53 protein-coding genes, 4 tRNA genes and 1 rRNA gene (1 of these 58 cut by a window edge) are annotated in these 57,100 nt (G+C 50.9%); 35 read left to right on the top strand and 23 right to left on the bottom strand.

Going from position 1 to position 57,100, the window contains the following annotated elements; genetic code table 11:
* From rrf to BZG84_RS10585, 3 genes are all read left to right on the top strand, one after another.
* A 5S ribosomal RNA gene (gene rrf, locus BZG84_RS10595) occupies positions 1–14 on the top strand (it extends 102 nt beyond the left edge of the window).
* Positions 15–423: 409 nt separating this feature from the next.
* A complete protein-coding gene (locus BZG84_RS10590; protein WP_077458298.1) occupies positions 424–804 on the top strand; it encodes a thiol-disulfide oxidoreductase DCC family protein in 381 nt (126 codons plus the stop codon).
* Between the two features lie 8 nt (positions 805–812).
* Positions 813–1,454: a flavin reductase family protein gene (locus BZG84_RS10585; RefSeq protein ID WP_077480419.1), complete on the top strand. Its 642-nt coding sequence runs from the start codon at positions 813–815 to the stop codon at positions 1,452–1,454.
* Here the strand turns inward: BZG84_RS10585 and BZG84_RS10580 are convergent.
* Both BZG84_RS10580 and epmB read right to left on the bottom strand, forming a co-directional pair.
* Positions 1,451–1,939, bottom strand: coding sequence for a GNAT family N-acetyltransferase (locus BZG84_RS10580; RefSeq protein ID WP_077458296.1), 489 nt, complete (start codon positions 1,937–1,939; stop codon positions 1,451–1,453). The genes BZG84_RS10585 and BZG84_RS10580 overlap by 4 nt on opposite strands.
* A gap of 87 nt (positions 1,940–2,026) precedes the next feature.
* Positions 2,027–3,049, bottom strand: a complete 1,023-nt coding sequence (epmB, locus tag BZG84_RS10575; RefSeq protein ID WP_077480418.1) for an EF-P beta-lysylation protein EpmB — start codon at positions 3,047–3,049, stop codon at positions 2,027–2,029.
* Between the two features lie 33 nt (positions 3,050–3,082).
* Between epmB and efp the strand changes: the two genes are divergently transcribed.
* The gene (gene efp / locus BZG84_RS10570; protein ID WP_069586864.1) at positions 3,083–3,649 is read left to right on the top strand and encodes an elongation factor P; all 567 of its coding nucleotides are present in this window, start codon (positions 3,083–3,085) and stop codon (positions 3,647–3,649) included.
* 70 nt (positions 3,650–3,719) lie between these two features.
* Here efp and frdD read toward each other — a convergent pair whose 3' ends face one another.
* From frdD to frdA, 4 genes are read right to left on the bottom strand one after another with little or no spacing between them, the layout of a single operon-like run.
* The gene (gene frdD / locus BZG84_RS10565; protein WP_077480417.1) at positions 3,720–4,082 is read right to left on the bottom strand and encodes a fumarate reductase subunit FrdD; all 363 of its coding nucleotides are present in this window, start codon (positions 4,080–4,082) and stop codon (positions 3,720–3,722) included.
* Positions 4,083–4,090: 8 nt separating this feature from the next.
* The gene (gene frdC, locus BZG84_RS10560) at positions 4,091–4,474 is read right to left on the bottom strand and encodes a fumarate reductase subunit FrdC (RefSeq protein WP_077480416.1); all 384 of its coding nucleotides are present in this window, start codon (positions 4,472–4,474) and stop codon (positions 4,091–4,093) included.
* Positions 4,471–5,226 (bottom strand): succinate dehydrogenase/fumarate reductase iron-sulfur subunit, encoded by a 756-nt coding sequence (locus BZG84_RS10555; RefSeq protein ID WP_069589731.1) that lies wholly within the window; start codon positions 5,224–5,226, stop codon positions 4,471–4,473. Before BZG84_RS10555 ends, frdC begins: the two co-directional genes overlap by 4 nt.
* Positions 5,223–7,028 carry a fumarate reductase (quinol) flavoprotein subunit gene (gene frdA / locus BZG84_RS10550; RefSeq protein ID WP_069589745.1) on the bottom strand — a complete coding sequence of 602 codons (1,806 nt, stop codon included), beginning with the start codon at positions 7,026–7,028 and terminating at the stop codon, positions 5,223–5,225. The genes BZG84_RS10555 and frdA overlap by 4 nt, the downstream gene beginning before the upstream one ends.
* Before the next feature lie 310 nt (positions 7,029–7,338).
* On the opposite strand from frdA, the gene epmA reads away from it, so the two are divergent.
* Positions 7,339–8,316, top strand: coding sequence for an elongation factor P--(R)-beta-lysine ligase (gene epmA / locus BZG84_RS10545; RefSeq protein WP_077480415.1), 978 nt, complete (start codon positions 7,339–7,341; stop codon positions 8,314–8,316).
* 54 nt (positions 8,317–8,370) lie between these two features.
* Here epmA and BZG84_RS10540 read toward each other — a convergent pair whose 3' ends face one another.
* From BZG84_RS10540 to rsgA, 5 genes are all read right to left on the bottom strand, one after another.
* Positions 8,371–10,248: a methyl-accepting chemotaxis protein gene (locus BZG84_RS10540; RefSeq protein WP_069589729.1), complete on the bottom strand. Its 1,878-nt coding sequence runs from the start codon at positions 10,246–10,248 to the stop codon at positions 8,371–8,373.
* Positions 10,249–10,427: 179 nt separating this feature from the next.
* On the bottom strand, positions 10,428–12,314 hold the full coding sequence (locus BZG84_RS10535) for a methyl-accepting chemotaxis protein (protein ID WP_077480414.1): 1,887 nt from the start codon (positions 12,312–12,314) through the stop codon (positions 10,428–10,430).
* A 236-nt stretch (positions 12,315–12,550) separates the two neighbouring features.
* Positions 12,551–13,957, bottom strand: a complete 1,407-nt coding sequence (locus BZG84_RS10530) for an SLC13 family permease (protein ID WP_077480413.1) — start codon at positions 13,955–13,957, stop codon at positions 12,551–12,553.
* A 182-nt stretch (positions 13,958–14,139) separates the two neighbouring features.
* Positions 14,140–15,003, bottom strand: coding sequence for an archaetidylserine decarboxylase (gene asd, locus BZG84_RS10525; protein ID WP_077480412.1), 864 nt, complete (start codon positions 15,001–15,003; stop codon positions 14,140–14,142).
* A 101-nt stretch (positions 15,004–15,104) separates the two neighbouring features.
* The gene (gene rsgA / locus BZG84_RS10520) at positions 15,105–16,157 is read right to left on the bottom strand and encodes a small ribosomal subunit biogenesis GTPase RsgA (protein ID WP_077480411.1); all 1,053 of its coding nucleotides are present in this window, start codon (positions 16,155–16,157) and stop codon (positions 15,105–15,107) included.
* Between the two features lie 79 nt (positions 16,158–16,236).
* On the opposite strand from rsgA, the gene orn reads away from it, so the two are divergent.
* The 5 genes from orn to BZG84_RS10495 all read left to right on the top strand — a co-directional run bounded on the left by orn (position 16,237) and on the right by BZG84_RS10495 (position 17,304).
* Positions 16,237–16,782, top strand: a complete 546-nt coding sequence (orn, locus tag BZG84_RS10515; protein ID WP_069589722.1) for an oligoribonuclease — start codon at positions 16,237–16,239, stop codon at positions 16,780–16,782.
* A gap of 132 nt (positions 16,783–16,914) precedes the next feature.
* A tRNA-Gly gene (locus BZG84_RS10510) sits at positions 16,915–16,990 on the top strand.
* Positions 16,991–17,028: 38 nt separating this feature from the next.
* A tRNA-Gly gene (locus BZG84_RS10505) sits at positions 17,029–17,104 on the top strand.
* A 30-nt stretch (positions 17,105–17,134) separates the two neighbouring features.
* Positions 17,135–17,210: transfer RNA gene (locus tag BZG84_RS10500), tRNA-Gly, on the top strand.
* Positions 17,211–17,228: 18 nt separating this feature from the next.
* Positions 17,229–17,304, top strand: a tRNA-Gly gene (locus BZG84_RS10495).
* Between the two features lie 472 nt (positions 17,305–17,776).
* Here BZG84_RS10495 and queG read toward each other — a convergent pair.
* Positions 17,777–18,904: a tRNA epoxyqueuosine(34) reductase QueG gene (queG, locus tag BZG84_RS10490; RefSeq protein ID WP_158011485.1), complete on the bottom strand. Its 1,128-nt coding sequence runs from the start codon at positions 18,902–18,904 to the stop codon at positions 17,777–17,779.
* 81 nt (positions 18,905–18,985) lie between these two features.
* Between queG and BZG84_RS10485 the strand changes: the two genes are divergently transcribed.
* The 14 genes from BZG84_RS10485 to rlmB all read left to right on the top strand — a co-directional run bounded on the left by BZG84_RS10485 (position 18,986) and on the right by rlmB (position 35,303).
* On the top strand, positions 18,986–20,458 hold the full coding sequence (locus BZG84_RS10485) for a bifunctional ADP-dependent NAD(P)H-hydrate dehydratase/NAD(P)H-hydrate epimerase (protein WP_077480409.1): 1,473 nt from the start codon (positions 18,986–18,988) through the stop codon (positions 20,456–20,458).
* 30 nt (positions 20,459–20,488) lie between these two features.
* A complete protein-coding gene (gene tsaE, locus BZG84_RS10480; protein WP_077480408.1) occupies positions 20,489–20,959 on the top strand; it encodes a tRNA (adenosine(37)-N6)-threonylcarbamoyltransferase complex ATPase subunit type 1 TsaE in 471 nt (156 codons plus the stop codon).
* A gap of 1 nt (position 20,960) precedes the next feature.
* A complete protein-coding gene (locus BZG84_RS10475; RefSeq protein ID WP_077678179.1) occupies positions 20,961–22,652 on the top strand; it encodes a LysM peptidoglycan-binding domain-containing protein in 1,692 nt (563 codons plus the stop codon).
* A 1-nt stretch (position 22,653) separates the two neighbouring features.
* On the top strand, positions 22,654–24,609 hold the full coding sequence (gene mutL / locus BZG84_RS10470; RefSeq protein ID WP_077480406.1) for a DNA mismatch repair endonuclease MutL: 1,956 nt from the start codon (positions 22,654–22,656) through the stop codon (positions 24,607–24,609).
* Positions 24,602–25,543, top strand: a complete 942-nt coding sequence (miaA, locus tag BZG84_RS10465; protein ID WP_077457587.1) for a tRNA (adenosine(37)-N6)-dimethylallyltransferase MiaA — start codon at positions 24,602–24,604, stop codon at positions 25,541–25,543. The genes mutL and miaA overlap by 8 nt, the downstream gene beginning before the upstream one ends.
* 77 nt (positions 25,544–25,620) lie before the next feature.
* Complete coding sequence (hfq, locus tag BZG84_RS10460; protein ID WP_069589712.1) at positions 25,621–25,899, top strand: RNA chaperone Hfq; 279 nt, start codon at positions 25,621–25,623, stop codon at positions 25,897–25,899.
* 27 nt (positions 25,900–25,926) lie between these two features.
* Complete coding sequence (gene hflX / locus BZG84_RS10455) at positions 25,927–27,219, top strand: ribosome rescue GTPase HflX (RefSeq protein ID WP_069589711.1); 1,293 nt, start codon at positions 25,927–25,929, stop codon at positions 27,217–27,219.
* A 49-nt stretch (positions 27,220–27,268) separates the two neighbouring features.
* The gene (gene hflK / locus BZG84_RS10450) at positions 27,269–28,435 is read left to right on the top strand and encodes an FtsH protease activity modulator HflK (protein ID WP_069589710.1); all 1,167 of its coding nucleotides are present in this window, start codon (positions 27,269–27,271) and stop codon (positions 28,433–28,435) included.
* A gap of 2 nt (positions 28,436–28,437) precedes the next feature.
* Positions 28,438–29,328, top strand: coding sequence for a protease modulator HflC (gene hflC / locus BZG84_RS10445; RefSeq protein ID WP_077457591.1), 891 nt, complete (start codon positions 28,438–28,440; stop codon positions 29,326–29,328).
* Positions 29,329–29,429: 101 nt separating this feature from the next.
* Complete coding sequence (locus BZG84_RS10440; protein WP_069589707.1) at positions 29,430–29,615, top strand: DUF2065 domain-containing protein; 186 nt, start codon at positions 29,430–29,432, stop codon at positions 29,613–29,615.
* Positions 29,616–29,740: 125 nt separating this feature from the next.
* Positions 29,741–31,039 carry an adenylosuccinate synthase gene (locus tag BZG84_RS10435; RefSeq protein WP_077480288.1) on the top strand — a complete coding sequence of 433 codons (1,299 nt, stop codon included), beginning with the start codon at positions 29,741–29,743 and terminating at the stop codon, positions 31,037–31,039.
* Positions 31,040–31,240: 201 nt separating this feature from the next.
* Positions 31,241–31,861 (top strand): flagellar protein MotX, encoded by a 621-nt coding sequence (gene motX / locus BZG84_RS10430; RefSeq protein ID WP_077480287.1) that lies wholly within the window; start codon positions 31,241–31,243, stop codon positions 31,859–31,861.
* Between the two features lie 208 nt (positions 31,862–32,069).
* Positions 32,070–34,565, top strand: a complete 2,496-nt coding sequence (gene rnr / locus BZG84_RS10425) for a ribonuclease R (RefSeq protein WP_077480286.1) — start codon at positions 32,070–32,072, stop codon at positions 34,563–34,565.
* A gap of 3 nt (positions 34,566–34,568) precedes the next feature.
* Positions 34,569–35,303 carry a 23S rRNA (guanosine(2251)-2'-O)-methyltransferase RlmB gene (gene rlmB, locus BZG84_RS10420; protein WP_077480285.1) on the top strand — a complete coding sequence of 245 codons (735 nt, stop codon included), beginning with the start codon at positions 34,569–34,571 and terminating at the stop codon, positions 35,301–35,303.
* Positions 35,304–35,381: 78 nt separating this feature from the next.
* Here the strand turns inward: rlmB and BZG84_RS10415 are convergent, their stop codons facing one another.
* The 3 genes from BZG84_RS10415 to BZG84_RS10405 are packed head-to-tail and all read right to left on the bottom strand — an operon-like array spanning position 35,382 to position 42,072.
* Positions 35,382–38,012 (bottom strand): glycosyl hydrolase family 18 protein, encoded by a 2,631-nt coding sequence (locus BZG84_RS10415; RefSeq protein WP_077480284.1) that lies wholly within the window; start codon positions 38,010–38,012, stop codon positions 35,382–35,384.
* A gap of 9 nt (positions 38,013–38,021) precedes the next feature.
* A complete protein-coding gene (locus tag BZG84_RS10410) occupies positions 38,022–39,194 on the bottom strand; it encodes a lytic polysaccharide monooxygenase (protein ID WP_077480283.1) in 1,173 nt (390 codons plus the stop codon).
* A gap of 52 nt (positions 39,195–39,246) precedes the next feature.
* The gene (locus BZG84_RS10405) at positions 39,247–42,072 is read right to left on the bottom strand and encodes a glycosyl hydrolase family 18 protein (RefSeq protein ID WP_077480282.1); all 2,826 of its coding nucleotides are present in this window, start codon (positions 42,070–42,072) and stop codon (positions 39,247–39,249) included.
* A gap of 623 nt (positions 42,073–42,695) precedes the next feature.
* On the opposite strand from BZG84_RS10405, the gene rpsF reads away from it, so the two are divergent.
* From rpsF to rplI, 4 genes are read left to right on the top strand one after another with little or no spacing between them, the layout of a single operon-like run.
* A complete protein-coding gene (rpsF, locus tag BZG84_RS10400; protein ID WP_077480281.1) occupies positions 42,696–43,100 on the top strand; it encodes a 30S ribosomal protein S6 in 405 nt (134 codons plus the stop codon).
* An 8-nt stretch (positions 43,101–43,108) separates the two neighbouring features.
* Positions 43,109–43,411, top strand: a complete 303-nt coding sequence (gene priB / locus BZG84_RS10395) for a primosomal replication protein N (protein WP_077480280.1) — start codon at positions 43,109–43,111, stop codon at positions 43,409–43,411.
* A 16-nt stretch (positions 43,412–43,427) separates the two neighbouring features.
* Positions 43,428–43,655, top strand: a complete 228-nt coding sequence (rpsR, locus tag BZG84_RS10390; RefSeq protein WP_069589695.1) for a 30S ribosomal protein S18 — start codon at positions 43,428–43,430, stop codon at positions 43,653–43,655.
* Between the two features lie 32 nt (positions 43,656–43,687).
* The gene (gene rplI, locus BZG84_RS10385) at positions 43,688–44,137 is read left to right on the top strand and encodes a 50S ribosomal protein L9 (RefSeq protein ID WP_077480279.1); all 450 of its coding nucleotides are present in this window, start codon (positions 43,688–43,690) and stop codon (positions 44,135–44,137) included.
* A 72-nt stretch (positions 44,138–44,209) separates the two neighbouring features.
* Here rplI and BZG84_RS10380 read toward each other — a convergent pair whose 3' ends face one another.
* Positions 44,210–44,971 (bottom strand): DUF481 domain-containing protein, encoded by a 762-nt coding sequence (locus tag BZG84_RS10380; RefSeq protein WP_158011484.1) that lies wholly within the window; start codon positions 44,969–44,971, stop codon positions 44,210–44,212.
* A gap of 178 nt (positions 44,972–45,149) precedes the next feature.
* On the opposite strand from BZG84_RS10380, the gene BZG84_RS10375 reads away from it, so the two are divergent.
* Both BZG84_RS10375 and alr read left to right on the top strand, forming a co-directional pair.
* A complete protein-coding gene (locus BZG84_RS10375; protein WP_077480277.1) occupies positions 45,150–46,541 on the top strand; it encodes a replicative DNA helicase in 1,392 nt (463 codons plus the stop codon).
* Entirely contained in the window at positions 46,531–47,661 is a 1,131-nt protein-coding gene (gene alr / locus BZG84_RS10370; RefSeq protein ID WP_077480276.1) for an alanine racemase, read from the top strand. The genes BZG84_RS10375 and alr overlap by 11 nt, the downstream gene beginning before the upstream one ends.
* A gap of 9 nt (positions 47,662–47,670) precedes the next feature.
* Here the strand turns inward: alr and BZG84_RS10365 are convergent, their stop codons facing one another.
* Positions 47,671–48,102 (bottom strand): secondary thiamine-phosphate synthase enzyme YjbQ, encoded by a 432-nt coding sequence (locus tag BZG84_RS10365; RefSeq protein WP_069589688.1) that lies wholly within the window; start codon positions 48,100–48,102, stop codon positions 47,671–47,673.
* Positions 48,103–48,332: 230 nt separating this feature from the next.
* On the opposite strand from BZG84_RS10365, the gene pgi reads away from it, so the two are divergent.
* The gene (pgi, locus tag BZG84_RS10360) at positions 48,333–49,988 is read left to right on the top strand and encodes a glucose-6-phosphate isomerase (RefSeq protein ID WP_077480292.1); all 1,656 of its coding nucleotides are present in this window, start codon (positions 48,333–48,335) and stop codon (positions 49,986–49,988) included.
* A gap of 68 nt (positions 49,989–50,056) precedes the next feature.
* Here pgi and BZG84_RS10355 read toward each other — a convergent pair whose 3' ends face one another.
* Positions 50,057–50,521 carry a chemotaxis protein CheX gene (locus tag BZG84_RS10355; RefSeq protein ID WP_069589687.1) on the bottom strand — a complete coding sequence of 155 codons (465 nt, stop codon included), beginning with the start codon at positions 50,519–50,521 and terminating at the stop codon, positions 50,057–50,059.
* Between the two features lie 29 nt (positions 50,522–50,550).
* A complete protein-coding gene (gene zur / locus BZG84_RS10350; protein ID WP_069589686.1) occupies positions 50,551–50,994 on the bottom strand; it encodes a zinc uptake transcriptional repressor Zur in 444 nt (147 codons plus the stop codon).
* 284 nt (positions 50,995–51,278) lie between these two features.
* Here zur and azu point away from each other — a divergent pair, with 284 nt between their 5' ends.
* The 3 genes from azu to BZG84_RS10335 all read left to right on the top strand — a co-directional run bounded on the left by azu (position 51,279) and on the right by BZG84_RS10335 (position 53,558).
* Entirely contained in the window at positions 51,279–51,725 is a 447-nt protein-coding gene (gene azu / locus BZG84_RS10345) for an azurin (protein ID WP_077480274.1), read from the top strand.
* A gap of 117 nt (positions 51,726–51,842) precedes the next feature.
* Positions 51,843–52,775, top strand: a complete 933-nt coding sequence (locus tag BZG84_RS10340) for a glycosyl transferase family 90 (RefSeq protein ID WP_077678177.1) — start codon at positions 51,843–51,845, stop codon at positions 52,773–52,775.
* A gap of 507 nt (positions 52,776–53,282) precedes the next feature.
* Positions 53,283–53,558, top strand: a complete 276-nt coding sequence (locus BZG84_RS10335) for a pyocin activator PrtN family protein (RefSeq protein WP_077480272.1) — start codon at positions 53,283–53,285, stop codon at positions 53,556–53,558.
* Between the two features lie 21 nt (positions 53,559–53,579).
* Here the strand turns inward: BZG84_RS10335 and BZG84_RS10330 are convergent, their stop codons facing one another.
* Positions 53,580–54,413: a hypothetical protein gene (locus tag BZG84_RS10330; RefSeq protein WP_077678176.1), complete on the bottom strand. Its 834-nt coding sequence runs from the start codon at positions 54,411–54,413 to the stop codon at positions 53,580–53,582.
* 212 nt (positions 54,414–54,625) lie between these two features.
* Between BZG84_RS10330 and BZG84_RS10325 the strand changes: the two genes are divergently transcribed.
* A complete protein-coding gene (locus BZG84_RS10325) occupies positions 54,626–54,961 on the top strand; it encodes a hypothetical protein (protein ID WP_077482109.1) in 336 nt (111 codons plus the stop codon).
* 266 nt (positions 54,962–55,227) lie between these two features.
* On the opposite strand, the gene BZG84_RS10320 is transcribed toward BZG84_RS10325, so the two are convergent.
* The 3 genes from BZG84_RS10320 to BZG84_RS10310 are packed head-to-tail and all read right to left on the bottom strand — an operon-like array spanning position 55,228 to position 57,042.
* Positions 55,228–55,791, bottom strand: coding sequence for a hypothetical protein (locus BZG84_RS10320; RefSeq protein WP_077482107.1), 564 nt, complete (start codon positions 55,789–55,791; stop codon positions 55,228–55,230).
* Positions 55,781–56,296 (bottom strand): A1S_2505 family phage non-structural protein, encoded by a 516-nt coding sequence (locus BZG84_RS10315; RefSeq protein WP_077482105.1) that lies wholly within the window; start codon positions 56,294–56,296, stop codon positions 55,781–55,783. Before BZG84_RS10315 ends, BZG84_RS10320 begins: the two co-directional genes overlap by 11 nt.
* A complete protein-coding gene (locus BZG84_RS10310; protein WP_131826265.1) occupies positions 56,293–57,042 on the bottom strand; it encodes a hypothetical protein in 750 nt (249 codons plus the stop codon). The genes BZG84_RS10315 and BZG84_RS10310 overlap by 4 nt, the downstream gene beginning before the upstream one ends.
* Positions 57,043–57,100 lie beyond the last annotated feature (58 nt).

Genomic DNA, 57,100 nt, shown 5'->3' with positions numbered 1-57,100 from the left:
GGACATCGCCAGGCTTTGATTATAAATTGTGACTGTTGCTTGCGATTTTTGATAGCTACGATGCTCATGTACTGACGTACACTGCGCGTCTCGCTTCAAAACTCCCGTCACACAGACACAATTTAATCATCAAAGCGGATATGCGTAAGACTTTGATGAGAAAACATTAAGCCCTGACCTCACGGTCGGGGCTTTTTTGTATCTTGAGGGTGTATCAGCCCTATGCGCCTCGCTGCAAAATGCTCATCACACAGACACCAACCGACACTTTTCCACATTTCTGACTACCTAATAGGTCGTATAAGGCTTGGATCGCTATGCTGAGTACTGGCTGACGTGGGTTTTATTCATGCTGGATAGGCGTAAACACCTGATCGTACCGATGTCGTTATGCGTATTAAAACGAGATTAGGAGGGACGTTTATGGTGACGCTATTTTATGACAGTTTGTGCCCGTTATGCGTCAAGGAAATGCGCAAGCTGTCACGTTGGGATAAAAACCAACAGCTCATACTGGAAGATATCCATCATCCCGATTTTGCAGCACGTTTCCCCGATGTGGATCCCAAAGCCGCTAATCGCATTTTGCACGCCAAAGATAGTCAAGGACAGATGGTGTATGGTTTAGACGCAACCTATGCTGCATGGCACGCGGTAGGCAAGGGGTATTGGGTGAGTTGGTTACGCTGGCCCGTGATCGCTTGGTTTGCGGACCAAGCTTATTTGTTTTTTGCCCGCCATCGGTATCGGATCTCTGCATTATTAACCGGGCAGGCACGTTGCCAACAGTGCCAGCTGAAATAAGGAAGGTTATGTCTTTGAGTGTGTTCGGCCATGATGACATCATGAGCATGGAAAAGCGTTATCGCGCAGCCTTTATCAATAGTTTGTCAGGCTTTAAGTCAGCAAACTTATTGGGTACCTGCGACGCTGAACGACAAACGAACTTGTGTATGGTTAGCTCTGCTTTCCACTTGGGCGCGAATCCGGCGTTAATGGGAGTGATTATCCGACCTGATACCGTGGTGCGGGACTCTCTTGAAAACATTCGTCAATTAGGTGTGTATACACTCAACCATGTGAGTGAGGCGATGCTCACTGCCGCGCATCAGACATCTGCACGCTATCCTCACGACGTCTCAGAATTTGATCAAGTGGGTCTGACGCCATTATGGCGAGAGCGCTTCAATGCCCCTTACGTGCAAGAAGCTGCGGTGCGTTTGGGGTTAGTGTTGAGAGAAGAGCATACGCTGGCAATTAATGGTACACATTTACTGATCGGAGAAATCAGCGAAGTTCATGTGCCAGAATCGTGTGTCAAAGATGATGGCTACGTAGATATTGAACAAGCAGGCAGCGTTGCGGTTAGCGGTTTAGATAGCTACCACCGTACCGCACGCATTGGTCGGCTTAGCTACGCCAAACCAGATTGTTTCCCCGAGTGGCTTGATTAGCGGGTACGCGCCATGTAGTGGGCATCCACAAACTCGCCATTGCGAAACGCAAACTGTTTGGCGGTGCCTTCAATTTCAAAGCCAAATTTTTGATAGAGGTGGATCGCAGCCGCGTTATCCGTATAAACGGTTAGCTCTATCCGTGATACGTTCAGCCAGTTTTCGGCTAAATCGATCGCTTTTTCCATGAGCGCACTGCCTATGCCGCGGCCTTGATAGGCATCATGAACGCCCATGCCAATATCTGCAACGTGGCGACGGCGAGGATTCGCGGCAATGACGAAGCCGAGATTACCGACCACTTTACCTTCCAGCTCGGCAACCAATGGGTATACGCCATCTGGCACGTTATTAAGCCGTTTTTCCCACATGGCGAGGCTTGGCATCGGCAATTGTAAGGTGCCTGCTTGCGCCTTGGGTTGCGCATAGATATCGCGTATCGCCGGAATGTCGTCGGCGTGGTATTGACGAATAATCAGAGACATAACACATCCTTGTGGTGAGCTTTCTCTCTAATAAGCCATGGAAGCAAAAATAAATCAACAGCTTATATTAATTAAGTCACTGATTATTCACTCTAAATGCAGATCAAGCGGGGTTTTACTCGCTCGCCCGCCAATCTCTCGGGTCAGTCGGGGGACCAAATAGCCGGAAAGCTGGCCGATAATGTCTTGCATTAAGGCGCGCGCTTTATCGTCTGAGACTAAAAAGTGAGCGGCGCCTTGGACTTTATCCAATACATGCAGGTAGTAAGGCAAAACGCCAGCCTCAAACAGCCGTTGGCTCAGTGCCACCAACGCATCCGCACTGTCATTCACGCCTTTGAGAAGCACGCTTTGATTAAGTAGCGTGATGCCTGCTTGTCGCAGCATGTGGAGTTTGTGGGTTAATTCTGCATTAATCTCATTGGCGTGGTTGATGTGGGTGACGAGCACCACTTGTAAACGTGAGCGTGATAAGCGCTCGGTAAACGCAGAGGTGACACGAGCGGGGATCACCACAGGTAGCCGTGAATGAATGCGTAGCCGCTTAACATGCGTTATGCCTTCTATGGCGCTGATGAGCCAATCGAGCTCCTCATCTTTGGCCATCAGCGGGTCACCACCGGATAAAATCACTTCATCAATCTCTTGATGGGCGGCGATATAGTCCAGCGCCCCTTGCCATACGCGTTTACTGCCTTTGTTGTCTTGATAAGGGAAATGGCGGCGGAAGCAATAACGGCAATTGATTGCACAGCCTCCTTTAACGATCAGTAAGACACGGTTGTGGTACTTGTGTAACAACCCAGGAATCGCATTGTCTTGCTCTTCCAGTGGGTCAGCGCTGAACCCGTCAACGTCATTAAACTCGTCGGCAATAGGGAGGACTTGCTTTAGCAGTGGATCATCAGGGTTTCCTTTTTCCATCCTAGCCACAAAACTGCGTGGCACACGCTGGGCAAAAAGGCGACGAGCACTAAATCCTGCCTCCCAGTCGGATGGTGAAATTTCAAGCAGTTGCAGCAGTTCCTTGGGATCTGTGATCCCCTCTGCGAGTTCTTTGATCCAGTTTCGCTCAACAGCAGGCTGGATTCGGGTTATGATGTGCGACATTTGTGAAAACTCGAAGATGTTAAGAGGATCAAGATGGCGTCTTTCAGCACCAATGAATTCCGCGGCGGATTGAAAATTATGCTCGATAACGAGCCGTGTGTCATTACCGAAAATGAGTTCGTGAAGCCGGGTAAAGGCCAAGCCTTCAACCGGGTTAAAATCCGTAAGCTGATTTCCGGTAAGGTTCTAGAGAAAACATTCAAATCAGGTGACAGCGTTGAAGCTGCCGATGTGATCGATGTGGAAATGGACTACCTCTACACAGATGGTGAGTTCTATCACTTCATGAACAACGAAACCTTTGAGCAAATCGCTGCCAACGAGAGTGCAGTGGGTGATAACGTCAAATGGTTAGTTGAAAACAACACCTGTACACTCACGTTGTGGAATGGTGACCCAATCGTGGTTACCCCACCTAACTTCGTCGAACTTGAAGTGACTGAAACCGATCCGGGCCTAAAAGGGGATACCCAAGGTACTGGCGGTAAACCCGCGACACTGATCACAGGGGCCGTTGTTCGTGTGCCTTTGTTTATTCAAATCGGTGAAGTCATCAAAGTGGATACGCGCTCGGGTGAGTACGTGAGCCGCGTAAAATAATTGGCATTTCGAGTGTCCGATAAAAAAGCCCTGACCGAATTGGCTCAGGGCTTTTTTGTATGCTTAGATGCTATACGACAAGGACGAGTAGCACGGCAGCGACACTGACGGCAAAGGCGATGGCATAGCAAACCACTTTCCCAGCCAGTCCCACGTGCAGCTTAAGATCATGTAAACCATGATGGATGCGATGCATGGCATGCCACATCGGTAAGGCAAGGGTCGCCAATATCAGCAACTTACCTAACCAGTGCTCTGCGAACATCATCACACGTTCGTAACTTAGGGCGGATGGGTCGATGATCCCTAGTGGGATTAAAACACCCAAAATCAAGACAGTAATTGGCGTGAACATGGCAAACCATGTACCGCCTGCACCAAACAAGCTCCACCATACCGGCTCGTCGGAGCGCTTAGGTTTTAAATCAATCATAACGCCTCCTAAATGAGCACTAAGGCCAGTAACGAAATTACTGCAACGGCTCCCCATTGCGCCCCAATCACCCACTTGCCGTCGAGCAGTTTGCCTTTAATGCGAATCGGCATGACCTGCGGCATCATGCTAAAAAATGTCGTGGCATGAAACAGGCTTGCCGCTAGAGCGACCACGTTTAATAGGATCACCACAGGGTGGGCCATATAATCCAGCCAGCTTTGCCACGCTTGAGGGCCTTGTACGAGACAAATCAAACCCGCAGTGAGGCTCAGTGTGAAAAAGACCAAAGGCAGTACCGTGGCCTCGCGCACCATATAAAAGCGATAAAACGGATGATGCAGCCACCAAGTACGAGGCATGGGCCGCATATAAGGTTTACGGTTACTCATCCTGTTATCTCCTTGCCTTCTTTATTGGGGTTAAACATGGCGATCACCATATCTTGGGTAGAGGCAACCTTGCCTTGGTTGACCGCGCCCGCCGGATCGACACCTTTCGGGCAGACTTTTGAGCAGTAGCCCACAAAGGTACATCCCCATGCCCCGTTATCGCTGTTTATCAGTGGCATACGCTCATGTTGTCCCCCATCTCGGCTATCGAGGTTATAGCGATGGGCGAGGGTTAGTGCGGCTGGGCCGAGGAAGTCTGGGTTGAGGCCAAACTGCGGGCAAGCGGCGTAACATAAACCACAGTTAATGCAGGCGGCAAATTGCTTATAGCGCGCCATCTGCTCAGGGGTTTGTGTGTTAGGACCATCTTCAGGACGACGGTCGTTGCCGAGAATATAAGGTTTGATCGCTTCCAAGCGCTCAATAAATGGCGTCATGTCGACAATCAAATCTTTTTCGATCGCAAAGTTTGCTAGCGGCTCAATCAGTACGCCGTTAGGGTAATCGCGTAAAAAAGCCTTACACGCGAGTTTAGGCACGCCATTGACCATCATGCCGCACGAGCCGCAAATGGCCATGCGACATGACCAGCGATAAGCCAATGACTTATCGAGGTTGTCTTTGATATAGCCCAGCGCATCAAGCACTGAGAAGGTATCGTCACCGGGGACGACAAACTCCTGCGCGTAAGGTGCATCATCTTTTGCAGGATCGTAGCGAAGGATAGAAACTCTATAGGTAGCTTGCGTCATTGTGCTTGCTCCTCTTGTTGTCCCTCACTGGCCGCTTGAGCCTGCTCCGCAGCATCACCATACAGGCGGTCTTTCGGTTGAGACTTGGTGATCTTCACGTCACTGTAATCAATCCGTGGGCCACCCTCGGGCTGGTAAAATGCCAAGGTGTGCTTGAGGTAGTTGTCATCATCACGGGTTGTGCAGCCATCATCAAGGCGTTGATGGGCGCCACGAGACTCGCGTCGCTGAATGGCAGAATGCGCCATGGCTTCGGCCACTTCGAGCCCGTAACCTACTTCGATGGCATACAACAAGTCGGTGTTAAACACACTGCCTTGATCTTGGATGCTGATCTGTTGATAGCGAGCTTTCAGTTCGGCGATTTTATCAATCGTGGCTTGCATCAGATCTTCGCGACGATAAATACCACAGCCGGCTTCCATGGTGTCCCCCAGCTCTTTGCGAATATCTGCCCAGTTTTCTTCGCCTTGATGGCTCAAGAGCTTATCAATGCGTGCTTTAACGTCTTGGATCTGGGCATCGATCGCCGCTTGATTCCACCCCGTAAACTCACGCGTACGTTGTGCGGCACCTTCTCCGGCGAGTCGACCAAATACGGCCAGCTCAGCCAGTGAATTCGATCCTAAGCGATTGGCTCCGTGTAGGCCGACGGAGGAGCATTCGCCCACCGCAAAGAGTCCTTTTACCCGGGTTTCGGTCTGGGCATTGGTTTCTATGCCCCCCATGGTGTAGTGGACGGTCGGACGAATTGGGATTGGCTCTTTGGCCGGATCGACGTTGACGTACGCTTTGGCTAATTCACAAATAAACGGCAACCGCTCTTGTAAGAAGTCTTCACCTAAGTGGCGCAAATCAAGGTGCACCACATCACCTAATGGATGCTTGATGGTGTTCCCTTTTTGTTGCTCGTGCCAAAAGGCTTGTGAGACTTTATCGCGCGGCCCCAACTCCATATATTTGTTTTTGGGCTCGCCCACGGGTGTCTCTGGGCCAAGGCCATAATCTTGCAAATAGCGATAACCATTTTTGTTGACAATAATCCCTCCTTCACCGCGACAGCCTTCGGTCATCAAGATGCCAGTGCCGGGCAAGCCTGTGGGGTGATACTGCACAAACTCCATATCACGTAATGGAATACCGTGGCGATAAGCCATCGCCATGCCATCACCGGTGACGATGCCACCATTGGTGTTACAGCTGTACACCCGGCCAGCACCGCCGGTGGCGAGCACCACAGATTTGGCTTTAATGCAGACCAGTTCACCTTCTGCCATATGCAGGGCAATGAGGCCTTGGATTTGGCCATCATCCACGATTAAGTCAACCACGAAGTATTCATCTAACCGCTGAATTTGTGGGTATTTAATCGAGGTTTGGAACAAGGTGTGAAGCATATGGAAGCCAGTTTTATCGGCGGCAAACCATGTACGCTCGACTTTCATGCCGCCAAAACGGCGAACATTGATGCTGCCATCGTCTTTACGGCTCCAAGGGCAACCCCATTGCTCTAATTGGATCATCTCTTCTGGGCAGTGCTTGACGAAGTAGTCCACAACGTCCTGCTCGCACAGCCAGTCACCGCCGCTAACGGTGTCATTAAAATGGTTGTCTAGGCTGTCTTCATCCTTGATGACGGCAGCCGAGCCACCCTCTGCTGCCACAGTGTGTGAGCGCATCGGGTAGACCTTGGACACCAGGGCAATATTGAGAGACGGATCCGCCTCAGCGGCCGCAATGGCGGTGCGCAGTCCAGCGCCGCCGGCGCCAATAACTGCAATATCTGTGGTGATGGTCTGCACGTTCATCCTCCAGTGTAGGGAAAGCCAGTGCTTGGCTTGTTTATTGTTCTGCCGACATGGTAGGCAATCCTCACCGAGTAAAAATTGATTCAGTTGGGGAATTGCAGCGATTTTGCGGGCATGGGAGTTAAATTGCATAAAACTGTGAGGTGGGTCGTTAAGTGTCGGCGAACCATGAAAAAACAGCGTTTGCTTACAAACAGAATGCGTACAGTGCCACGTTTATGTCGTGCTTCATCTTGGCGTGCTGGTTGTTATTCGCCAGCGTGACGCTAGACTGACGCCATTCGCGTAATGAGAGACTGATATCATGACTCAAGCCTGTTCATGGCAGCCAACGGCCTCAATAACACAGTTGAAAAAACGATCGGCCATTATTGCCCGCATTCGTCAATTTTTTGCTGAGCGTGCGGTATGGGAAGTCGATACCCCAGCGTTGAGCCAAGCGGCGGTGACGGATGTGCACCTACACAGTTTTTCCACCTCGCTGGTCGGCCCGGGCTTTGCCAAGGGGCTGCCTTTGTACTTGATGACCAGTCCAGAATTTCATATGAAACGATTACTGGCGGCGGGTAGCGGCGCCATTTATCAAATCAGTAAGGCGTTTCGTAATGAAGAGGCGGGGCGTTATCACAATCCAGAATTTACCATGCTCGAGTGGTATCGACCGGATTTTGACCATCACCAGTTGATGGATGAAATGGATGCGCTGTTGCAAGCGGTACTCAAGTGCCAAGGTGCGACGCGAATGAGCTACCAAGCAGCTTTTCAATCATGCACTGGACTTTGTCCATTACGCGCGGATATTGACCAGCTGCGAGCCCTTGCTGCTACCCAAGGGCTTGCCGATATCACTGAGGATGAAACCGACAAAGACACCTTGTTGCAACTGCTTTTCTCGGTGATGGTTGAGCCAAATATTGGTCAGCAGGCGCCGGCTTTTGTTTACGACTTTCCGGCGTCTCAAGCCGCGTTAGCCAAAATCAGTGAGGCGGATCCACGTGTTGCACACCGCTTTGAGGTGTATTTTCAAGGCATTGAACTCGCTAATGGGTTCTATGAGCTTCAAGATGCGCATGAGCAGCGCCGCCGCTTTGAGGCGGACAATGCGATGCGAGTGGCAAGAGGTTTGCGCCCACAACCTATCGATCAACACTTACTCGCCGCCTTGGAAGCGGGGCTGCCGGATTGTGCTGGGGTCGCGCTAGGGATCGATCGCCTTGTGATGCTCGCGCTCGGTTGTGATCACATTGATGCGGTGACCGCGTTTCCTGTCTCACGCGCGTAGCGCCGTAAGAAAAACGCCACCTCGCGGTGGCGTTTGAAAGGCAAGGGCACTCACCTAGACTTTAAATTTTGACAGGTCTTGGTGCATGTCACGTGCTGCTTGCGCCATGCTTTCGCCTTGGTCCCCGGTTGCACTTGCTTGTTGGTGGATCTCATAGGAGAGATCTTTCACCGCTTGGGTGTTGCGGTTGATATCGTCAGTCACCGCACGTTGCTCTTCTGCGGCGCTGGCAATTTGGATCGCCATTTCAGAAATCGTACTGATTGCTGTGGTGATCTGATTGAGTCGCTCGCTGGCCGCTTCTGCCCGCTCAACACTCGATGTCGCCATATTATTACTTTGCATCATGTCATCCACCGCACGTTGGGTGGTGTGCTGCAAGGTCTCAATCATGTTGCGAATTTCTTCGGTCGAGTCATGGGTGCGCTGGCTGAGCACTCGCACTTCATCGGCCACAACGGCAAATCCACGCCCTTGCTCACCCGCGCGTGCTGCTTCGATGGCGGCGTTCAATGCTAACAAGTTGGTCTGTTCTGCGACACCTTGAATGGTCGCAATGATTTGGTTGATGCTCTGAGCATTTTCATCCAATTCACGAATGACATTGGTGGCCCGTTCTACTTGATCGGCCAATTGGGTGATCGCATTTCGGTTATCGCTTACCACACTTAACCCTTCTTGACACGACTGTTCGGCTTGTTGGGCGGAGGTAGCGGTGTCTTCAGCGTGACTGGCCACTTCATTGGCGGTGGCGGACATCTCATGGATAGCGGTGGCAATCTGGTCAACATCATTTTGCTGCTTATCGACCAATTGGCTTGATTGCAGGGCATGCGTGCGACACTCTTCTGCGCTTTGAGACAGCGTCATGCTCTGATTGACCGCTTTACCGACCATTTGCTGAAGTTGGGCGAGAAAGGCGTTCATGTATTCGGCCAGTTCACCAATTTCGTCCTGACGGACAATATTAATGCGTTGGGTCAGATCGCCTTCACCCGCGGAAAGGGCATGGACGGCGCCGGTTAACTCGCTTAATGGCTTCAGGAGCTGTTTGATTAAGGCACCGGCAATAAACGCGATCACGATAAAGAGGATCACGGAGGCGACCACCACAAAGGTGATTTGCTCCGACACGGAGGCATAGGCGTCGCTCTTATCTTCGACAATCCCCAAGGTCCAATCGGTATTCGGCACGTCAATGGCTGCGAGTAACTTGTCTTCACCCTTTAAATCAAAGGTTACCAACTTGCCCTGACGACTGGCACTGTCTATAAACGCTGGCGTCAGTTCCGCATCGAGCTCGGTGAGAGGCTGTCGACTGAGTTCGGTATCACGGTAAGCCACAATACTGTTGCTGCCATCGACTAAAAACGCAAAGCCATTGCTGAGTTTAAGGTTTAGAACCTGATCGACAATGTCGGTGACGGTCACGTCAGCGGCAATCACCCCTTGATAGCGGCCATTAAAGGATTTCGCTAAGCTGACCACCAGACTGCCATCAAAGTCTTGATAAGGCTCGGTAATAATCAGCTCGCTGCTCTGATTGGCGTTCTTATACCAAGGGCGAGTTCGAGGGTCGTAATCTGCAGGCCAATCCTCGCTTTTGTCGCCATATGCAATACGGCCATCACTGAACCCGGCATAGACAGACAAAAAGTGCCCAGCGCGCTTGGTGACGAGCAACTCACGGTCAACATTGGGTTGATTGGCAATCAAGGATTCATTGGCCAACAACATATCCGCACGGGTACTTAGCCAGCTATCGATGAACTGTGCAGTGGCATCGCCGACGTCTTGCATCTGTTTAGTGATGCTGCTGGTGGTTTCGTTTTGTAATTGTCGGACTGAAATGGTGGCAAGAACCGCACTGACCAAGGCGACGATCAAGGCGATGGCCACAATGATTTTCAGTTTTATGGTTGGTTTGGGCATAGACACATTTCCACATCTAAGAGATTAGACTGATTGTAAACGTGTCGTTTGCAGTAAAATCCGATCAGTTATGCAATTTGTGTCAGTGCGCAGTGAAAAGAGGTAGAGAGGTGTGGGATTTGTGATCTTACTGCCAGTGGATGGAGGAGGCAGCCTACGTGGATAGGCTGCCGTTTGGACTAGACTTTGAATTTGGACAAGTCGCCATGCATTTCTTGCGCGGCGTTAGCCATATATTCTCCTTGCTCACCGGTGTCGGTCGCTTTTTGATGGATCTCCAGTGACAAATCGCGCACGGCTTGGGTATTTCGGTTGATGTCTTCGGTGACGGCCCGCTGTTCCTCTGCCGCACTGGCAATTTGTGCTGCCATTTCGGAAATGTCCCCAATCGCACGGGTGATCTCGTTCAGTTTGTCACTGGCTGACGCAGCCCGTTCGACACTGGAGGTTGCCATTTCGTTACTTTGTGTCATGCCATCTACCGCACGCTGCGTTGTACTTTGTAGCGTTTCAATCATGTTGCGGATCTCTTCGGTAGAGTCATGGGTACGCTGACTGAGCACGCGCACTTCATCGGCGACGACCGCAAAGCCACGCCCTTGTTCACCGGCACGGGCGGCCTCAATCGCGGCGTTCAAGGCCAACAAGTTGGTTTGCTCGGCGATATCTTGAATGGTGGAGATAATTTGATTGATGCTTTGTGAGTTGGTGTCTAATTCGCGAATCACGTTGGTGGCTTGATCCACGTGTTCAGCTAGCTGGGTGATCGCCTCACGGTTATCTTCCACCACGGTGAGCCCATCACGGCAGGCACTTTCTGCATCTTGCGCGGAGCGTGCCGTCAGCTCGGCATGGCTGGCGACTTCATTCGCGGTAGTGGACATTTCGTGAATGGCGGTGGCAATTTGATCCACATCGCCTTGCTGCTGACCGACTAAGCCGCTTGATTGGTGCGCCAGTTCTCGACATTGCTCAGCACGCTCTGAAAGCGCCACACTTTGCGAGACGCTACGACCAATCATGGATTGCAGTTGTTCTAGAAACGCGTTGACGTGGCCAGCCAGTTCACCAATCTCATCATGACGCACAATATCGAGGCGTTGAGTGAGGTCACCGCTCCCTTTCGATAGTGAGCTGACCGCGTGCGTCAATTGGGTTAGCGGCGCCAACATGCGATGGATAAGCGCACCGGCAACCAGGGCAATGATGACAAACAGAATCACAGACGTGATGAGGGTCGAAATAATTTGTTCAGACACGGATGCAAAGGCGAGCTCCCTGTCTTGCACCACCCCTAAGCTCCAGTTAGCTCCTTCAACATGAGTGATGGCGACCAGTTTTTTGCGACCATCGCTATCAAAAACTATACTCTGTAACGCATTGCTATTGCGCGCCTGTTGAATAAACGCAGGCGTGAGTTCATCATCAACTTGGGTGAGCGGTTTATTACTGAGCGTAGTGTCACGGTAGGCTACAACGTTATTGTTGCTGTCTACGAGAAACGCGAAACCGTTATTCGGCATTTTGACGTTGAGCACTTCTTCAACAATGGCATTGACCGATAGATCGGCCGCTATCACACCTTGGAAACGGTCGTTAAAGGCTTTGGCAAAGCTGATAACCATCCCTGCGCCATTGGCGTCAATATAGGGTGGGGTGATGATTAAGCCATCCGCTGCGCTTGCTTTCTTGTACCAAGGGCGAGTCCGAGGGTCATAGTTAGCCGGCCAGGTTTCGGTTTTATCCCCGAACGCGACGGAGCCGTCGGAAAAACCTGCGTAAACGGTCAGGAAATTACCTTGTCGTTTGGTTAAGAGCAGTTCGCGATCCACATTAGATTGACTGGCAATGAGCGGCACATTGGCCAGGAGCATTTTACTGCGAATATCTAGCCACTCATCAATAAAGTTACTGGTGGATAAGGCGGTATCGCGCATTTGAGCGGTGACATTTTGTTGTGTTTCGTCTTTCAGCTGGGTCACGGAGAACCACGCTTGAACCACGCTAACTAAGGCCACGACCAAAGCAACAGCAAGTAATATTTTGGTCTTAATGGTGAATTTCATGAAACGTCCCTCGTACTACCACGTTTACGACTCTTTTATTGAGTATTTGCTTAATTGTAGAAAGCTTGAGCCAGGGGTGATAATAAATTTATAAAAAAACTCCCTGTGCAAAGCGACGCCTAAGGCTGTTGGCATGCACATTGTTCTAGTTATCATATTTTTAACACTGACAAAACAGAGGGTTGTTTGTTTTGGAGGCAACGCAAACAACCCTTGCTGATATTGAGGTGTTACGCTTATGTTAGCGCGAGGACGGCTGCATAGACTAAGCCTAAGCCACTGATCCCAAGAATCGTACCGACTTTGACTAAATCACGGCTGTCGATGAAGCCGGTGGAATACGCCAAAGAGTTGGGCGGGGTAGAAACCGGCAGAATCATCCCTAATGAAGCGGAGAAAGCCACCACGACGAGCAATCCTTGCATGCCACCCACATTCACCAGTGATGGCATAGAGGTGGCAATGGCCGCCGCAATAGGCATCAATAAGTTAGCTGTCGCGGTATTCGACATAAAGTTTGCCATGAGCCAACAAATAATGGAAAGGGTGACCAATACTGTCATAGCCGTTAATACGCTGTAGTCCACGGCATGCGCTAATGCGGCAGCAAGGCCGGTTTCGTCTAGCGCAATACCCATTGCAATCCCGCCGGCGACGAGCCACAGGACATCCCAATTAATCAGCTTTAACTCGGCCTTGCCCATGATCCCTGTCAGGGTGAACAACGCGAGCGGGATCACCGCGACCACATAGGTATTCATGCCATGTAGGCTGGTGGTTAGCCACAGCGCAATGGTCAGCGCAAAGGTGGCATAGACGGTATACGCTTGCCAGCCCCGTAGAAATTTGCCTTCCAGTGCCAGTGTGATTTCGGTTTGTGGACTGCGGAATAAGCGCTGTAGTAACCACCATGCAAACGCCAATTGGATCACCACAAAGGGTAGGCCCATTTGCATCCACCCCAGAAATGAGATGCTGTATTCGCCGGTGAGATATTGCAGGGCAATGGCGTTGGGCGGCGTCCCGATTGGCGTTGCGATTCCACCGGTATTGGCGGCAACCGGAATACACAAAACCAAGGCTTTAATCGCAGGATCGCCTTTCGGGAGTACACTCAAAATCGGTGCCAGTAGTGCCAGCATCATCACCGTGGTGGCGGTATTGGACATGAACATTGAGAACACGGCGGTGATAAGCATCAAACCCAGCATGATAAATTTGGGGTGCTTGCCAAAGGGTTTGAGTAATACGCGGGCAAGGTTGATATCTAACTCATATTTGGAGGCAGCAATAGCCAGCGAGAAGCCCCCCATAAATAGAATAATGATGGGGGAAGAAAAGGCGCTGAGAATATCGGTATAAGGGATCAATTCGCCCCGCGGATGATGCGCCGTTTCGCCGCGAAACCAGTGTAAGCCTTTATCGGAGATCATCACCAATTGCAGGGTAATGATCAGCAAAGAGGTTGAAAATACTGGCACAGGTTCAAGAACCCACAGCAAGGCCGCCATCAGGAAGATCGCCAATAAACGGTGTTGAATCAAAGTGAGGTTGGCGATAGGTAACCAGTCGGTTGGAAGTAGGAGCAGCAACAATGGCAGCCCGAGCGAGACAAGTAACTTAGTAAAACGAGCATTGACCACAAATACGCCTCATAAGGGTTGATGTTGTGAGTGCGGGCTGACCATGCGCCAGCACGCCGATGCATCACAGGTGTATTGATGGGATCAATGATACGGATTTAAGAGGGAATTAACGGGAAAGGTCTCCGAATTTGGCGACAAAAAAGGGGCATAAATGCCCCTTATCTCACAATTTTCAGCTGTTATGCCTGACGGTGCGCGTAAGGCTGTCCCATTTGTGTTGGGGAGCCGGGAGCGACGTCATCATGAAAACGGATTGCTCCTGCTGGGAACAGGTTAATCACGGTTGAGCCGAGTTTAAATAGACCCATTTCATCACCCTGAGCAAAGCGGATAGCTTGTTCGCCTTCTGTCGGGTATTCCCAACGGCGAATGCTGCCACCGGTTGGCGGAGTGACGGTTCCTGCCCATGTAGTGGCAATACTGCCCACAATGGTAGCACCCACCAAAACTTGCACCATAGGCCCAAATTCAGTCTCAAATACGCACACTACACGCTCGTTACGGGCAAACAAGTTCGGCACGTTCTCTGCCGTCAGTGGATTGACGGAAAACAAATCGCCGGGGATGTAGACCATTTCACGCAACACGGCATCACATGGCATGTGTACACGGTGATAGTCACGCGGTGACAAGTAAAGGGTGGCAAAGTGACCCTCTTTAAACTGGTCGGCAAGGGCTTGATCGCCACCGACGAGTTCAGTCACGTCAAACGAGTGGCCCTTGGCTTGGATAATACGTCCTTGCTCAATCAATCCTGCTTGACTGACGCACGCATCGGCGGGGTAGACCAATGTCTCTGTATCGCCATCAATGGGGCGTAATGCGGGCTTGAGTTCTCGCACGAAAAAGTCGTTAAAGGTGCGGTAGTAGCCAGGGTCACTGACTTTGGCCTCACTCATATCGACCTGATATTGCTTGATAAACCATTTGATCACAGCAGTGGTCAACCATCCACCTTTGAGGCTGGCTAGTTTCCCCATCATTCGGGTAAGGGCATGTTTCGGCGCTATATATTGCAGGCCGACTTTAAGATCGTCTCGCACGGTTATGTCCTGAATGGTTAAAGAGTTATACGCGCCTTGCAGCGGCTAAGCCGCGCAGTGTAGCCAATCCGGTGACGAAGTGACAGAGGCGCGTTGTTAGATCAGTTTTGCTTGTTACGTGAAAACTGACGGTTATCTTTGGCTTCTTTCATGCTCTCGATAATGCGGTGATAGCTATCAAACCGCTCGATACTAATATGGCCATCTTCCACGGCTTGTCTCAACAAGCAACCTGGATCATCGCCGTGCTTACAATCACGGAATTTACAGCCACCCAGATAGTCGCGAAATTCGACAAAGCCTTGTGCGATTTGTTCCGGCTCTAAATGCCATAAACCAAATTCTCGCACGCCAGGGGAGTCAATAAGATCGCCCCCTTGGTCAAAATGATACAAACGCGCGGCGGTGGTGGTATGTTGGCCCAACCCTGAGTTTTCAGAGACGTCACCAATTTGCGCATCCACATCCGGCAAAAGCGTATTAACCAAGCTTGATTTTCCCACACCGGATTGGCCGACAAAGACACTCACATGTTGATCGAGATGGCGTTCTAGCGCCTCCATCCCTTCGCCTGTATCGGCGCTTACCAAGACGATGGAATAGCCAATATCGCGATAGATGTCGAGTAATTCGTCCACCATTTCACGCCCCTCGCTATCTAGCAAATCGACCTTGTTGATGACGATCAGGGGACGAACATTCAAGACTTCGCAGGCGATCAAATAACGATCAATAATGTTCAGTGATAACTCGGGCAAAATCGCGGCCACGATAATCACTTGATCGATATTGGCGGCAACGGGTTTTACGCCATCATAGTAGTCGGGACGGGTCAGGACCGATTGGCGTTCATGCACGGCCTCGACAACGCCGGCTATGCCATGCAGGATTTCTTTTCCCGGACGCCAAACCACACGGTCGCCAGTTACTAAGCTTTGCACGGTACGACGCAGATTGCAGCGATGGATGATCCCAGTTTGCGGATCCTCGATATCAGCGTGTTGGCCAAATCGCGTGATCACACGTCCCTCGCGTGCATTTTCTAGCAGCGCGTCATCCCATTGCACATCATTATCTTGCTGTTTGATCCGACGTTGTTGGTTGGATCGCACGCGCCGTAGTTGGCCTTTGGTAAGCTTTTTCTTTTTTGCCACGATGACTCTTATCGGTTAAGTTGGCTTTCATATCAAGCACAGTATGATACATGGTTTACGCATAAAAAAGGCAAGTTCAATGGCGTTCAGTGAAAACAATTTAATCTGGATTGATCTGGAAATGACTGGATTAGATCCCGACACCCATAAGATCATTGAGATCGCGACAATTGTCACCGATGCACAGCTCAATGTGTTGGCAGAAGGGCCGGTATTAGCGATTTCTCAGCCACAAAGCGAACTGGACAAAATGGATGACTGGTGTACCCGCACCCATACTCAATCGGGATTGGTGGCGCGCGTCGAGCAGAGCACCATTAGTGAGCAAGATGCCATCGATCAAACCCTCGCCTTTTTATCGCAGTGGGTACCAGAAGGCGCTTCACCGATTTGTGGTAACAGCGTGGGGCAAGATCGACGCTTTCTGTATCGTCACATGCCAGCACTAGAGCGCTATTTCCACTATCGCACCGTGGATGTCAGTACTTTGAAGGAATTAGTCCGACGCTGGAAGCCTGAGATATTGAATGACTTTTCGAAGCAGGGAACGCACTTAGCGCTTGACGATATCCGTGAATCAATTGCAGAATTGCAGTTCTATCGTGAAAGGATCCTGACGATCTGATTTTATTTTCATCGATCTGGTGTTCTTTTGAGCGATCAAAAGAAAAAACCAAAATTTTGCTCGTCAGCACTTGCAACCCGGTTTTTTCTTCGTATAATTCGCAGCCCTAACGACGTGAAACGTCTGTTGAAAGCGACATTAGCTCAGCTGGTAGAGCGCAACCTTGCCAAGGTTGAGGTCACGAGTTCGAACCTCGTATGTCGCTCCAAATTAATGTTCGATCTGGTGTGGATCAGGTCGATCTAAGCGACACTAGCTCAGCTGGTAGAGCGCAACCTTGCCAAGGTTGAGGTCACGAGTTCGAACCTCGTGTGTCGCTCCAATTTAAAATTCGATGTAACGCATCGGCAATGCGACATTAGCTCAGCTGGTAGAGCGCAACCTTGCCAAGGTTGAGGTCACGAGTTCGAACCTCGTATGTCGCTCCAAATTACAACTCGGTATAAGCGACACTAGCTCAGCTGGTAGAGCGCAACCTTGCCAAGGTTGAGGTCACGAGTTCGAACCTCGTGTGTCGCTCCAATCACTTGGTTAAACACCAGTGCAACGTTTTTTATAACGTTCTCTTTAATGCTGTGAAGCATCATTCCTGATTTTTCGCTAACTATTTCGTCAAACCTTTCCCAAGGCGGCGTGATAGCGCGGTTTCGTCAGTTATTGCACAGAGTTATCCACAGAACTATGCTTGTGGATAAACTGGTTGATGAATTCTTGCCGGCGAGAGAGGGTGGTGAGATATTGATCAAGTGCCTTGTGTTTGTAGTACGGTGCTAATCGACACATTTAAAGCGCAAAACCTTGATTTTAAGTGGTTTTTTACCTTTTTCTTCCAGTTTGCTTAACGCTTTTCCACAGTCTTATTCACTTCCGTGATCTTGCTCGCTTAATGCACCACCAATGTGTTTAACTATCAAGAAGTGCACCAAAACGGCGCTTACTTATGGACTTTTCCACATTGTGTGAATAGCGTCATCTTTCCGTGATAAGCCGCCGGTTAGGCGTCTCTAGGCAGGCCTTTTTCGATAATGCGCACTAGCCGTTTGGTGCCAGTGGGTAAAAGCTGCACATCTATTTGTAGTCGCTTTTTCTCTTGTTCGCCAAGTGCCCACTGAATATGTTCATCGACTAAGTCATCTTCACCGAGTCGTGCAGACAGGCTGTTGACGATATCTTCATCATAGGGGGCATTCCCCATCGCGATCGCGAGGTTACGCCGCCATTTACGTATGCCAATTCGTCGAATCGCTGATCCTTGGGTCAGAGATAAAAACGTGTCTTCATCCCAGTTAAAAAGGGTCGTGAGTGGCTGCTGCTCAAGGCTTGGGCGGCAATAAAAATCGGCCTCTAGGGTTAATTCTGCATCGCGGTTAAATGGACACACCAGTTGGCAGTCATCGCAGCCATAAATACGGTTACCGATGGCATGACGAAACTCGAGTGGGATCACACCATCGTACTCAATCGTGAGATAAGAGATGCAGCGACGTGCATCGACCACGCCTTCGGCGACGATCGCTTGGGTTGGGCAGCTGGTCATACAGGCTACACATTTACCGCACTGGTTTTCGACCGGAGTATCGACCGGCAAAGGAAGATCGACCAATAACTCGCCGAGAAAGAACCAAGATCCTGTCTCTTTGTTGAGGATCAGCGAGTGCTTGCCTGTCCAGCCTAGGCCGGCTTTTTCCGCGAGCGGGCGTTCTAAAACAGGGGCAGAGTCGACAAAAGGACGATATCCGTATGGGCCTACTTCAGCCTCAATCTGCTGGCCCAACTTTTTGAGGCGGTTTCGGATCAGTTTGTGATAATCCCGCCCCAACGAATAGCGACTCACATACCCTAGCGTTGGATTGGCCAATGTGGTGGCAAAGCCCGCGTTAGGCGGCAAGTAGTTCATCCTTACACTGATCACGCGTACGGTGCCGGGCACCAACTCTTGTGGACGCGCGCGCATCATGCCGTGACGCGCCATCCAATCCATCTCACCGTGATATCCCAGATCTAACCAACGCTGCAGTTGCGCTTCATGTTGCGTAAGATCAACATCCGTGATCCCCACATGCTGGAAGCCTAGCGCTTGTCCCCATTGCTTGATACGTTGGGCTAATTGGTTGAAATCAATTGAAGCATCGGGCGTGGGGTGCGACATAACGAGAAATCCTGGGCCGTGAAGTGGTGCAAGCACAATGAATGGAGGCATTCGATGGCAGCAAGTTTACCACAGAGTTTTTATCGTGCAGAGCAAGTCCGTGAAGGTGAGATTGCCGTGGCGAAGGCCCTTGAGATCCCGATGTACCAGTTAATGCTCCGCGCCGGACAAGCCGTTTTTGACACGTTAGCGCAGCGTTATCCGAATGCCGCACGGATATTGATTGTGTGTGGGGTGGGCAATAATGCGGGCGATGGTTATGTGATTGCTCGGCTGGCTAAATCGTCGGGATTGAACGTTACTGTGTGGGCGTTAGGCGATCCAGAGCGGCTGACCGGGGATGCGGCCACTGCGTTTCAGGAGTGGCGGGATTGCGGGGGCACCAATGTCTCCAGCGCACCGACCATGCAACAATTTGATGTGATTGTGGATGCGATCCTCGGCACAGGCCTCTCTCGTGCGGTGACGGGGGATTATGCCGAAGCGATCTCGCGCATCAATCAAAGCCAAGTGCCTGTGATTGCCGTCGATATTCCCTCGGGGTTGTGTGCAGACAGTGGCTGTGTCAAAGGATGTGCAATCAATGCGACCATTACGGTGACGCTGATCGCGCTCAAACAAGGGTTAGTGACCGGTAAAGCGATGTCACACCGTGGCGAGCTTGTTTTTGCTGGGTTGAATGTCGCCACTGCCTTTGGTCGCCAGACACAGGCTGCCGGCTGGCTGATGAGTGATGATCTTTGCCAACGGTATCTTCCCAAACGTGATCGCACTGCGCACAAAGGCCAGTTCGGTCGAGTGCTTTGTTTGGGCGGCGATCATGGTATGGCCGGTGCGGTGACGTTGTCAGCACAGGCGGCATTGCGGACGGGCGCGGGGTTAGTCAAAGTCGTGACCCAAGCGGATCACACTCTGATGTTGGTAACGCGTCAACCCGAATTAATGACCCTAGGTTGGGCACCTGGGCAGTCACTGAGTGAGGCACTGGAATGGGCGACAAACTTGGTGATTGGCCCGGGGCTTGGCAGCAGTGCGTGGTCTGACGCGCTGTGGAAAATCGCGGTTAGTGCGCGTGGTACTAAAGTGATTGATGCCGATGGACTCAATAAACTCGCCCGCCATCCGCAACAGCGAGACGACTGGGTATTAACCCCCCATCCGGGAGAAGCTGCGCGTTTATTGGGCTGTGAAGTGGCGGATGTGGAACTCGATCGCTTCGCCGCCGTCAAAGCTATCCAGACACGCTACGGCGGGGTAGTAGTACTTAAAGGCGCAGGCACGATCGTATATGATGGCACAGATTATGCTGTAGCCAATGTGGGGAATCCGGGCATGGCATCTGGCGGCATGGGCGATGTGTTATCTGGCGTTATTGGTAGCTTTATCGCTCAAGGCGTTGATTTATTTCATGCAGCGGCCATGGGCTGCTATCTTCATGGTAAAGCCGGTGACCAAGCGGCACTTGCCGGCGAACGTGGTTTGCTTGCCAGTGATTTATTACCCGAGTTACAGCGATTGATCGATTAATAAAGCCAACAGACGAGACGCAGTAGTAGCATGACCCAAACTTTTCATACCCAGTTGGCAGACGCCGACAGTACTGTTGCCCTTGGGGCAGCGTTGGCCCGTGCTTGTACGCAAAGCACAACCTGTTATTTACATGGCGATCTGGGCGCAGGAAAAACGACGTTTTGTCGCGGATTTGTTCAAGCAATGGGTCATACGGGTAACGTCAAAAGTCCGACGTATACCTTGGTCGAGCCTTACCAGCTCCCGCCTTGGCAGGTCTATCACTTTGACCTGTACCGCTTGGCTGACCCAGAAGAGTTGGAATTTATGGGGATTCGGGATTATTTCAATGAACAGGCACTGTGCCTGATTGAATGGCCGGAAAAAGGGAAGGGCTGGTTACCTCATGCTGATCTTGATATCACTTTGCAGTATGACGGCGAGCAACGCACGGTGGCGCTGACCGCGAACACCGAAGTCGGTGTGTCGGTTATCAATCGCTTAGAATGGGATGACTAGCATGATGTGGCAGCGGCTATGCACCTTGATGATCGCGGGTCTGTTCAGCGTAACAGGCTGGGCCAATCAGATTGAAAATATTCGCGTTTGGCCTGCGCCTAATGAAACACGGGTCGTGGTCGATTTAGCGGATACGCCAGACTTTAGTTACTTTTCACTGACTCGACCTGACCGTTTGGTCATTGATTTAAAGCAGAGCTCACTGGCGACCTCGCTCCCAAAGCCGGTCAAGGGCAGCGATATACTGACTAAAATTCGCAAAAGTAGCCCGCCTGCCAAGTCCACCTATCGATTGGTATTTGAGTTAAAAGATGCGGCCAAGCCGCACATCTTCGCTTTGGCCCCGGGTGGCGAGTATGGCCACCGCTTGGTGGTGGATTTGCCTCATCCTGATAAAGTCGATAAGAATAAACCCGACTTGAGTGCCGCGGAAAAGAAGCGTCGAGAAACGGTGGCCGCGTTGCCGTTTGGCACCGATGATATCGTCGTGGCGATCGATGCCGGTCATGGAGGCAACGACCCGGGCGCGGTTGGCCCGACACGAAAATTTGAAAAATACGTCACGCTGGCGATCGCCAAGCAAACCGCTGCCCGCATTAATGCGGTACCTGGGATGCGAGCGGTACTTACGCGCACCGGTGATTACTTTGTCGATTTGAATCGACGCTCAGAGATTGCCCGCCAGCACAAAGCCCACTTATTGGTTTCAATTCATGCCGATGGTTTCCACAAGCCTCAACCACGAGGGGCGTCGGTATGGGTGCTATCTCGTCGCCGCGCGAACAGTGAAATTGGTCGCTGGATTGAAAGGCACGAAGAGCAATCCAATCTATTGGGTGGTGGGTCCTTATTAGCGCAAAACAACGAAGATGAATACCTGAGTCGCGCGGTGCTGGATTTGCAGTTCAGCAACTCGCAAAAAGAAGGCTATAACGTGGCGACCCGGGTGCTTAAAGAATTGGGTAAAGTCACCAAGCTGCATAAATCGAGCCCTGAGCACGCCAGTTTGGCTGTCCTCAAATCGCCTGATATTCCCTCGTTGCTAATTGAAACAGGGTTTATTTCTAACCCACAAGAAGAACGGCTCCTGTTCCAACGGGATCACCAGCGCCGGCTTGCCGATGCGGTCTATCACGGGATCCGTAATTATTTTGAACATTTCCCGCCCGATGGCACCTTATTCGCTGCCCGTAAAAATGGGGTAAAACATACTGTCACGGCGGGGCAGTCGTTGTCTTTGATCGCCAATAAATACCAAAGCTCGGTCGCGGCGATTAAATCCGCCAATGGGCTAAGCTCTAACACGTTGCGGGTCGGGCAAGTGCTGTCTATCCCTAATGTCGATGTCGCTAAACTCGCCGGTAAGGCGGATAACGGTGCCTCTTCGACGCGTACGGTTACCCATACCGTGAGCCGCGGCGAGTTTCTGGGCAAGATTGCCGAGCACTATCAGGTGTCGGTCAGTACTATTCGCCGAGCCAATAGTCTGAAATCGGACACGCTTTGGGTTGGGCAAAAACTGTCGATTCCCGGCGCCACGACGCCGGATCGCAAGCACAAAGTCAAACGTGGCGAGTACTTAGGAAAAATCGCCGCGAATTATGGCGTGACCATTGAAAGCTTGCGGCAAGCCAACTCGCTGCGCTCTGACACCTTGGCGGTGGGGCAGACGTTAATCATTCCGGGAAGTTGATATGGCCATTCAGATTTTACCGGCTCGCTTGGCCAACCAAATCGCCGCGGGTGAAGTGGTCGAAAGACCAGCGTCTGTGGTCAAAGAGTTGGTCGAGAACAGTATTGATGCGGGCGCGACCCGTATCGATATCGATATTGAAAAAGGCGGCAGTAAGCTGATCCGTGTGCGTGATAACGGTAGCGGAATTAGTAAAGCAGATTTGCAGTTGGCGTTAAGCCGACATGCCACCTCAAAAATCCACACCTTGGATGATCTCGAAGCGATCATGAGTTTAGGCTTTCGCGGCGAGGCGCTGGCGAGTATCAGCTCCGTTTCTCGCCTGACCATCACCTCGCGTCCTGCTGAACAGCAAGAAGCGTGGTCAGCGTATGCGGAAGGCCGTGATATGGCCGTGAGTGTGAAGCCTGCGGCGCATCCTGTGGGGTGTACGGTGGAAGTGGTTGACTTGTTTTTCAATACACCCGCACGACGTAAGTTTCTACGTACCGAGAAAACCGAATTTGGCCATATTGATGAGCTGTTGCGCCGTATCGCACTGAGCCGTTTCGATATCACCATTAACTTGCGTCACAACGGTACGCCTGTGCGTCAGTATCGGCGTGTGCCTGAACAGGGCGATCCGGTGCGTCGTCTCAAAGCGGTATGTGGGCAAAAGTTTGTTGACCATGCATTGCGTGTGGAGCTGACCCATCATGATATGACGCTTCGGGGATGGATTTGTACGCCAGAAGGTGCGCGTCAGCAAAATGATATGCAGCACTGCTTTGTCAATCAGCGGATGATGAAAGACAAGCTGATTAACCATGCGATTCGTCAAGGCTATGAGCAAAGCCTTGCCCCTGACCAATATGCGGCGTTTGTTCTTTACATTGATGTGGATCCGCACCAAGTGGATGTGAATGTACACCCCGCGAAGCATGAAGTGCGATTCCATCAAGCCCGCTTGGTGCATGACTTTATTTTCCAAGCTATTTTTGATGCATTACAGCAGGCCAGTTCTCCCGTCTTAGAGGGGGTGGACAATGAAACCGGTGAGATCCGCGAACAGGCTAGCTATCAGACACGGCCATCTGCGGTGGCTAGTGACTACCAAACCGCGGTGAACCGTTTTCCGGATTATCCCGGCCAGCGCACGGAGCCGGTCCGCGAGGGTGGGCAATCAGGGGAATGGTCGGGGAGTCGCGCGTTTTCCTCGCAACCCGCGCCACCATCTAAAAAGGCGACACAAGCGTATCAGGCACTGATGACGCCTTACGCGTCAGAACAAAAGCCGCACACGCAGACCACACTCTCGGAAACATCAGCCCCAGCCGTGTCTGAGGCTGTGTCAACGGTGGAGGCGGCGGTCGCCGATGTCAGCGATCGACCCGCCCGTACAGAAAGTGGGTTAGGCAAAGTGCTTGCCGTGACTCACGGTCACTATGTACTGATCGCGCGCGGCGATGCATTGTGGTTGGCGGATTATCAAGCCTTGCAGACATGGCGTCAGCAGGGCGCGTTGCGACCCGCCCTTGATGAAGGGTTAGTGGCACAGCCGCTATTGATCCCGCAACGGATGTCGGCGTCGCCTCAAGAATGTGAGGCGGTTGAGCACTATCAAACCTTATTAGGGCGCTTTGGGATCCATATAAAGGTAAAAGGACAACAGTTGATGGTCATGACAGTATGTCAGCCACTGCGCCAGTCCAACCTTCAAGCTTTTATTCCTGACTTGTTGGCATTTTTATTGTCATTAACCCCAGATCAACCCCATGAAGATCACAGCTCAAGCATGTGGAGTTGGCTGGCAAAGCAGTTGACAGTAGCATCGGATCACGTCAGCCTTGCGCAAGCGGTACAGACCGTTTCGGAAATTGAACAATATTGGCAGGGCGAGGCGTTACAGCATGGCTATCAGCGCGTGTTTAAACGTCTTGACTTGACCACAGCGATAGAAGCATTAAAGCATGACTAATCCGTTGCCCAAGGCCATTTTTCTGATGGGGCCGACTGCCTCAGGAAAAACGGATCTGGCTATAGCGTTACGTAAAACATTGCCGGTGGAAATTATTAGTGTGGATTCGGCATTGATTTACCGCGGCATGGACATTGGTACTGCCAAACCAACGGCTGATGAATTGGCTCAGGCCCCGCATCGCCTAATTGATATTCGCGATCCGTCGCAAGCCTATTCGGCGGCCGACTTTCGTGACGATGCGCTCACCGCGATGGCGGAGATTGTTGCCCAAGGCAAAATCCCGCTGCTAGTGGGGGGCACAATGTTGTACTTTAAAGCGTTGCTCGAGGGGTTATCACCGCTACCCAGTGCAGATCCTGAGGTGCGCGACGCGATAGAAAAAGAGGCGCAGCAGCACGGTTGGGAGGCATTGCATCAGCAGTTATGCCATATTGATCCTGTTGCGGGCGCGCGGATCCATCCTAATGATCCGCAGCGCATCATGCGTGCGTTAGAAGTATTCCGGGTTTCCGGACACACATTAACGGCGCTAACGGAGAAAAAAGGTGATCCTTTGCCGTATCAGGTTCACCAGTTCGCAATCACTCCTCAGGATCGAGGGGAGTTGCATCGCCGCATCGAACTTCGCTTTGCCAAGATGGTCGAGGCGGGGTTTGAACAGGAGGTACGCACGCTGTATGAAAGAGGTGATCTGCATCCGGATTTACCGTCGATTCGTTGCGTGGGGTATCGCCAGATGTGGGATTATTTGGCCGGACGCTGCACCCATGAAGAAGCCGTTTATCGTGGGATTTGCGCGACGCGCCAGTTGGCCAAACGTCAGATTACTTGGCTTCGCGGCTGGGAAAATGTGACTTGGCTTGATAGTGACTCGCCGTCACTATCTTTACAAACGGTGACAAAAGCGTTGGCGGCAGAGACAGAGACTTAATGTATACTGTCCCTGACAAGGACGCTGCTTAACCGCTTAGATTGACTACAATTACAAACAAATAAGGAAAAGAAATAATGGCTAAGGGGCAATCATTACAAGACCCATTCTTAAATGCGCTACGTCGTGAGCGTATTCCCGTTTCCATTTACTTGGTGAATGGCATTAAGTTGCAAGGCCAGATTGAATCGTTTGATCAATTCGTGATTCTGCTGAAAAACACGGTTAACCAGATGGTGTATAAGCACGCGATCTCAACCGTCGTGCCTGCACGTCCAGTCAGCCACCATAACAATAACCAGGGTTCTGCCGAGCGTTCACACGGTGATCGTCAGCAGGATAAACCTGAGGAGTGAGCATTCATTTGCTAAGGAGCTGTTTGCTTGTTTGACCGTTACGAGGCCGGTGAACAGGCTGTACTCGTTCATATCAATTTTACCCATGATGGCGAGTGGGACGATCTCAGCGAATTTCAAATGCTGGTATCGTCCTCGGGTGTCGATGCCTTGCAAGTTGTTGTCGGCAGCCGTCAGTCACCACATCCTAAGTATTTTGTCGGTGAGGGTAAGGCGCAAGAAGTCGCCGACACCGTACGCCAAGTCGGTGCGGATGTCGTGATCTTCAATCACGCATTATCACCGGCGCAAGAGCGTAACTTGGAACAATTATTTAAATGTCGAGTGTTAGATCGAACCGGCTTGATCCTCGACATCTTTGCCCAACGTGCACGCACCCATGAGGGTAAGTTGCAGGTAGAGCTGGCCCAGCTACGCCACCTGTCAACGCGTTTGGTGCGAGGCTGGACTCACCTTGAGCGGCAAAAAGGTGGGATTGGCTTGCGCGGGCCGGGTGAAACCCAGTTGGAAACTGACCGTCGATTATTGCGAGATCGGGTAAAAGCGATTCTTCGTCGGTTGGAAAAAGTCGCCAAGCAGCGAGAGCAGGGACGTCGTGCGCGGGCGCGCGCGGAAGTGCCCACTATCTCACTCGTAGGCTATACCAACGCTGGGAAATCAACGTTATTTAACCGCATCACTGAAGCGGGTGTGTATGCCGCGGATCAGTTGTTTGCCACCCTCGATCCGACCTTACGTCGGATTGAAGTGGAGGATGTTGGCCCCTCAATTCTTGCCGACACGGTGGGCTTTATTCGCCACCTGCCGCACGATTTGGTGGCTGCATTTAAAGCAACCTTGCAAGAAACCCAAGAAGCGGACTTGCTGCTGCACGTGGTCGATGCCAGTGATGACAGGTACCGTGACAATATGGAAGCGGTCAACAGCGTGCTAGAAGAAATTGACGCCGCTGATGTGCCTCGTCTGATTGTCATGAACAAAATCGATAGTCTAGAACGCGCTGAACCTCGTATTGAACGAGACGACGAGGGGATCCCACAAGCGGTATGGGTCTCGGCGCTATCCGGACAAGGAATTTCGCTGATATTTGAAGCCCTCACCGAGCGTTTGGCTGGCACCATGGTGAAACATCGCCTGCGGTTGCCACCAAGCATGGCGGGCCGAATGCACAGTAAGTTTTGTCAGATGCGCTGCATTGTGCACGAGGAGTACCAAGACGATGGTCACTTACTCGTTGATGTGCGTTTGCCACAAACAGATTGGTATCGGCTGGAAAAAAGAGAAGGCAGTCACCTTGGCGACTTTATCGTCAGCGACTAGGCTGCTAAAGTAAAAAACTATCGTCAGATCAATTTGATGGAGAGCGCGAATGGCGTGGAATGAGCCAGGAAACAATGGCGGTCCCGATAAAGACCCCTGGGGCAATCGTGGTGGCCGGAATCAAGGCCCACCGGATCTTGATGAACTATTTAATAAGCTAAGCCGCAAACTCGGTGGCTTAGGCGGTGGAGGCCGTAAAGGCAAAGGTCCATCCTTTGGAGGTGGCGTCGCCGGTCTGGGTGTACTAGCACTGATTGGCGCAATTGTTTGGGGGATCTCTGGGTTCTACACCATCGGCGAAGCCGAGCGGGGTGTGGTGCTGCGTTTTGGACAATATGACCGGATCGTGCAGCCTGGTTTGAACTGGAAACCTACCTTTGTGGATACAGTCAGCACCGTCAACGTTGAATCTATCCGTTCTCTGAACAGCTCGGGCCTTATGCTGACCAAAGACGAGAACGTGGTGAACGTTGAAATGGACGTGCAATACCGCGTGATGGATCCACAGCAATATCTTTACAGCGTCACCAATGCTGACGATAGCTTGCGTCAAGCGACAGATTCAGCGCTTCGTGCGGTGGTCGGTGACTCCTTGATGGACGATATCATCACCCGTGGTCGTCAAGAAGTGCGTGAGCGTACCCAAGTAGAACTCAACAAAATCATCGACAAGTACGACATGGGACTGTTGGTGGTAGATGTGAACTTCCAATATGCGCGCCCACCGGAGCAAGTGAAAGACGCATTTGATGATGCGATTGCAGCACGAGAGGATGAAGCGCGCTTTATCCGTGAAGCTGAAGCCTATCGTAATGACGTATTGCCAAAAGCAACCGGTCGTGCGGAAACCTTGAAAAAAGCCGCATTGGGTTACAAAGAGCGTACGGTTAACGAAGCTCAAGGTGAAGTGTCTCAATTTGAGAAACTCTTGCCTGAGTATCGTGAAGCCCCACGTGTGACGCGTAATCGTCTGTATATTCAGACCATGGAAGAAGTCTACAGCAACACCAGTAAGGTGATGGTGGATTCGCAAAGCGGCAACAGCAATCTGTTATATCTCCCACTCGATAAGCTAATGGGAGGCGCAGCCGTTGGACCGAACCAGCGTAAAGAGACGTCGAGCAGCCAATATGGTATTGAGCTTGAACAAAGCGCACAGCCAACTCAGCAAGAGTCGGCGCCGCGTTCTGGTTCATCACGAGAAGGGAGATACTAAGCATGCGTAAGATGATGATCCCTGTTGTCGTCCTAGCCGTTGTTGTCTTTTTGATGTCGATCTTCGTGGTGAGTGAAGGCGAACGTAGCATTGTGGTCCGTTTTGGGCGCGTGCTTAAAGCGGATAACGACGTGGCGAAAATCTATCAGCCGGGTTTGCATTTCAAACTGCCATTGTTTGATCGCGTCAATACACTCGATGCGCGTATCCAAACCATGGATGACCGTGCTGACCGTTTTGTTACCGCCGAGAAAAAAGACGTCATTATTGACTCTTACGTGAAGTGGCGTATCAAAGACTTTGGCCAGTATTACCTGTCCACTGGTGGGGGTAACAAACTGACTGCCGAGTCGTTGTTGCAGCGTCGTGTCGCGGATGGCTTGCGTGCCGAAATCGGTAGCAAAACCATTAAAGAAATCGTGTCTGAAAAGCGTGATGAGGTCATGAAAAGTGTCCTTGATCGTGCGGCGAGCGAAGGTTCACGTGATTTGGGTATTGAGTTGATTGACTTGCGTATCAAGCGTATCAACCTGCCGAGTGAAATCAGTGAGTCTATTTATGCACGTATGCGTGCCGAGCGTGAGGCGGTTGCCCGTCGTCATCGTGCACAAGGGCGTGAGCAAGCGGAAATTATTCGCGCGCAAGCTGAGCTAGAAGTGGCGACCATTCTGTCTAAAGCAGAGCGTCAAGCGCGGATCACCCGTGGTGAAGCTGACGCGGAAGTGGCGAAGCTATTTGCTAACGCGTTCAAGAAAGAGCCTGAGTTTTATAGCTTTGTTCGCTCGCTACAAGCCTATCGTAAGAGCTTCAACAGCAAGAGCGATATGCTGGTGGTTGATCCGAAAAGTGACTTCTTCAAATACATGAAGCAGCCTGACGTGATCAATAAATAAACCGCAATAACCGCGAGAAAAGACAAGGCACTGCGCCTTGTCTTTTTTTTATTTTCTTCGGCTTATCGCGCACAGCAAGATTCAATGTAGGAGGATGAATCATGACGACATTATGGGGAGCGCTTGCGCTGGTATTGGTGGTCGAAGGGTTGGGGCCCATGTTATTTCCTAAACAATGGCGACAAATGGTGACTGAACTGAGCCAACAGCCGGATAATCAGTTGCGACGTATCGGAGGCTGCTTGGTGGTGATCGGTGCGGTATTGGCCTATTACCTCTTGAGTTAATCAAGGGGCTGTCAGCTTGACGTGACAAGCCCATGGTAAGAAAACGACATTATGGTTAAAAAATAACTGCAACCGTTTTTTGAAGGTGCTAGAATCCATTTTTAACTAGCTGCATATCGAAAAAGATGGGTAATAACGTAGTAGTTCTCGGCACCCAATGGGGTGACGAAGGTAAGGGAAAGATCGTTGATCTTTTGACTGAAGACGCAAAATACGTGGTTCGCTATCAAGGCGGTCACAATGCTGGTCATACTCTTGTCATCGACGGCGAGAAAACCGTCCTACACTTGATTCCTTCTGGTATCCTTCGCAACAACGTTAAATGTATCATCGGTAACGGTGTTGTGCTGTCGCCGGACGCTCTGCTGAAAGAAATGGGTGAGCTGGAAGCGCGCGGTGTGCCGGTTCGTGAGCGCCTATTCCTGTCAGAAGCTTGTCCTCTGATCCTGCCATATCACATTGCGCTTGACGCAGCACGTGAGCAAGCACGCGGTAAGAAAGCCATCGGTACGACCGGTCGCGGTATCGGGCCTGCATACGAAGATAAAGTGGCACGTCGTGGTTTGCGTGTTGGCGATCTGTTCGACAAAGAAGCCTTTGCTGAAAAGCTAAAAGAAGTGATGGAATTCCATAACTTCCAGCTTGAGCATTTCTACAAGGCTGAGCCTGTGAGCTATGAAGAGACCTTGGCGAAAGTCATGGAGCAAGCGGACATCCTTACCGGTATGGTGATGGACGTGACTCAAGAGCTCGATGATGCCCGCAAACGTGGTGACAAAATCATGTTTGAAGGCGCACAAGGCACCTTGCTAGACATTGACCACGGTACTTATCCGTATGTTACCTCATCGAACACCACCGCCGGCGGCGTTGCTGCAGGTTCTGGTTTTGGTCCGCGTCACCTTGGCTATATCTTGGGTATTGCTAAAGCGTATTGTACGCGTGTCGGTGCGGGTCCATTCCCGACTGAGTTGGATGATGAGATTGGCATGCACCTTGGCACTAAAGGTGCCGAATTTGGTGCGACCACGGGCCGTAAACGTCGTTGTGGTTGGTTTGATGCGGTTGCGATGCGTCGTGCGGTGCAAATCAACTCAGTATCAGGTTTCTGTCTGACTAAGCTTGACGTGATGGACGGCTTGGAAGAAATCAAAATTTGTACCGGTTACAAGATGGCAGACGGTTCAACCGTTGAGGTATCACCTCTGGCCGCTGACGCGTACGAAAACATCGAGCCTATCTATGAAAGCATGCCTGGCTGGAGCGAGAACACCTTTGGGGTGAAATCTCTCGACGAACTGCCGCAAGCGGCGCTCGATTACATCAAGCGTATCGAAGAGCTGACCGGTGTGCCGATTGATATTGTTTCAACGGGTCCTGACCGCAACGAAACCATCATCAAAGTACATCCGTTTGCTGAATAAGCAATTGCTTTGAATGATAAAAGCCAGCGCCTTGTCGCTGGCTTTTTTAATGCTTTTTTCGCTCAGCTTGGAATCGAGATCGCGCGATAGCGGAAAAAACTTGCCGCCTTTGCTAAAGTCATTTCACATAGCGCCGATACAAAAAAGGCACAGGTAGCCCTGACGCTGCTGCTTAGTTTTTTGTTTTGATAGCGAGTAGGCATGAAGTTTCGAACGCTAGTTTTTTCTCTTTTGTTGTCAACAGCAGCGGCCAAAGCGGACGTCGGCCCCGCTGTGCCTGTGTATGAAGAGAGCGAATTGATTGCCTTGTTCGAAACCAACTCTCACCTTGAGCGAGTGAGGCAGGACGAATGCCAATTGATCCAAGATATTGAAGCACGTGCTACCCGTGTTGGATCGCCCGCCTATGAGTTTTTATATGGTGATATGCTGGCGTGGGGCGTGTGTGTGGATCAGGACGCTGAGCTGGGCGTTTACTACATGAAGCTGGCGGCACAACAAGGCTTGCCCGCGGCACTTGAGCAACTGGGACGCTATTATGCCAATGGCACGCTCGTCCAGCAGGACCAGCGCCGAGCCATTCCTTATCTGCGTGAAGCGGCCTCGCTGGGTGATACGCGTGCACGCATCTTACTGGCTGAGCTGCTGGTGGATGATGTCGGCTCGCCGCTCGATTATGAAGATGCATACCGTTGGTTGTATCAAACCATTACCGCGGACACCCAAACCCGCAACCGGATTGCTCAACTGCGTGCTGCGTTAGAAGCGCGTATGCCACAAAACATTATTGCGCGCGCCAAACGTCGCACCAGTTATTGGTAAGCACAATAAGCGATTTTGTCACACAAATTCGTTATACTCGTTGCCACTCATCTGTTTCCAATCTGATTCGATATGGTGTCTGCGCCATATTCCTCTCGTTGTTTACAAGCAAGACGCTGAAACAAAACGTCAAACTGCGATCATCGCGGCGCATTAGCGTCAGTTAACAGATATAATGAAATCAACATACGCCAATAGGAAAAGGTCTATGTCGCAAGACACAGGTTCGACAAAAAATACGCCCACAGGCATTGCGGCCGATCCGCACCAAGCTCGTGAAGCAGAAAAATATGACAATCCCGTCCCTAGCCGTGAACACCTGCTCGAGGTTGTACGCAGCTTTAAAGCGCCGGTAAGTCGAGACAATCTGTTCGCACACTTGGGGCTCGCCGGTGATGAACAGTATGAAGGCTTACGTCGACGCCTGCGCGCCATGGAGCGTGATGGCCAATTGGTGTTTACCCGTCGTCAGTGCTACGCCTTACCTGAGCGGTTAGATTTGGTCAAAGGCACTGTCATCGGTCACCGAGACGGCTTTGGCTTTCTACGCCCAGAAGGCAAAGGCAATCACGATGATTGGATGTTACCGCATCATCAAATGCGTAGTGTGATGCACGGTGATGTGATTTTGGCACAAGGTGTCGGCACCGATAAGCGTGGCCGCAAAGAAGCCCGTGTAGTGCGCGTACTTGAGGCGCGCCAAGGTCAGATCGTGGGTCGTTACTTTGTGGAAGATGGCATGGGCTTTGTCGTGCCCGATGATAGCCGTCTTGGTCAAGACATCGTGATCGACAAAGAGCAAACCCAAGGTGCGCGTATGGGCAATGTGGTGGTGGTCGAGATCATGCAGCGCCCGACCCGACAAACCAATCCTGTCGGTAAGATTGTTGAAGTGCTGGGCGAGAACATGGCGCCTGGCATGGAAATCGAAATTGCGATGCGCACCCACGATATTCCCCATCAATGGCCGGATGCCGTGCTCAAGCAAGTGAAAAGCTTGAGTGAGGAAGTACCAGAAAAAGCCAAAGAGGGCCGTGTCGATCTGCGTGATTTGCCACTGGTGACCATCGATGGTGAAGATGCCCGCGACTTTGATGATGCGGTCTATTGCGAACGTAAACGCTCGGGCGGCTGGCGTCTGTGGGTAGCGATTGCTGATGTCAGCTACTATGTGCGACCTGATTCGGCGTTGGATAAAGAAGCGCAAAACCGCGGTAACTCTGTCTACTTCCCTAACCAAGTCGTGCCCATGTTGCCGGAAGTGCTTTCTAATGGCTTATGCTCGCTGAACCCGCAAGTCGACCGCTTGTGTATGGTGTGTGAGATGACGATTTCTGAATCAGGGGCGCTATCTGGCTACAAGCATTACGAAGCGGTGATGAATTCCCACGCGCGTCTGACCTATACCAAGGTATCTCATATCCTTGAAGGCGATGAGGAGTTGCGTGAGCGCTACCGTTCTCTGGTCCCGCACTTAGAGACCCTGCACGATATGTACAAAGTGCTCAGTGAGGCGCGCCAACAACGCGGGGCGATTGAGTTCGAGACGGTGGAAACCCAGTTTATTTTCAACGCACAGCGTAAAATTGACCGTATTGTGCCGGTGGAGCGCAACGATGCGCACAAGATCATCGAAGAGTGTATGATCTTGGCCAATATCGCGTCGGCACGCTTTGTGGAAAAACACAAAGAGCCTGCGCTTTATCGTGTCCACGAAGCGCCGGGCGAAGAGCGCCTCAGTGGCTTTAAAGATTTCTTAGGCGAGTTAGGCTTGAGTCTCAGCGGCGGCCTTGAGCCGACGCCGAAAGACTACGCGGCACTGATGCATTTGGTGCATGGTCGCGCTGACAGTGAGCTGATCCAAACCATGTTGCTCCGCTCGATGAAGCAAGCGGTGTATCAAGCGGATAACCAAGGCCACTTCGGTTTGGCGCTCAAGCAATACGCACACTTTACCTCGCCTATTCGTCGCTATCCGGATTTGCTGTTGCACCGTGCACTCAAATATTTGATTGCCAAACAAGCGGGTAAAAACCAAGACCGTTGGACCCCGACCGGTGGCTACCACTACTCATTTGACGATATGGATGTGCTCGGCGAGCAGTGTTCGAAAACCGAACGCCGTGCTGATGATGCTACCCGTGATGTGGCTGATTGGCTTAAGTGCGAATACATGCAAGATCACGTTGGTGATGAGCTGGAAGGCGTGATCGCTAATGTCACTGGTTTTGGCCTCTTTGTTCGCCTCAATGAGCTACATATCGATGGTTTGGTCCATATTTCCAACCTCGATAATGATTACTATCGCTTTGATATGGTGGGTCAACGCTTGGTCGGTGAAGGCTCGGGACGTGTGTTCCGACTCGGCGATCAGGTGACCGTGAAAGTCTTATCCGTTAACTTGGATGAGCGACAAATCGACTTTGAGCTGGTAGGCTCTGAGCGCAAAGCCCGTCGTCCGGGGAAAACAGCCCGTGACAAACGCAAGAAAGGCCGTGCGGAGTCGAATAAAGACCCACAAGCCCGTCGCGAGCGAATGTCCGTGCGTCAGCAACTGAAACGTGGCGCCGTGCCAAGCATTGAAGAAGACAAGGCCCCTGCAGAGAAAAAAGGCAAGAAGGGCAAAGGTAAGTCGCCTGCGGAAAAAGCACGCAAGAAAAAGGCGAAGAAGCAAAAACCTAAAGCGGTCAAGAAAAAGAAGTAACCCATGAGTAATGAAACCATTTACGGCATTCATGCCGTCCAAGCCGTGCTTGCGACTGATCCATCTCGCTTTATTGACGTGATGGTGCTAAAAGGCCGTCAAGACGAACGCTTAGTGCCTGTACTAAACGAATTAGCGATGCTGGGGATCAGTATTCAGCAAGTTGGCCGCAAAGCCTTAGACGACAAAACCCAAGGTGCGTCGCACCAAGGGATAGTGGCACGTGTCAAAGCGGGCCGTCAGTATAACGAAAATGACTTGGAGGCGATCCTCGCCAACACCGAGACCCCCTTGCTGCTGGTGCTTGATGGGGTAACTGACCCCCACAACTTGGGGGCGTGCCTACGCACCGCCGATGCAGCCGGAGTGAGTGCGGTGATTGTCCCGAAAGACAAATCCGCTCAGCTTAATGCCACGGCGCGAAAAGTGGCCTGTGGCGCCGCTGAAGTCGTGCCTTTAGTGCGCGTCACCAACTTAGCGCGAACCATGCGTGCGCTCAAAGAGCAGGGCGTGTGGTTTGTGGGTACGGCGGGTGAAGCCGATCATGATGTTTACGACACCAAATTGGTGGGGCCGCTCGCCTTAGTGATGGGCGCAGAAGGAGATGGCATGCGCCGTTTGACGCGTGAAACCTGTGATGAGCTGATCCGGATTCCGATGGCGGGCAGTGTGTCGAGCTTGAATGTGTCCGTGGCGACTGGCGTTTGCTTGTATGAAGCGGTGCGTCAGCGTCGTTAACTGCAGTGTCTCTTGTTCACCGTTGAAGAAAAACGCCCCAGCTTGGGGCGTTTTGTCATTTTGGGAAGTGAAAAACCGTTACAGTAATTGCCAGACCGCGGCGCTGCCGGGTTTGTCGCCTTGCGTCCACCACTTGGCTTGGTAGCGTTGGTTGTTATATTCAACTTCATCGCCACCGGAATAAGCGACGGTCGCTTGCCATTCACTGCTTTGGTTGGCTTGGCTATCCCCGACGCGTTCCCATGGGTCGCCTTGGTCTGGGCGCTGGCCTTTGGTCCACCACTTGGCGCGATACTCAACCCCTTGATATAGGACACGATCGCCGCCGACGTACACGGTGTTTTCATCCCACGTTGGTAAGCCACTGGCCGGCGTCACGGTTACTGTGAATTGCGCTTGCGTGGTTTTGTCGCCATCGCTGACCTCGACTGTGACCACATAGTCGCGATTCTCCGTCACGGTGGGCGCGGTCAGCGTGACCTGATCACCGGTGCCAGAAACGGCCAGATCGCCAGATGCACGGTAGGTGTAGCTGAGTGTATCGCCATCTGGATCGTTTGCCTCAATCGTCACGCTGGTTTGCTCACCGCTTTTCAGGCTAACAGGGGCGATAGGTGCCACGGTAGGGGCTTGGTTTTCACCCGGTACCACTACCTTAATGATGGTGTTGGCCTCCGCATTGGCTTGACCATCCGATACCGTCACTGACAGGGAATAGTCGGTGCTGGTGCTCACATCGGGGGCGGTCACTGTGACCGAATCCGTGTCGCTATTGGTCAGAGCCAACGCCGCATCGCCTTGCCAGCGATAGGTCAGGGCATCGCCATCCCGATCACGCCCATTGGCGGCAATGGTTAACGACGCTCCGGGCGCCAGCGTATAGCTTTGCTGCGCAAGGGTGACGGTAGGAGCATTATTGACGGGTGGTTGACCATCCTGTGCTAATCCCTCGTGCATCGCATTGAGGATATCGCCATTGTCGGCATCGATTTCCCAAGCAAACAAACCGGCGAAGTTGTGATTGCGCACATACTGGCCTTTGGCTTTGACCGAGCGTGGGTTGTCATAAGTGACGAGCTTACCGTTGTCTGGGTTCCAAACATAAGCCGCTTCGGCTTGCTCATCATAACCGGGTTGGAAGCCATTGATACCGTTCCCCGCGCTGCCGAGCATGGATTTGACGATGCCTTTGTAGTCAATCACACCGGCTTCCCAAATACCGTCTGCGGTGCTGCCTTTGATCGGGCCGTTACCGGGTGCGGTCATCGGGTTGCTAGGATCGGTCGCATTGGCAGGGAAAACGCCTTCCCAGCCACGGCCGTACATCGCGGTACCAATCACCATTTTTTCCGGTGGTACGCCGCTTTCTAGCAGTAATTGCACGCCATTATCGAGCGTGTAGGCAGGGCCTTTGCGGGGCTCGCCGTTATCATCGACGCCAGTACCATCACATTCATCGGCACTCATATGGCTGCCGCAGTAAAGGGCGGTTTGGTGACCGGTGACATTATTCCATGCGCCGAAAAAGTCGTAGGTCATGGCAAAGATATAATCCATGTACGGCGCGCTGGCGCTGTAATCGACGTTGGCGATCTTGTCATAACCGGCCCCGACGGCCGAGGTGAGTTGGTACTCACGGCCCGTGTCGGCCTCGAGCTCATCCAACATCGCGCGCAGCTCACGCATTAAGGCCGCGTAGGCTTGGCTATCTTTATCTGGATTGCCTAAATCTGGATTGGCACCGCCACCGCCTGGGTACTCCCAGTCAATGTCGACCCCATCATAGAACTTCCAGGTTTGTAGGAACTCTTTCATCGAGGCAACAAAGACGTCACGGTTGGCTTTGTCGGTGAAATCATAGAAGGGGTCTGATAGGGTCCAGCCGCCCACAGATGGGAGAATTTTCAGATCCGGGTAGCGCTGCTTGAGCGCCATCATTTGCGCATAAGTGCCACCAATCGGATCTTTAGCTGGTGTGCCGGGCAGTTTTTTCTGAATCGCCGCCCAAGGGTCATGGATCACCACTTCATAGTCTTTTGAGCCTTGGCAGGCGAGCTCTAGTGCGCGCAAGCTGTTGCCATTTTCGATGTCGCCCAATGACTCATTGGGGCCACAAATGGGGATAAAGCCATATAAGATGTGGGTGAGATTCCCCGCGGGCACCTGACTGACATCGAAGTTACGACCATAAATGCCCCATTCGACAAAGTATGCCCCCACCACGGTATCAGGCTGTTTGGGGTAGTCATTGTTGTTCGGGTCGACATTCATCGGCAGTGGGTCAAGGTGCACGCCGTCGGTGTCTGCGATCACGATGGGTTTGGCGGCACTGGTCGCGCACTGGCCATCCACGCCACCTTCACACAAGGCGAGTTTAAGCTGGTGGCGGCCTCCTTTGTCATAGGGGAAAGTGACAACGCCAGATTTGGTTCCTGCCGGTAAGGTGCCTTGATTAACGACCTGATCGTCAAAGTACACCTTGTAGCTATCACCACCATCACCGGACCAGGCATTCCATTTAATTTCAATTTGGACTTCATCCACGCGTTGCACCAGATCTTTGTACGATCCGCGGCCATATTCGTCGACTTCAACAAAAGAATAGTTTTGTGGCTTCCAGTCCAAACTTGGGGTTGAGGGGGCCGCCACGGCGTGGCTGGCACCCAGTGCCCCAGCAATCGCCAGAGAGAGTAGGGTCATTGGCTTCATGTTTGCTCCTTATTGTGTCACGCGTTGCCAAACAAGGGCAGCGCCGGGTTGCTCGTTTCGTGTCCACCATTTTGCTTGGTAGATGTTGTCGCCGTAGCGCACGCGATCCTTGGCCACATAGACCTCAGAAGCGCTCCACGCGGGCAGGTTGCTGGTGGGTTCGTCGGTAGCCGGGATCACCGACAGGTTGAAGCTATAGCTATCGTGATGGCTAAAGACTTGGTTTTGCACCACGTCATCGGCATTAAACTGGATCTCACCGTGGCGCATCACCCCGATACGTAAGGGCTCGTTAGCCTGTTGTTCGATAAGGCTGGCCAGCGCTTGTGGCCAATTCGCCACATTTTGGTCCGTCAATGTGAGTGTGACATCTACCACTTCTTGGCCTTGGCGGTTGTGCAAGCGGGCACGTACGCGATCGCCCAAAGCTGCCATTTGTGGATGTGGGACAAAGTAGCCCAGCTCGTGCCATTGGGCTGGCGCTGTCTGACTGGGGGTGATAGTGATGTCGGCACAGTTGTAGAAGCCTTCACCGGCCGGATCAATGCGTTGCCAACGGCTATAGAGAATGGCGTCACCTTGACGATCGGCGGGCAGGGTCACGGTCATCTCGTAATAACGGTTTCCGTCATCGCCGATCACAATGGGCAGATCGCCAAAGGTGTCGATCTTCTCGAGATCATCCCACGTCAGCGCATCGGTCGCGCCGTTGTAGTCTGGCTTGGTGAGATAAATTTCCCAATAGCTTGGGTTGTGCGGTGTGGTGGCGCGAAAACGTACGTCAATTTGGCCATTGCCATCTGGGGTGACTTCGGTCCGTTGCCAATCCGGTGAGGGCAAACTGATCCCGGCTTTATTGGGATCGCCGGCACCACATAAGTTGCCATCGGTCACGGCCGCTTTCACCGCATCCATATTGCGGTAATCCGCCACCAATTGCGCTGATTCGTGGTGTTGCACAAATGGGTAGTGCCCCGACTCTAAGAACGCAGCGCGACAGGCAGCATTGGGAATACGTGACCCATCTGAAGGCCACCAATAGCCCCCTTGCTCATGGCAAATCGCTTGGCGTGCTTTGGGGCTGTCTAAATAGCCATGTGCCATCACCTGTGAACTGCTTGCGACCAGCGCAAGGGCCACGGCGGTACGGCAGGAAAACTGTGTGAACGAAGACTTGAACATAACGACTCCTTAACGGGGGCACGCAGCCCCCGCATTCAAGACCAGAAATGGATTAGAGGCTGCAGACTTGGCGCCAAGCTTGACCACCGGGTGCCGCTTGGGTCCACCACTTGGCTTCCCATACCGCCTCTTGGTAGATAAGTTGGTCGCCACCGCTGGCATGGTTGCCCCCGTTAGGCCAGTTGGGATAGGTACTCAGGCTGGCAACATCGACGCCGGGACACTGAGACTCTCCGCCACTTTGACTGGTGCTACCGGGTAGCGCAGGCGGAAGGCTTGGATACTCCTGCTTCACCGCATAGCGCTGGCCATCTTTTTCAATTGTGATATTGGTCGGGTTGGTGATCGGCATGTAGTACATCACCTGAGCATCCAAGGTTTCACCGGGCTTAAAGCTTTGCTCAATGCCGCCCCATTCGTTAATCAGGGTGATGGCAAAGCGATGGTGCGTAGCATCAAACCCGCCGATGTTGTTGCCACTGGCGTTGCTGCTATCACGGACCACTTCCATGCGTAGCTTTTTCTGAGCGTTCCAGTCAGATTTAAAAATGGCCGAGGTAGACACGGGCACATCAAAGCTGATGGTGGCGCCCGATAAGTCCAGATCCGAGTGGTTGGTAAAGCGGAACGTGGGGCGAATAGGATAGTTGTCATCGCCCACTGGGAAGTTCAGCGCGTCAAAGGTGACATCCACTTGCTCGCTTGGCACTTGGAAGTTGGTATCGCCACGTTGCAGTGAGTAGTCGCTGCCAGCTTGCTTAAAGGTTTGGTACGCCAGCGAAGTCAGGGTATCGCCCATAAAGTAGGCTTGACGCTGATCATCATAGCGATAATCCCCCGCCAGCTCCCAGAACATCACCCCGCCTAGACCTTTATTGATCACGTAGTCGACCTTTTCGGCCATCGAGGTTTCATCTTCCATCGATAGGAATACGCGTTTTTCTTCGTTCCAAACCCACGGCGCTTTGGCGATGTCATCGTAATAACGTTGATAGTTACCGGTGAGACGGTCGCTAGGATCTTGCTCAGGATCGAGTCCGTACTCCGCGGCGTAGGCCGGTAGTTTGCCGTCGAGCAGGTTTTTCACATGCCATAAAGGGTTGGAGCCAGCAGGCACTTCGTTGCCGAGCTCGTCCACATCATGCCAAAGGTTATCAATGCCGATTGCACCGTTGCCGCATTTGTTTTTCTCACCGACACCGGTGCCGGCTGGGCACTCACTTTGGTTTGGCAGTGGCGCGCGTCCCCAAAGGCCTTTATCGCCGCCTTGTACGTCTTTAAAGCCGCGGGTGTAATATGGGATACCGATATTGATGCGGCCGGGTGACATACCGCCCATAAAATAGGTTGCTGCCCAGTCGGTATTTAAATAACCAATTCCCTCGAACTCAGGGGTTTGGTAAACATTCCACTGTTTAAGCTCTGAGTCTTCGCCGGTGTCGTATAGCGGCGCTTGATGGCCAACATGATCATTCCATGCCCCATGTAGGTCATAGCTCATGATGTTGACGTAATCTAAGTATTGGGTGGTTTGGAAGGTTTCCATCCCGCGCAATAAGTAACCCGACGACGGTGCGGCAATGGTCAGCATATAGTGCTTGCCATCTTGTGCACTGGCTTTATCGAGCGCTTCACGCAGCGACTTCATCAATACTTGATAGGATTTATTCAAGTGCGCACGACGTGGGTTGGAGTACTCGAAATCGTCAGGGTGGCCTGAGTCTTTCATTGACGATGGGTATTCATAATCAATGTCTAGACCATCAAAGCCATACTGGCGCAAGAAGGCGACGGCACTGTCGGTGAAAGCTTTAATGCCAGCTTGGTTGACGCTGCCATCGGCATTGGTGGTCATGGTGTAGAAACCGCCACTGTCGATGCGCTCGCCGTTTTCACCGAAGTAGCCCCCGGTTTCGGCCCAGCCACCCACGGAGATCAGCGTTTTCACGTCGGGGTGCTGCTTTTTATACTTGTTGAGCAAGTTAAAGTGACCTTTGTACGGCAGGGTTGGATCCATCTCTGCGCCGGCCACGCCCGGCCAGGTCATCTGGGTTGCTGGATTATCGGGTGCATTGGGATCGCCGATAGACAATTGGTTGTCCGCGTTGACGTGAGCAAAGGCGTAATTAATGTGGGTGATCTTGTCCCAAGGAATATCACTGACTAAATAAGCGGGCTGGCCGTTGGTACCGTTTCGCCAGCTGGTGAAATAGCCGATAACACGGCGAGGGTGATCGGCGCCCATGTCTTCAAGGCCGTTCTCGTCATACACCGAACAATATGGCACGTCGACATCTGGGGTGGTGTATAAACCAGCCGGACGACAGGCATACTCATCGCCGCCGGTTTGGTCATCACCCACCACCTGTTGCAATGTTTGGGTATCGGTGGCGCCTTTGTCGTCAGTCACGGTGAGAGTAAAGGTAAAACGACCCGTTTGTTCGGCTTGCCAGCCGATGGAAGTCGCTTCTGCACCTTCATATAAGACAGTGTCGCCTTGTGAAAGCACGAATGAGGTCACTGTGCCATCCGTGTCTGTTCCGGCGAGGGTGAAGGTGAGTGTGTCGCCAACCTCAACGGGTCCAGACGGTGACACGGTTAAGGTTGCGGTAGGGGCTTGGTTAACGCTGCCCGCGCACTGGCCGAGGATTTTCCATGCTTTCCACTCGCCAGACTGAGTGGCAGGATCGGCTTGCGTCCACCACCTTGCCTCATAGGCGGTATCGTCCGCTTTAACTTGATCCCCTTTGGTGTAGGTATTGCCATTCTGCCAATCGGGCAGTGGCTGGCAATCAACTGCAGCGTGCACACTGGGGCTAGTTAACGCGAGCCCCGCCAAACCTAGCGCGACGGCACGCGATGGCGTCATTAATTTCATATTTTGCTCCCAAAATTTTTGAAGCGAATCTCATCAGTGCAGGTAGGAAATTTATGTGCCCTTATCCTGCGTCTACTGCGTGTTTAGATGATTTAAATATCAACAGTAGGCAATAAAACCGCTATGTTGGGCAATTGATGCCAAGAAATGGAGGCGGAAGTACAATAATTTGAGCGTGGGTTCAGAAATTAATTATTCACAAAAAAAAAGTGCATCAATAGCGTGACATTGCTTGAAGTTTGACCAATCCTGACAATTTGCAGGCTTGATTTCTTAATTTTTTTGCTACTGGTCAAATTTTGAGGCCAGTGTCACGGAGGATGTTATTAGTAGGTTTCTGTTTTAAGCGAATTAAGTGTGTTGTCTATTTCGTGGTAATAGATGCTGGGAGTTGTGGGGGTAAGGATTAAAGAAAGCGTGTTGTTTGAAGAGAGCATCATATAGTGATGTGCGGGCAACACGGTGGCAGAAGGTGAGTAAATTAACGTAAAATCTGTTTGCTTATGGCGATGCAATTCTGTACTATCTCGCGCCTGATTCTCGGTCTTTTATTTTTCGTTCCTTGCTTCCGCTGGACGACCGGGCCAATTGTGGAAGCTGATTAATCCGTAAGGAGCAACTCAATGCGTCATTACGAAATCGTATTCATGGTGCACCCTGATCAGAGCGAGCAAGTTGCTGGCATGATCGAGCGTTACACTGCGTCTATCAAAGATGCGGGTGGTCAAATCCACCGTCTAGAAGACTGGGGCCGTCGTCAACTGGCTTACCCAATCAACAAACTGCACAAAGCACACTATGTTCTGATGAACGTAGAAGCTGAGCAATCTGTGATTGACGAGCTAGAAAGCACGTTCCGCTTCAACGACGCTGTGATCCGTAACATGATCATGCGTACTAAAGACGCTATCACTGAGCCATCTGTCATGATGAAGGCTAAAGAAGAGCGTACTGCTAAGCGTGAAGATCGTCCTGAGCGCGAAGAGCGTGCAGAAGCGAAAGCTGAAGGCGAGAGCGCTGCTGAGTAATCGCTGTGATGACCAATCGATTGGAACTTACTGGTGTTATCAGTAAAGCTCCGGTCCACCGCCAGAGCCCTGCAGGGATCCCGCACTGCCACTTTGTGTTAGAGCATCGTTCCACGCAACTCGAAGCGAACCTTTCCCGTCAGGTGTATTGTCGTCTGCCGGTGGTGGTAAGCGGGCAAGGGTCAACACAACAAACTCACAATTTAGCTTTAGGCAGCCATATCAAGGTAAGCGGTTTTCTCGCTTACCAGACCAGCCGACAAGGCGAGGGAAAATTGGTATTGCATGCTGACCACATTATAGACATTTAGATCAGGAGATAAGCCCATGGCACGTTTCTTCCGTCGTCGTAAATTCTGCCGTTTCACTGCAGAAGGCGTACAAGAGATCGACTACAAAGATGTAGCGACTCTAAAAAACTACATTACCGAATCTGGTAAGATTGTACCTAGCCGTATCACTGGTACTCGTGCTAAGTACCAGCGTCAACTGGCTCGTGCTATCAAGCGCGCTCGTTACCTGGCCCTGCTGCCGTACACTGACAAGCATCAGTAATCGGAACTGTCCACGTTAGAGAGGATTGAAGAATGCAAGTTATTCTACTTGATAAAATCGGTAACCTGGGTGGCCTAGGTGATCAGGTAACTGTTAAGTCTGGTTACGCGCGTAACTTCCTTATCCCACAAGGTAAGGCTGTTATGGCAACCAAAACCAACATCGAACACTTCGAAGCACGTCGTGCTGAGCTAGAAGCAAAAGTTGCTGAGCAACTGGCTGCCGCTCAAGCGCGTGCTGAGAAAGTTGAAGCGCTAGAAGCGGTTGAGATCGCCTCTAAAGCGGGCGACGAAGGCAAGCTGTTCGGTTCTATCGGTACTCGTGACATCGCTGACGCTGTAACTGCAGCAGGCGTTGAAATCGCGAAGAGCGAAGTTCGTCTACCAGAAGGCGCGCTGCGCAACACTGGTGAGTACGAAATCAGCGTGCAACTGCACTCTGACGTGTTCGCAACCGTAAAAGTGAACGTTGTTGCTGCGTAATTGCCAAGACAATGTTTGTGAAAGAGCCAGCCGATAAGGCTGGCTTTTTTTATGCCTGTGAACAGATAACCGCTAAAGCCACTGATATCGTAATCCAACCGTGAACACACTGTCTTGGTGCTTCAGCCCCGGCGGTACTTCACTCATGTAGTTTTGTTTTCCCGTCAGCTTAATCGAGAGCTTTTCGGTAATCGTGGTAGCTAGCGACAACACGCCTTCCACGCTGGTATTGCTTTCCCCAGACACAACCTGTGTGCGTCCCTCGATACTGGCATTATCTAAAAACCGCCACTGCCATTTGGCTTGGGCGCGGACGACTGGCTCACTGACCGAATAGGGCATGATCAGATCATCGTCATCAATTTCGTCCAAATTTGGCCGTTGGTAACGAAAGCCGGGACCTATCTCTGTGCTGACACTCAATGCATCACGCTCTATCCATTGGTAGCCAAGACCGGTTGCGAGCATAAAGTCGTCAAAGTAAGGACCATAACGGTCAGCGACGTACGTGGCGTTCAGCAGCGCATAGCTTTGCGCGCTAAGCTTCATATTGGCTTGGGATTCGAACTCCGTTTTGCGTTTGTCCTCTTCGCCGTCTTTTTCAACCTGCAGCAGACTGACGCTGGCTTGATAACTATATTGTTCGACTTGGTATTGGCCGTTTAACTCACTGTTGATCGTTTGTGAATCGGCATTGCCGCCCAGACGTTGATAACCGATGGAAATATCGGATGACCAAGGTGACGTTGACGTGTCGTCTTGCTCGGTTGCATAGGCAGGACTGATACACGCGACACATAGTGAGATCCAAAGCGGCGTATAAACAGATTTCATGGCTTTACCCTCACACTGTCTCAGGCGCGCTATGATAGGGATCGTCAGCATTGAAGCGGTCAAATTTGGGTTAAAATCCGCGGTGATTATTCAGCGTTTGGAAAAAAATGGCTGACAGGGCAGCGTCTCGCTAGGACAGCGGGTATAATGGCGCCCATCAGTAATAGGTGAGTTCGTTATGGCAGACAATCGTAAACCCGCAAAAGATCAACAAGTCGCTAATCTCAAAGTACCGCCACATTCCATTGAAGCCGAGCAGTCCGTGCTGGGTGGCTTGATGTTGGATAACGAGCGCTGGGATGCGGTTGCGGAAAAAGTCGTCAGCCATGACTTTTACAGTCGCCCCCATCGATTAATTTTCGATGCGACCAAGACCTTGCTCGATGAAGGCAAGCCACTAGATTTGATCACCCTCTCTGAGCACCTTGAAAAAGCGGGCACGCTCGACGATGTGGGTGGTTTTGCTTACTTGGCGGAGCTGGCGAAAAACACCCCAAGTGCGGCCAACATTATTGCTTACGCCGATATTGTGCGAGAGCGTGCCATGGTGCGTAATCTCATTGGGGTAGCCAATGAAATCGCCGATGCGGGCTATGACACGCAAGGGCGTAGCTCGGAAGATCTGCTCGATATGGCCGAGAGCAAGGTGTTTGCGATTGCCGAATCTCGAACCAGTGAAAACGAAGGGCCGCAGCATATTGACTCGGTGTTGAGTAGGACACTGGAGCGCATTGAAGAGCTCTTTAAGTCACCGCAAGATGGTGTCACGGGCGTATCGACAGGCTTTACTGACCTGAACAAGAAAACCGCCGGCTTACAGCCGTCTGACTTAATCATTGTTGCGGCACGTCCATCGATGGGTAAAACCACCTTTGCGATGAACTTGTGTGAAAATGCGGCGATGGACCAAGAAAAACCCGTGTTGATCTTCTCGCTCGAGATGCCGGCTGAACAGCTGATGATGCGCATGTTGGCCTCGCTCTCGCGCGTCGATCAAACCAAGATCCGGACCGGTCAGCTTGATGATGAAGACTGGGCGCGCATCTCCTCATCGATGGGGATCTTGATGCAGAAAAAGAACATGTACATCGATGACAGCTCCGGTTTGACACCGACCGATGTGCGCTCGCGAGCCCGTCGCGTTGCACGTGAACATGGCGGTCTGAGTATGATCATGGTCGACTACCTGCAATTGATGCGTGTACCGGGTTTACAAGAAAACCGAACCCTTGAAATTGCCGAGATTTCTCGCTCGCTCAAAGCGCTCGCGAAAGAGCTGAACGTGCCGGTGGTGGCGCTATCGCAGCTAAACCGCTCATTGGAGCAACGGGCGGATAAACGCCCGGTAAACTCGGACTTGCGTGAATCGGGCGCCATTGAGCAAGATGCCGACTTGATCATGTTTATTTACCGCGACGAAGTCTACAACCCAGAAAGTGCGATGAAAGGGATTGCGGAAATCCTGATTGGTAAACAGCGTAACGGTCCGATTGGTAGTGTGCGTCTCACCTTCCAAGGGCAGTATTCGCGATTTGATAACTATGCAGGACCCGCGTTTGATGATGAGTGATCTGTCTACCATGACCAATGCAGCTCGTGCCTTGATTGATCCCGAGGCGATGGTGCACAACATCCAAGTGATGCGCCGTAAAGCGCCTCACAGTAAAGTGATGACGGTGGTGAAGTCCGATGGTTATGGGCATGGACTCGCGTCGGTTGCCACCACCTTGGCCCCGTTTAGCGATGCCTTCGGTGTGGCACGGGTGGAAGAAGCATTGACGTTGCGTCGTGCCGGGATCCAATTGCCCATCGTCTTGCTGGAAGGGTTTTATGAAGCGGATGAACTGCCGTTATTGGTTTCTCACCAATTGACAGCAACCGTGCATTGTAAAGAGCAAGTGGCGATGCTGACTCGTGCCTCGCTAAGTGAGCCGTTACCCGTGTGGTTAAAAGTCGACTCAGGCATGCACCGCTTAGGTTTTCAGCCTGAGCAAGTACCGGAAGCACTCGCCGCCCTTAATGCTTGCGACAATGTGGCCGCTGACATTGGCTTTCTCAGCCACTTTGGCTGCGCGGACGAGCTGGATAATCCGATTACGCAAGCACAGATAGATACCTTCATACAGGTAACGGAAGGGCTAAGCGGAGAGCGGTCGCTGGCAGCCTCGTCGGGGACCTTGTTTTGGCCGCAAAGTCATTTTGACTGGGTGCGTCCCGGCATTTGTTTATATGGCATTTCGTCACGAATTGAACTGACTGGCGAACAGCTGGGCCTAAAACCGGCAATGCGATTGACTTCCCGGGTGATGGCGGTTCGCGAACTGAAAGCGGGCGAGCCGGTAGGCTATGGCGCGCGTTGGCGCAGTTCGCGCGATACCTTGATTGGCGTGATTGCCATCGGTTATGGCGATGGCTATCCACGCTCTGCACCTGACGGCACCCCTGTTTGGCTGAATGGTCGCGAAGTGCCCCTGGCTGGGCGCGTATCGATGGATATGATCACCGTTGATCTGGGCCCAGATGCGACCGATAAAGTGGGTGACGAAGCGGTACTGTGGGGGCCTGAGCTTCCCGTTGAGCGCATTGCCCGCTTGGTCGATACCATTGGCTATGAATTAGTGTGCCAAGTCACCGGCCGCGTGCCTCGTCAATATCTCGCCTTAAACGCGGCCGATGACGCCGCGGTGTAGCTTTTGATGTTAAGCGGTACGGGGCGCACCTTGCACAGTGACCACCAAGGTGCGTGTACCGCCATGATCGCGATGCTCACCCAGATAAATCCCTTGCCATGTACCGAGATTAAGTCGACCTTGGCTGATGGGAACCGTGACGCTTGCGCCTAGCAACGATGCTTTAAGGTGCGCCGGCATGTCATCATCGCCTTCATAGGTATGCTGATAATAGGGCGCGCGTTCTGGCACTGAGTGGTTAAAGTGCGCTTCCATATCTTGGCGCACCGTGGGGTCCGCATTTTCATTCAAGGTTAAACTCGCCGACGTATGCTTGATAAACACCTGTACCATCCCGATATCAATCTCATCGAGGATAGGCAGTGCCGAGACAATGTCGTCGGTAATTAGGTGAAAGCCCCGCGGGCGTGGGCGCAATTGAATTTCAGTTTGATACCACATAAGCAGTCCTTGTTGTGATCCTCGTCGTGAGCGAAAAGCTCAAGGCTTATCCAACTATTCTATGATTAATCGCAACCCTCTCACAGCAATTGCATGTGAGAATCTGGCTGTGATTATGTAATATTACTCCAATTGCCACCGCGAACAGCGTGGTGACGCTGAGACACTACAGGATCCTTGCCGGCTGTTACGCTAACAGCGGCATTCACAACGCGATTTGGATGACCATGATGCTAAAGACAACTAATCCCACTCAAACCGTGGCGTGGCAATCACTGACCGCCCACTTTGAAGAAGCACAGGACTACACACTGGCGGATCTTTTTGCCGACAACCCACAGCGATTCGCCCATTTCTCGACCCAATTCGAAGACAGCATTCTGTTGGATTATTCCAAAAACCTGATCAGTGAAGAAACACTGACCAAGTTGCTGGCACTGGCGGATGAAACCGGCGTGGCGGACGCGATCAGCGCGATGTTTGACGGCGAGAAGATCAACCGCACCGAGGATCGTGCCGTGCTCCATACAGCACTGCGTAACCGCAGCAATACACCTATCATGGTGGATGGCGAAGATGTGATGCCAAAAGTGAACGCGGTACTGGCGCAGATGCAGTCGTTTTCCGAGCGTGTGATCAGCGGTGAATGGAAAGGCTATACCGGCAAAGCGATTACAGATGTGGTTAACATTGGTATCGGTGGCTCAGATCTTGGTCCTTACATGGTGACCGAAGCACTTGCCGCTTACAAAAACCATTTGAACCTGCACTTTGTCTCTAACGTGGATGGCACGCATATCGCCGAAACGTTAAAAGAGCTAAATCCAGAAACTACCTTGTTCTTGGTGGCGTCAAAAACCTTCACCACCCAAGAAACCATGACCAACGCCCACACAGCACGTGACTGGTTTATGAACGCAGCAGGGGATGAAAGCCAAGTGGCTAAGCACTTTGCCGCACTTTCTACCAACGCAAAAGCGGTGTCTGAGTTTGGTATTGATACGGCCAACATGTTCGAATTCTGGGATTGGGTTGGCGGCCGTTACTCATTGTGGTCGGCGATTGGTCTTTCTATCTGTTTGGGCGTAGGTTACGACAACTTTGTTGCACTGCTTGACGGTGCGCACCAAATGGATAACCACTTCAAAACCGCACCGATGGCGCAGAACATGCCGGTGCTGTTGGCACTGATTGGTATTTGGTACAACAACTTCCACGGCGCAGAATCAGAAGCTATTTTACCTTACGACCAATACATGCACCGTTTTGCTGCCTATTTCCAACAAGGCAATATGGAATCAAACGGTAAGTATGTGGACCGCAACGGTAATCCGGTTGACTATCAAACCGGCCCAATCATCTGGGGCGAGCCGGGCACCAATGGTCAGCATGCGTTTTATCAGCTGATTCACCAAGGCACCAAGTTGATCCCATGTGACTTTATTGCCCCAGTGCATAGTCATAACGCGATTGGCGATCATCACGCTAAATTGATGGCTAACTTCTTCGCTCAGACCGAAGCACTGGCATTTGGTAAAGGTCGAGAGCAAGTGGAAGCCGAGCTAGCAAAAGCGGGTAAATCAGCCGATGAAATTGCTGCGATCGCACCGTTTAAAGTGTTTGAGGGCAACCGTCCGACGAACTCTATTCTGGTCAATCAAATCACGCCATATACTTTGGGCGCGTTGATTGCGATGTACGAGCACAAAATCTTCACTCAGGGTGTGATTTGGAATATCTACAGCTTTGATCAGTGGGGCGTTGAGCTAGGTAAGCAGCTTGCAAACAACATCCTGCCAGAGCTGAACGATAATAACGAAATCGACAGCCATGACAGCTCAACCAATGGCTTGATCAACACCTTTAAGCAATGGCGCCAAGCGTAATCGCTTAACCGGTGAAACGAGAAAACGCCGCGCAATTGCGCGGCGTTTTTATATCGAGGTGTGCCGTCTTAGTGATCAAAGCAGATTTCAATGAAGGCCGTACCGTGGGGCGATTTAAACGGCATAATAATCACAGGTCCATCGCTTTTGTGATTGATGGTATGACCTTTACCAGACACCACCACTGGGGTGGCCATCTCAAACTCAAAGCCTTTTTCTGACAGAATACGCTTGGCACCCCCGGTCACCATATTGGTGATTTCACCCACCATGTCAGTGACTTCCTCGTTGATCGAGTCTGCGCGCTCACCGAGCATGCGAAACATGATCTCCAGCGCCATATCTTCGTCAAAAGTCACTGAGAACGACCCTTTGGTTTGTGGGCCAACCATACCGATTAACCCAGAAACATCCCCTTTAGCGATCTCGGATTTCTTTAGGTGAGGCTTCTCAGGCTGAATATCTAACTGTGCCATGGTTTGCAGCACGTTAATCAGCGAGGTCAGGAATGGGTTGACGAATTGTGCTTCCATAAAGAATGTCCGTCCTAATCAATTCAATGTTATTGAGCCAAGCACTGTGCACATGTGCCATGCGTTTCAATCACATGGTGTTGTACGTGAAAGCCCACTTGCTGCGCTTTTTCACGCAATGCATCCGACAGCTCCTCGGTGTGGCACTCTTCGACCGTACCGCATTGATCACAAATCAACAGTTGCGAGCAATGTCCTTGGTGCCCCAAATGGCAACAAGCGATGTAGCTGTTGGTTGACTCCACTTTATGTACAAACCCCTGCGCTAATAGAAAGTCTAGCGCACGATAGACAGTTGGGGGTTTGGCTTGTGGTTCTGTTTCGCGCAACACATCAAGCAACTCATAGGCACTGATGGCGCGTGAGTAGTTGGCAATAATTTCGTAAACGCGCGTACGTTGTGGAGTAAGCCTTACTCCTCGCTGCTCACAAAGCTGCTGTGCGCGGTGCAGTAACCCAGTGGTATTGGTCATAGCGCCTCAAAGTGCTGACAGTCAGTTTGTTATCTTATCATAGCCACTGGTCAGCGCACCCTGTCTGTCTTTAATCCTATGCGTTATCACACACCTGTAAACACCTTTACGTGTATCGCTTGATCGCGATCAGACCTCTCACAGTATTGAGCAAAATAAAAACAGTTAACAATCTGCTGATCTTTGAATCGGCTAACTGTTTTCTTGTAGTGAGTCCGTATGATGGCACCGTGCCACAAGCATAAAAAAACATACCTTTACATCCATAATAGGAGTATGTACCGATGAAAAAACTGTTAGCCCTCGCCGCACTGGCGTTCGCGTCTGTTTCCACGCAAGCGGTTGCCAACGAGTGTGAGTTAACTGTCACCACCGGTGATAAAATGGCCTACGATCAAACATCGCTATCCGTACCAGCAAGCTGCAGTGAAGTGACGCTAACCCTAGAGCACCAAGGCTCCATGCCTGTGACCTCGATGGGCCACAACTGGGTGCTGTCAGAAACGTCTAACCTTCAAGACATTGCCATGAAAGGCGCGGGTGCCGGCCCAAATAACGATTACTTGCCACAAGGCGATGATCGTATCTTGGCGCATACCAAATTGATTGGCGGCGGCGAAAGCACCACGATTACCTTCTCAACCGAAGGACTGAAAGGCAAAGACTTAACCTATTTCTGCTCTTTCCCAGGCCACTGGACTGTGATGAAAGGCAAATTCACCATCGAATAAGTCTTGTCGCGAGAGAGCGGGCAACAGGCTCTCTCGCCCATTTCATTTGCTCGTCATCTTGCTCGACTAGGCTTTGCGGTAAATCGATGTCCGCAGACGGATTGACGGAGCAAGAGGGTGAAAAAACTCCGCTACTATAGTTATAACTTGGCACTCAATGCGATCCCTAATGATTGGTATCGCTCATGGATGTGCCGGCAACTGTTGCCCATTTATCAGCAGCATCAATCTGATATCGACCAACGTGTCAGTTATTACAACCGTTTGAATGCCCCGTTTTGTTTGTCGGAGCAATATTGCGATCATCAGACGGGCCGAGTGAGACAAGATCACGGCTCGGTGTATTTTTTAGATATATTGCGAGTGATGCGCTGGTTCCCCAACGGCTTGTTTTTGCATTACTTAGATGGCGATGTCACGCAACCGCCACTTACGCCAGCCTTTGTAAAAAGCCGTCCCATTCATGGCGACAATCAAAACGCCGTACTACTCAAGCTCAATGCGGTGCGCCATTTTCAATTTATTGATGATCCCGTACCGTTTGGGCAAAAACGCGATAGCGCGGTATGGCGTGGACGCTGCTTTAATCACAAGCGTCGCCAACTTCTTCGCCGCTTTTACACGCATCCTATCATTGATGTCGGAGATACCCGCCCCGCGAATGAGACTGACCAAGCCTATCGAAAAGACCCGCTAACACCGCAAGCGCAGCTACAGCATAAGTTTATTCTCAGTGTGGAAGGGAAAGACGTTGCGACCAATTTAAAATGGATACTGTCGTCCAACTCGCTGTGCCTCTCACCGCCGCTGGAGTATGAAACTTGGTTTATGGAGGGCCAATTAATCGCCGGGGTTCACTATGCTGAGGTGAACGCAGACTTTTCCAACCTAGAGGCAGTCATCGACTACTACCTCACTCATCCACATGAAGCACAAGCGATCATTCACAATGCCCATCAGTGGGTAAATCAATTCCGCGACCGACAAAAAGAAGCAGTGATCAGCTACTTAGTGGCAGAGAAATACTTTCGGCTTTCGCAGCAGCTATAGAAGCACAGGGGCTGGTTTGGTTTAAACCATCATAACGGCTGCCATACTGTTAGCTTGTGCTTTTCTTCTGCCTCGTGGTCAGTCGGGATGGTTCTGCTTAAATCTTACCGATGCAATGTGTATAATCCGCGTCCGCCTGTCGAAAATGACTGTCGTTTAACGTAATTTGCAGAGATTCGAGACCATGACTAACCCCAGCAAAACCGCCGCCAGCCCTGATGTGACGCCAAAAACGGTGATGCAGCGTTTCTCTGTTGCGCCCATGCTAGATTGAGAGGATAAGTGACCTATACTTCATAATAAACAACTACTTAAGATTAGGTGTCGAAGTGTTGAGGGACGGATAAGGGACGGTTGCTACCAGTTCTATCAGAAAAGCACCTTAGCTCCCATCTTACGTCCCCTAAACGGAAATATCAAAAATCGCTTGAAGGGCGTGAAAAGTAGCGACTAAATACTCGAGATATAGAATTCCTTTGTGAGATTATGGAGTAATTAGGAGCACCTATGAACAGTTCTTGTTCTCTCTCAACCAAATCCCTTTTGGCAGCTAAGCACAATCACGAGCCGTTTATCCCACTAGAAGATGTGGCGAGGTTTTATCTGGGGCTTACTCCAAGCACAGCTAAGCGCCAAGCTCGTAATAATGAATTGCCTTTTCCGGTTACTAGATTTGGAGAGTCTCAAAAACTACCTTGGCTTGTAAGTTTTGATGACCTAGCTGCATTCGTAGAACGTCTGGCTGCGAAGAGCAAGAGGGACTGGCATCGCATGCAGCCTTGAGAAATAGAGTGAACCAGTAGGCTACCCTACTCTCAGTTTTATCTTCTCCATTTGTTTAGTCTGCTGCTTCGACAATAGCTTGTGGTCTAGTGAGTCAATGGTTTTCATCAAACGATTTCTTTGTCGGCGCTTTTGCCTGTCGTCACTTTCTTCCATGGCTATGAGCCATTTGCTGAACTGTTTCTGCATCTGCAAAATTATCTTTTCCATTTCTAAAGCGGCGTGGGCTTTTTCGTACTGATATTGCCACTCGCTAAGTCGTTTTCCCTTATTGTTTTCTTCCGGTGCATAGCTGCGGTAATCAATACCAACATGTTTTAAAACCGAGTGATTGAAAGCCTGCTTAATCAGTTTTGTTGCCTTTTTTTGTTGAAGCTCTTTGAGAACTCGATTCGCTACCACTTTACCGATGATTAAGTGGACATGATCACCGCTGCCTTGTTTACTGCCTTGCTCTTGTTGGTGTAAAACAGCCCGGATTTGTTGTCGGTACTGAGCGAAGTCTGTCTTGTTCAATTTGCAATGCTTGGCTAAAGCTATACAGCAATCTCTTACAACGCTTTGCCATTGCTTGGGAGTCGGGCGGTATCCTTTCGGAAGAGTCAGACAATACTCAACCGCGTAGCTAGATAAAGGCCGTCCCCCTTTTCGGTTATGGAGTTGCTGGTTAAGTCTAAACTCTTCACCAGCAAGCGCGATGCGGTTGGATGTTTCAGCGCAGCCAAATATGGAGACTATGCGTACGGTATGTTTGTGATTGGCGTGTTTCAGACTTTGTAGGTAGCGCTCTCGCATCATGACGCCATCACTAGCGAGGCGAACAGGTTGGGTTATTACTGTCCAGTTTTTAAGCATATAGTGTATTTTTATTAAGATTAAAAACTATTTGGCACGTCTGCAAACAACGTGATCGTAACGCCTAATGCTGGCTACGTGTTCCAGATAGGACAACCAGCTTCGCTGAGTTGTTGTCCACTGGTAAGAAGGGGGCCCCCCTTCTTAACTACCCCTTTTGAATGCACAGTTTGGCATGTGAGTAAAAATTGGTTAGTTTTAAATAAAAACCTATGAATACTAACTCTCCAATACTACAAGCTGTTCAAATTGAAAGGTTCAGAGAAACAACAATCGAAAGTCTTGTTGTCGGCAAATGTAAAGAGGCTGGGTTTGTCTCAATTTTGGATATTGAAACTCGATCTTCTCGACTACGCTGGCTCCAAAAGCTTACAGAGTGTTGCTTGTATGCTGATGCTATTGAAAATCAATTGGACGGTAGGGTTGAACCTGAACTTAATGCGGACTCAATTGCTTTACTGATGGTAGAGAGAGATAAAAAAGTGGCTGACATTATGGAGATGATTGCCAAAAAAATCTTGCTCGGAATGCCTAGCTATGAAGTTTAGTATCCACAGGCTAACATGCAATCTAGCAAATGTGATACTGCGGACTTATATGATTGTACAACCATGTTCCGGTTTCACCAAATTTGCATTTGGATAAAAAATTGCCAGTGTTTTTGCTAATCTATGAAGCAGTGCATAAGTACAAGCATGTAAAGTGGTGTAACTTAGTTTCTAGACCAGTACTACAGATTAATTGCTCCGGCCACCTCACCTCTAACAATGGCAGATAGATTGAAAATTAGCCCAGAAACCCTAGGAACGATAAATTACTTCACCACACACTCATCAACTGCTGTCTGGAACTGTTTTACAGAATATTTTTCGAACACATCAGTAGCTGATCGTTCCAGAACCAGAAAGGCGACTTTGCTTTCAAAGAAGCCATTACGTTCAATAATCTGATCACCAACAGTCTTGCCAGTTAGTAGATTGATACGGCGCTGAATGTCGCTGGGATGGTCTTCTGGATTACCCTGCTTGCCGTAATTGAAGTAGGTATCCATAAACTTATCGCCAGCAACAAACGTGTCCTCAGAAGCACTCACAAGACCCTGAAGGCATGAGGGGTCGAGATTGAATGAACTATCACTCTGTCTAGACTGGTGAACCATATATAGGTAAGTTTGCACCTTTTTTTGAGTTGTCGAGAGGTCGCTTGGAAGCTGCATTTCAGAATCGATGCCGTAGCCAGAGTAAAAGTTTTGCTCTACATTATGTTGCGCAGCCAGATACGGCTTGAAAGCAGCCAGATACAGGCTTGATACTGCTACAGCGCCGACAAGAGCACCAGCAAGGATGTTAAAAAAAGTATTAGAATTGTTATTTTTCATGATTTTTTCTCTGAAAATACGCCTTCCAGCTCTCGTGGAAAATGATGTTGCTTGGAGTTTCTGATTTAGCTTTCGAAGTAAACAGTTCTATTAGCTCTTCACTACTGTAGCCATTGAGGTTTGAGTCACCTCGCTTATAGGCAAGGATGAAACTTTTTGTGGGCATACTTCTCGAAACCTCGAATAATTCCTCGATATTGTCAGATAGTTGCTGCTTGGTAAGACTCCGTATGCCGTAGCGAGAGTAGGTAATCCCAGTAGCTTCCTCAAAGTAGTTTTTGGTTAAGTTCTTTGTTACAAGTAGGTACGATTGACCGGACAGGCCACGGCCAACATAATACTCTGCACCCCAAAATCGATGCGCAATGTTAGCTAAGCCCATCCCATGACGCCCCTCTGGATTTGTGGTGGCGATCAGAATGCAGTTTTTATGAATATCTTTTGGTTTTGAAGTACGATCTCCCACCCAGAATCGTAACTTCTTTTTTTGCTCTAACTTTTTCATTGATACCAATTTTTTCCTACGTATTTGAATATGGGTCTTTCACCTCGATTAATATCCCAGTAAATTGTTCCCTCTTTAAATATTAACTCAACCCAATACTCTTTGTAATGATTGTAGTATTTCACTGTGTCGAAGAAATTTTTAGAATCGATATGACTTCGGCCAGCTTTGGTAAGCACATAAGAGCCAACATCGACACCTTTGAAAGTTGTTTTATTTCTGTAGGCTAGGGCAGCTTGGAGCGGGTTGCTGATTAAGATAGCGATATCTTGCGATACGTAGGGTAAGTGCTTCTTAAATAGCTCGTTTTTAGCCATAAGTGCTCCTTCATAATAGCCCTCCTTTGACTCATTGATATCTGGGGTGTACAGAGTTGCAAGAAAGAACAACATTAGCTGCCTCATTGCCTCTGAGTCGTGCTCAACCTGTGCAATAAACTGCTCTCTCTTGGTTTCCCCGAACAGTAGGCCACCAGAATCCCAATCTACGCTGCGTGTACTTTCGTAACCCATCACTTTGCTCCAAATAGAAGCAGAATGAAAAGTGTCCATCTTGCTGATGTTATCTTTAGATGGCTTCAACAGAGAGTTCTTTAAGTCAGTAACGTAGTCAAATGTCTCCATCTGCTCCTCTAAAGTCACAGCATCCGTAGTGTTTGTGTACTTAATTACCGCAGGAGCAGATACAGAGACAAGACCGACTGCAAGAGCAATGCGAACTGGTAGGCTCATTGTGAATGTCGACATTTTGGTCATTGTTAGTTTTATGGGCTTAAGATCCCCAGTATTTTCCATAGCTTAATTT

The sequence above is a fragment of the Salinivibrio sp. PR932 genome (assembly GCF_001996125.1).
GTDB lineage: Bacteria > Pseudomonadota > Gammaproteobacteria > Enterobacterales > Vibrionaceae > Salinivibrio > Salinivibrio proteolyticus.
Note: the sequence above shows the minus strand (reverse complement) of the source record. Positions and strands in the feature narration are given on the sequence as shown.

What these genes read in the sequence shown, in the direction of transcription:
- BZG84_RS10320 (WP_077482107.1), bottom strand. Translation starts at nt 55,791, where the DNA reads ATGAAAAATAACAATTCTAATACTTTTTTTAACATCCTTGCTGGTGCT.
- BZG84_RS10440 (WP_069589707.1), top strand. Translation starts at nt 29,430, where the DNA reads ATGACGACATTATGGGGAGCGCTTGCGCTGGTATTGGTGGTCGAAGGG.
- efp (WP_069586864.1), top strand. Translation starts at nt 3,083, where the DNA reads ATGGCGTCTTTCAGCACCAATGAATTCCGCGGCGGATTGAAAATTATG.
- rpsF (WP_077480281.1), top strand. Translation starts at nt 42,696, where the DNA reads ATGCGTCATTACGAAATCGTATTCATGGTGCACCCTGATCAGAGCGAG.
- BZG84_RS10375 (WP_077480277.1), top strand. Translation starts at nt 45,150, where the DNA reads ATGGCAGACAATCGTAAACCCGCAAAAGATCAACAAGTCGCTAATCTC.
- BZG84_RS10365 (WP_069589688.1), bottom strand. Translation starts at nt 48,102, where the DNA reads ATGTGGTATCAAACTGAAATTCAATTGCGCCCACGCCCGCGGGGCTTT.
- rpsR (WP_069589695.1), top strand. Translation starts at nt 43,428, where the DNA reads ATGGCACGTTTCTTCCGTCGTCGTAAATTCTGCCGTTTCACTGCAGAA.
- rplI (WP_077480279.1), top strand. Translation starts at nt 43,688, where the DNA reads ATGCAAGTTATTCTACTTGATAAAATCGGTAACCTGGGTGGCCTAGGT.
- BZG84_RS10555 (WP_069589731.1), bottom strand. Translation starts at nt 5,226, where the DNA reads ATGACGCAAGCTACCTATAGAGTTTCTATCCTTCGCTACGATCCTGCA.
- hflK (WP_069589710.1), top strand. Translation starts at nt 27,269, where the DNA reads ATGGCGTGGAATGAGCCAGGAAACAATGGCGGTCCCGATAAAGACCCC.
- BZG84_RS10310 (WP_131826265.1), bottom strand. Translation starts at nt 57,042, where the DNA reads ATGTCGACATTCACAATGAGCCTACCAGTTCGCATTGCTCTTGCAGTC.
- frdD (WP_077480417.1), bottom strand. Translation starts at nt 4,082, where the DNA reads ATGATTGATTTAAAACCTAAGCGCTCCGACGAGCCGGTATGGTGGAGC.
- BZG84_RS10410 (WP_077480283.1), bottom strand. Translation starts at nt 39,194, where the DNA reads ATGTTCAAGTCTTCGTTCACACAGTTTTCCTGCCGTACCGCCGTGGCC.
- orn (WP_069589722.1), top strand. Translation starts at nt 16,237, where the DNA reads ATGGCGTTCAGTGAAAACAATTTAATCTGGATTGATCTGGAAATGACT.
- BZG84_RS10535 (WP_077480414.1), bottom strand. Translation starts at nt 12,314, where the DNA reads ATGAAATTCACCATTAAGACCAAAATATTACTTGCTGTTGCTTTGGTC.
- BZG84_RS10435 (WP_077480288.1), top strand. Translation starts at nt 29,741, where the DNA reads ATGGGTAATAACGTAGTAGTTCTCGGCACCCAATGGGGTGACGAAGGT.
- BZG84_RS10415 (WP_077480284.1), bottom strand. Translation starts at nt 38,012, where the DNA reads ATGAAGCCAATGACCCTACTCTCTCTGGCGATTGCTGGGGCACTGGGT.
- zur (WP_069589686.1), bottom strand. Translation starts at nt 50,994, where the DNA reads ATGACCAATACCACTGGGTTACTGCACCGCGCACAGCAGCTTTGTGAG.
- rnr (WP_077480286.1), top strand. Translation starts at nt 32,070, where the DNA reads ATGTCGCAAGACACAGGTTCGACAAAAAATACGCCCACAGGCATTGCG.
- epmA (WP_077480415.1), top strand. Translation starts at nt 7,339, where the DNA reads ATGACTCAAGCCTGTTCATGGCAGCCAACGGCCTCAATAACACAGTTG.
- priB (WP_077480280.1), top strand. Translation starts at nt 43,109, where the DNA reads ATGACCAATCGATTGGAACTTACTGGTGTTATCAGTAAAGCTCCGGTC.
- pgi (WP_077480292.1), top strand. Translation starts at nt 48,333, where the DNA reads ATGCTAAAGACAACTAATCCCACTCAAACCGTGGCGTGGCAATCACTG.
- frdC (WP_077480416.1), bottom strand. Translation starts at nt 4,474, where the DNA reads ATGAGTAACCGTAAACCTTATATGCGGCCCATGCCTCGTACTTGGTGG.
- BZG84_RS10315 (WP_077482105.1), bottom strand. Translation starts at nt 56,296, where the DNA reads ATGAAAAAGTTAGAGCAAAAAAAGAAGTTACGATTCTGGGTGGGAGAT.
- azu (WP_077480274.1), top strand. Translation starts at nt 51,279, where the DNA reads ATGAAAAAACTGTTAGCCCTCGCCGCACTGGCGTTCGCGTCTGTTTCC.
- BZG84_RS10585 (WP_077480419.1), top strand. Translation starts at nt 813, where the DNA reads ATGTCTTTGAGTGTGTTCGGCCATGATGACATCATGAGCATGGAAAAG.
- BZG84_RS10475 (WP_077678179.1), top strand. Translation starts at nt 20,961, where the DNA reads ATGATGTGGCAGCGGCTATGCACCTTGATGATCGCGGGTCTGTTCAGC.
- mutL (WP_077480406.1), top strand. Translation starts at nt 22,654, where the DNA reads ATGGCCATTCAGATTTTACCGGCTCGCTTGGCCAACCAAATCGCCGCG.
- BZG84_RS10485 (WP_077480409.1), top strand. Translation starts at nt 18,986, where the DNA reads ATGGCAGCAAGTTTACCACAGAGTTTTTATCGTGCAGAGCAAGTCCGT.
- motX (WP_077480287.1), top strand. Translation starts at nt 31,241, where the DNA reads ATGAAGTTTCGAACGCTAGTTTTTTCTCTTTTGTTGTCAACAGCAGCG.
- hfq (WP_069589712.1), top strand. Translation starts at nt 25,621, where the DNA reads ATGGCTAAGGGGCAATCATTACAAGACCCATTCTTAAATGCGCTACGT.
- BZG84_RS10580 (WP_077458296.1), bottom strand. Translation starts at nt 1,939, where the DNA reads ATGTCTCTGATTATTCGTCAATACCACGCCGACGACATTCCGGCGATA.
- BZG84_RS10380 (WP_158011484.1), bottom strand. Translation starts at nt 44,971, where the DNA reads ATGAAATCTGTTTATACGCCGCTTTGGATCTCACTATGTGTCGCGTGT.
- BZG84_RS10405 (WP_077480282.1), bottom strand. Translation starts at nt 42,072, where the DNA reads ATGAAATTAATGACGCCATCGCGTGCCGTCGCGCTAGGTTTGGCGGGG.
- BZG84_RS10540 (WP_069589729.1), bottom strand. Translation starts at nt 10,248, where the DNA reads ATGCCCAAACCAACCATAAAACTGAAAATCATTGTGGCCATCGCCTTG.
- hflC (WP_077457591.1), top strand. Translation starts at nt 28,438, where the DNA reads ATGCGTAAGATGATGATCCCTGTTGTCGTCCTAGCCGTTGTTGTCTTT.
- tsaE (WP_077480408.1), top strand. Translation starts at nt 20,489, where the DNA reads ATGACCCAAACTTTTCATACCCAGTTGGCAGACGCCGACAGTACTGTT.
- alr (WP_077480276.1), top strand. Translation starts at nt 46,531, where the DNA reads ATGATGAGTGATCTGTCTACCATGACCAATGCAGCTCGTGCCTTGATT.
- BZG84_RS10330 (WP_077678176.1), bottom strand. Translation starts at nt 54,413, where the DNA reads ATGCTTAAAAACTGGACAGTAATAACCCAACCTGTTCGCCTCGCTAGT.
- BZG84_RS10355 (WP_069589687.1), bottom strand. Translation starts at nt 50,521, where the DNA reads ATGGAAGCACAATTCGTCAACCCATTCCTGACCTCGCTGATTAACGTG.
- rlmB (WP_077480285.1), top strand. Translation starts at nt 34,569, where the DNA reads ATGAGTAATGAAACCATTTACGGCATTCATGCCGTCCAAGCCGTGCTT.
- BZG84_RS10325 (WP_077482109.1), top strand. Translation starts at nt 54,626, where the DNA reads ATGAATACTAACTCTCCAATACTACAAGCTGTTCAAATTGAAAGGTTC.
- BZG84_RS10335 (WP_077480272.1), top strand. Translation starts at nt 53,283, where the DNA reads ATGAACAGTTCTTGTTCTCTCTCAACCAAATCCCTTTTGGCAGCTAAG.
- BZG84_RS10590 (WP_077458298.1), top strand. Translation starts at nt 424, where the DNA reads ATGGTGACGCTATTTTATGACAGTTTGTGCCCGTTATGCGTCAAGGAA.
- miaA (WP_077457587.1), top strand. Translation starts at nt 24,602, where the DNA reads ATGACTAATCCGTTGCCCAAGGCCATTTTTCTGATGGGGCCGACTGCC.
- epmB (WP_077480418.1), bottom strand. Translation starts at nt 3,049, where the DNA reads ATGTCGCACATCATAACCCGAATCCAGCCTGCTGTTGAGCGAAACTGG.